The organism is Chloroflexota bacterium (assembly GCA_009840355.1).
Classification (GTDB): Bacteria; Chloroflexota; Dehalococcoidia; order Lucifugimonadales; family JADFKI01; genus Bin90.
This window is the reverse complement of sequence record VXNZ01000050.1, coordinates 1-57,671: the sequence shown is the minus strand read 5'-3', so window position 1 is coordinate 57,671 and position 57,671 is coordinate 1. Positions and strand designations below refer to the sequence as shown.

At 57.8% G+C, this 57,671-nt stretch carries 58 protein-coding genes and 1 riboswitch (1 of these 59 running past the window's edge); of the genes, 18 read left to right on the top strand and 40 right to left on the bottom strand.

Features of this window, described 5'->3' with window-relative positions:
- Together F4X57_13350 and F4X57_13345 are read left to right on the top strand one after the other, a co-directional pair.
- Positions 1–742 carry the 3' portion of a phosphotriesterase-related protein gene (locus tag F4X57_13350; protein MYC08137.1) on the top strand. The gene continues 209 nt to the left of window position 1, outside the view, so only the last 742 of its 951 coding nucleotides appear in the window; its start codon lies beyond the left edge, outside the window; the stop codon is at positions 740–742.
- Between the two features lie 354 nt (positions 743–1,096).
- The gene (locus tag F4X57_13345; GenBank protein MYC08136.1) at positions 1,097–1,564 is read left to right on the top strand and encodes a hypothetical protein; all 468 of its coding nucleotides are present in this window, start codon (positions 1,097–1,099) and stop codon (positions 1,562–1,564) included.
- 54 nt (positions 1,565–1,618) lie between these two features.
- Here the strand turns inward: F4X57_13345 and F4X57_13340 are convergent, their stop codons facing one another.
- From F4X57_13340 to F4X57_13275, 14 genes are all read right to left on the bottom strand, one after another.
- Positions 1,619–3,016 (bottom strand): aspartyl/glutamyl-tRNA amidotransferase subunit A, encoded by a 1,398-nt coding sequence (locus tag F4X57_13340; GenBank protein MYC08135.1) that lies wholly within the window; start codon positions 3,014–3,016, stop codon positions 1,619–1,621.
- A 2-nt stretch (positions 3,017–3,018) separates the two neighbouring features.
- On the bottom strand, positions 3,019–3,216 hold the full coding sequence (locus F4X57_13335; GenBank protein ID MYC08134.1) for a hypothetical protein: 198 nt from the start codon (positions 3,214–3,216) through the stop codon (positions 3,019–3,021).
- 56 nt (positions 3,217–3,272) lie between these two features.
- Positions 3,273–4,412 carry a DUF91 domain-containing protein gene (locus tag F4X57_13330; GenBank protein MYC08133.1) on the bottom strand — a complete coding sequence of 380 codons (1,140 nt, stop codon included), beginning with the start codon at positions 4,410–4,412 and terminating at the stop codon, positions 3,273–3,275.
- A gap of 43 nt (positions 4,413–4,455) precedes the next feature.
- On the bottom strand, positions 4,456–4,755 hold the full coding sequence (locus tag F4X57_13325; GenBank protein MYC08132.1) for a HigA family addiction module antidote protein: 300 nt from the start codon (positions 4,753–4,755) through the stop codon (positions 4,456–4,458).
- A gap of 12 nt (positions 4,756–4,767) precedes the next feature.
- On the bottom strand, positions 4,768–5,046 hold the full coding sequence (locus F4X57_13320; GenBank protein ID MYC08131.1) for a Killer protein: 279 nt from the start codon (positions 5,044–5,046) through the stop codon (positions 4,768–4,770).
- Positions 5,047–5,201: 155 nt separating this feature from the next.
- Positions 5,202–6,353 carry a galactonate dehydratase gene (gene dgoD / locus F4X57_13315; protein ID MYC08130.1) on the bottom strand — a complete coding sequence of 384 codons (1,152 nt, stop codon included), beginning with the start codon at positions 6,351–6,353 and terminating at the stop codon, positions 5,202–5,204.
- A 65-nt stretch (positions 6,354–6,418) separates the two neighbouring features.
- The gene (locus F4X57_13310) at positions 6,419–7,549 is read right to left on the bottom strand and encodes an NADH-quinone oxidoreductase subunit D (protein MYC08129.1); all 1,131 of its coding nucleotides are present in this window, start codon (positions 7,547–7,549) and stop codon (positions 6,419–6,421) included.
- Positions 7,550–7,551: 2 nt separating this feature from the next.
- Positions 7,552–7,800, bottom strand: coding sequence for a type II toxin-antitoxin system HicA family toxin (locus F4X57_13305; GenBank protein ID MYC08128.1), 249 nt, complete (start codon positions 7,798–7,800; stop codon positions 7,552–7,554).
- On the bottom strand, positions 7,797–8,063 hold the full coding sequence (locus F4X57_13300; GenBank protein ID MYC08127.1) for a type II toxin-antitoxin system HicB family antitoxin: 267 nt from the start codon (positions 8,061–8,063) through the stop codon (positions 7,797–7,799). Before F4X57_13300 ends, F4X57_13305 begins: the two co-directional genes overlap by 4 nt.
- Positions 8,060–8,266 (bottom strand): hypothetical protein, encoded by a 207-nt coding sequence (locus F4X57_13295; GenBank protein MYC08126.1) that lies wholly within the window; start codon positions 8,264–8,266, stop codon positions 8,060–8,062. The genes F4X57_13300 and F4X57_13295 overlap by 4 nt, the downstream gene beginning before the upstream one ends.
- 228 nt (positions 8,267–8,494) lie before the next feature.
- Positions 8,495–8,755, bottom strand: a complete 261-nt coding sequence (locus F4X57_13290) for a hypothetical protein (GenBank protein MYC08125.1) — start codon at positions 8,753–8,755, stop codon at positions 8,495–8,497.
- A gap of 64 nt (positions 8,756–8,819) precedes the next feature.
- Positions 8,820–9,362, bottom strand: coding sequence for an NADH-quinone oxidoreductase subunit C (locus F4X57_13285; protein MYC08124.1), 543 nt, complete (start codon positions 9,360–9,362; stop codon positions 8,820–8,822).
- Between the two features lie 59 nt (positions 9,363–9,421).
- A complete protein-coding gene (locus F4X57_13280; protein ID MYC08123.1) occupies positions 9,422–9,949 on the bottom strand; it encodes an NADH-quinone oxidoreductase subunit B in 528 nt (175 codons plus the stop codon).
- Positions 9,950–10,050: 101 nt separating this feature from the next.
- The gene (locus F4X57_13275) at positions 10,051–10,344 is read right to left on the bottom strand and encodes an NADH-quinone oxidoreductase subunit A (protein MYC08122.1); all 294 of its coding nucleotides are present in this window, start codon (positions 10,342–10,344) and stop codon (positions 10,051–10,053) included.
- A 761-nt stretch (positions 10,345–11,105) separates the two neighbouring features.
- Positions 11,106–11,221, top strand: a riboswitch (SAM riboswitch).
- Positions 11,222–11,333: 112 nt separating this feature from the next.
- On the opposite strand from F4X57_13275, the gene F4X57_13270 reads away from it, so the two are divergent.
- The 6 genes from F4X57_13270 to F4X57_13245 all read left to right on the top strand — a co-directional run bounded on the left by F4X57_13270 (position 11,334) and on the right by F4X57_13245 (position 18,006).
- Positions 11,334–11,687: a rhodanese-like domain-containing protein gene (locus tag F4X57_13270; GenBank protein ID MYC08121.1), complete on the top strand. Its 354-nt coding sequence runs from the start codon at positions 11,334–11,336 to the stop codon at positions 11,685–11,687.
- Between the two features lie 189 nt (positions 11,688–11,876).
- Positions 11,877–12,848 (top strand): sugar kinase, encoded by a 972-nt coding sequence (locus F4X57_13265; GenBank protein ID MYC08120.1) that lies wholly within the window; start codon positions 11,877–11,879, stop codon positions 12,846–12,848.
- A 117-nt stretch (positions 12,849–12,965) separates the two neighbouring features.
- A complete protein-coding gene (locus tag F4X57_13260; GenBank protein ID MYC08119.1) occupies positions 12,966–14,264 on the top strand; it encodes an adenosylhomocysteinase in 1,299 nt (432 codons plus the stop codon).
- On the top strand, positions 14,261–14,764 hold the full coding sequence (locus F4X57_13255) for a PaaI family thioesterase (GenBank protein ID MYC08118.1): 504 nt from the start codon (positions 14,261–14,263) through the stop codon (positions 14,762–14,764). Before F4X57_13260 ends, F4X57_13255 begins: the two co-directional genes overlap by 4 nt.
- Before the next feature lie 397 nt (positions 14,765–15,161).
- Entirely contained in the window at positions 15,162–16,373 is a 1,212-nt protein-coding gene (locus F4X57_13250; GenBank protein ID MYC08117.1) for a methionine adenosyltransferase, read from the top strand.
- Positions 16,374–16,584: 211 nt separating this feature from the next.
- Positions 16,585–18,006, top strand: a complete 1,422-nt coding sequence (locus tag F4X57_13245) for a phosphoglucomutase/phosphomannomutase family protein (GenBank protein ID MYC08116.1) — start codon at positions 16,585–16,587, stop codon at positions 18,004–18,006.
- A gap of 114 nt (positions 18,007–18,120) precedes the next feature.
- Here the strand turns inward: F4X57_13245 and F4X57_13240 are convergent, their stop codons facing one another.
- Both F4X57_13240 and F4X57_13235 read right to left on the bottom strand, forming a co-directional pair.
- Positions 18,121–18,507 carry a hypothetical protein gene (locus F4X57_13240; GenBank protein ID MYC08115.1) on the bottom strand — a complete coding sequence of 129 codons (387 nt, stop codon included), beginning with the start codon at positions 18,505–18,507 and terminating at the stop codon, positions 18,121–18,123.
- 106 nt (positions 18,508–18,613) lie between these two features.
- On the bottom strand, positions 18,614–19,492 hold the full coding sequence (locus F4X57_13235; GenBank protein ID MYC08114.1) for a ParA family protein: 879 nt from the start codon (positions 19,490–19,492) through the stop codon (positions 18,614–18,616).
- Positions 19,493–19,571: 79 nt separating this feature from the next.
- Here F4X57_13235 and F4X57_13230 point away from each other — a divergent pair, with 79 nt between their 5' ends.
- From F4X57_13230 to F4X57_13220, 3 genes are all read left to right on the top strand, one after another.
- On the top strand, positions 19,572–21,476 hold the full coding sequence (locus tag F4X57_13230) for an ABC-F family ATP-binding cassette domain-containing protein (GenBank protein ID MYC08113.1): 1,905 nt from the start codon (positions 19,572–19,574) through the stop codon (positions 21,474–21,476).
- 173 nt (positions 21,477–21,649) lie between these two features.
- Entirely contained in the window at positions 21,650–22,561 is a 912-nt protein-coding gene (locus F4X57_13225; GenBank protein ID MYC08112.1) for a DNA methyltransferase, read from the top strand.
- Positions 22,558–23,718 carry a DUF91 domain-containing protein gene (locus F4X57_13220; GenBank protein ID MYC08111.1) on the top strand — a complete coding sequence of 387 codons (1,161 nt, stop codon included), beginning with the start codon at positions 22,558–22,560 and terminating at the stop codon, positions 23,716–23,718. Before F4X57_13225 ends, F4X57_13220 begins: the two co-directional genes overlap by 4 nt.
- A gap of 16 nt (positions 23,719–23,734) precedes the next feature.
- On the opposite strand, the gene F4X57_13215 is transcribed toward F4X57_13220, so the two are convergent.
- From F4X57_13215 to F4X57_13175, 9 genes are all read right to left on the bottom strand, one after another.
- Positions 23,735–23,935 carry a DUF2283 domain-containing protein gene (locus tag F4X57_13215; GenBank protein ID MYC08110.1) on the bottom strand — a complete coding sequence of 67 codons (201 nt, stop codon included), beginning with the start codon at positions 23,933–23,935 and terminating at the stop codon, positions 23,735–23,737.
- Positions 23,936–23,976: 41 nt separating this feature from the next.
- On the bottom strand, positions 23,977–24,579 hold the full coding sequence (locus F4X57_13210) for a nucleotidyltransferase family protein (GenBank protein MYC08109.1): 603 nt from the start codon (positions 24,577–24,579) through the stop codon (positions 23,977–23,979).
- Between the two features lie 3 nt (positions 24,580–24,582).
- On the bottom strand, positions 24,583–25,719 hold the full coding sequence (locus tag F4X57_13205; GenBank protein MYC08108.1) for a hypothetical protein: 1,137 nt from the start codon (positions 25,717–25,719) through the stop codon (positions 24,583–24,585).
- Positions 25,720–25,815: 96 nt separating this feature from the next.
- Positions 25,816–25,998: a hypothetical protein gene (locus F4X57_13200; protein MYC08107.1), complete on the bottom strand. Its 183-nt coding sequence runs from the start codon at positions 25,996–25,998 to the stop codon at positions 25,816–25,818.
- Positions 25,988–26,515, bottom strand: a complete 528-nt coding sequence (locus tag F4X57_13195; protein MYC08106.1) for an AAA family ATPase — start codon at positions 26,513–26,515, stop codon at positions 25,988–25,990. Before F4X57_13195 ends, F4X57_13200 begins: the two co-directional genes overlap by 11 nt.
- A 41-nt stretch (positions 26,516–26,556) precedes the next feature.
- Positions 26,557–27,570: a lactonase family protein gene (locus tag F4X57_13190; protein MYC08105.1), complete on the bottom strand. Its 1,014-nt coding sequence runs from the start codon at positions 27,568–27,570 to the stop codon at positions 26,557–26,559.
- A 152-nt stretch (positions 27,571–27,722) separates the two neighbouring features.
- Complete coding sequence (locus F4X57_13185; protein MYC08104.1) at positions 27,723–28,364, bottom strand: hypothetical protein; 642 nt, start codon at positions 28,362–28,364, stop codon at positions 27,723–27,725.
- 18 nt (positions 28,365–28,382) lie between these two features.
- Positions 28,383–29,645: an insulinase family protein gene (locus F4X57_13180; protein ID MYC08103.1), complete on the bottom strand. Its 1,263-nt coding sequence runs from the start codon at positions 29,643–29,645 to the stop codon at positions 28,383–28,385.
- Between the two features lie 44 nt (positions 29,646–29,689).
- Positions 29,690–30,589, bottom strand: a complete 900-nt coding sequence (locus F4X57_13175) for an NAD(P)-dependent oxidoreductase (protein MYC08102.1) — start codon at positions 30,587–30,589, stop codon at positions 29,690–29,692.
- A gap of 428 nt (positions 30,590–31,017) precedes the next feature.
- Between F4X57_13175 and F4X57_13170 the strand changes: the two genes are divergently transcribed.
- The 3 genes from F4X57_13170 to F4X57_13160 all read left to right on the top strand — a co-directional run bounded on the left by F4X57_13170 (position 31,018) and on the right by F4X57_13160 (position 33,864).
- A complete protein-coding gene (locus F4X57_13170; protein MYC08101.1) occupies positions 31,018–32,433 on the top strand; it encodes a redoxin domain-containing protein in 1,416 nt (471 codons plus the stop codon).
- Between the two features lie 17 nt (positions 32,434–32,450).
- Entirely contained in the window at positions 32,451–33,389 is a 939-nt protein-coding gene (locus F4X57_13165; protein MYC08100.1) for a hypothetical protein, read from the top strand.
- A gap of 103 nt (positions 33,390–33,492) precedes the next feature.
- Entirely contained in the window at positions 33,493–33,864 is a 372-nt protein-coding gene (locus F4X57_13160) for a hypothetical protein (GenBank protein MYC08099.1), read from the top strand.
- A 246-nt stretch (positions 33,865–34,110) separates the two neighbouring features.
- Here F4X57_13160 and F4X57_13155 read toward each other — a convergent pair whose 3' ends face one another.
- From F4X57_13155 to F4X57_13095, 13 genes are all read right to left on the bottom strand, one after another.
- Positions 34,111–37,008 carry an anaerobic glycerol-3-phosphate dehydrogenase subunit C gene (locus F4X57_13155; GenBank protein ID MYC08098.1) on the bottom strand — a complete coding sequence of 966 codons (2,898 nt, stop codon included), beginning with the start codon at positions 37,006–37,008 and terminating at the stop codon, positions 34,111–34,113.
- 308 nt (positions 37,009–37,316) lie between these two features.
- Positions 37,317–38,666, bottom strand: coding sequence for a sodium:proton exchanger (locus F4X57_13150; protein ID MYC08097.1), 1,350 nt, complete (start codon positions 38,664–38,666; stop codon positions 37,317–37,319).
- 433 nt (positions 38,667–39,099) lie between these two features.
- Entirely contained in the window at positions 39,100–39,951 is an 852-nt protein-coding gene (locus F4X57_13145) for a transcription elongation factor GreA (protein ID MYC08096.1), read from the bottom strand.
- A gap of 412 nt (positions 39,952–40,363) precedes the next feature.
- The gene (locus tag F4X57_13140; GenBank protein MYC08095.1) at positions 40,364–41,650 is read right to left on the bottom strand and encodes an iron-containing alcohol dehydrogenase; all 1,287 of its coding nucleotides are present in this window, start codon (positions 41,648–41,650) and stop codon (positions 40,364–40,366) included.
- Positions 41,651–41,849: 199 nt separating this feature from the next.
- Positions 41,850–42,620, bottom strand: a complete 771-nt coding sequence (locus F4X57_13135; GenBank protein MYC08094.1) for a c-type cytochrome — start codon at positions 42,618–42,620, stop codon at positions 41,850–41,852.
- A gap of 3 nt (positions 42,621–42,623) precedes the next feature.
- Positions 42,624–43,148: a DUF3341 domain-containing protein gene (locus tag F4X57_13130; protein ID MYC08093.1), complete on the bottom strand. Its 525-nt coding sequence runs from the start codon at positions 43,146–43,148 to the stop codon at positions 42,624–42,626.
- 111 nt (positions 43,149–43,259) lie between these two features.
- A complete protein-coding gene (locus F4X57_13125; protein ID MYC08092.1) occupies positions 43,260–44,645 on the bottom strand; it encodes a molybdopterin oxidoreductase in 1,386 nt (461 codons plus the stop codon).
- Positions 44,646–44,726: 81 nt separating this feature from the next.
- Positions 44,727–46,244, bottom strand: coding sequence for a hypothetical protein (locus tag F4X57_13120; GenBank protein MYC08091.1), 1,518 nt, complete (start codon positions 46,242–46,244; stop codon positions 44,727–44,729).
- Between the two features lies 1 nt (position 46,245).
- Positions 46,246–46,995, bottom strand: a complete 750-nt coding sequence (locus F4X57_13115) for a 4Fe-4S dicluster domain-containing protein (protein MYC08090.1) — start codon at positions 46,993–46,995, stop codon at positions 46,246–46,248.
- 115 nt (positions 46,996–47,110) lie between these two features.
- A complete protein-coding gene (locus F4X57_13110) occupies positions 47,111–49,375 on the bottom strand; it encodes a molybdopterin-dependent oxidoreductase (GenBank protein MYC08089.1) in 2,265 nt (754 codons plus the stop codon).
- A 19-nt stretch (positions 49,376–49,394) separates the two neighbouring features.
- Positions 49,395–49,955 carry a molecular chaperone gene (locus F4X57_13105; protein MYC08088.1) on the bottom strand — a complete coding sequence of 187 codons (561 nt, stop codon included), beginning with the start codon at positions 49,953–49,955 and terminating at the stop codon, positions 49,395–49,397.
- Between the two features lie 124 nt (positions 49,956–50,079).
- A complete protein-coding gene (locus tag F4X57_13100) occupies positions 50,080–50,370 on the bottom strand; it encodes a hypothetical protein (GenBank protein MYC08087.1) in 291 nt (96 codons plus the stop codon).
- 296 nt (positions 50,371–50,666) lie between these two features.
- Entirely contained in the window at positions 50,667–51,284 is a 618-nt protein-coding gene (locus tag F4X57_13095; protein ID MYC08086.1) for a hypothetical protein, read from the bottom strand.
- Between the two features lie 242 nt (positions 51,285–51,526).
- Between F4X57_13095 and F4X57_13090 the strand changes: the two genes are divergently transcribed.
- Positions 51,527–52,435 (top strand): cytochrome c biogenesis protein CcdA, encoded by a 909-nt coding sequence (locus F4X57_13090; GenBank protein MYC08085.1) that lies wholly within the window; start codon positions 51,527–51,529, stop codon positions 52,433–52,435.
- 76 nt (positions 52,436–52,511) lie between these two features.
- On the opposite strand, the gene F4X57_13085 is transcribed toward F4X57_13090, so the two are convergent.
- Together F4X57_13085 and F4X57_13080 are read right to left on the bottom strand one after the other, a co-directional pair.
- Positions 52,512–53,273, bottom strand: a complete 762-nt coding sequence (locus tag F4X57_13085) for a sulfite exporter TauE/SafE family protein (protein MYC08084.1) — start codon at positions 53,271–53,273, stop codon at positions 52,512–52,514.
- Between the two features lie 701 nt (positions 53,274–53,974).
- A complete protein-coding gene (locus tag F4X57_13080) occupies positions 53,975–54,769 on the bottom strand; it encodes a fumarylacetoacetate hydrolase family protein (protein MYC08083.1) in 795 nt (264 codons plus the stop codon).
- A 155-nt stretch (positions 54,770–54,924) separates the two neighbouring features.
- Between F4X57_13080 and F4X57_13075 the strand changes: the two genes are divergently transcribed.
- Genes F4X57_13075 through F4X57_13065 form a run of 3 tightly spaced genes read left to right on the top strand, consistent with a single transcriptional unit; the run spans position 54,925 to position 57,551 of the window.
- Positions 54,925–56,067: a mandelate racemase/muconate lactonizing enzyme family protein gene (locus tag F4X57_13075; GenBank protein MYC08082.1), complete on the top strand. Its 1,143-nt coding sequence runs from the start codon at positions 54,925–54,927 to the stop codon at positions 56,065–56,067.
- Between the two features lie 33 nt (positions 56,068–56,100).
- Entirely contained in the window at positions 56,101–56,886 is a 786-nt protein-coding gene (locus F4X57_13070; protein MYC08081.1) for an ABC transporter ATP-binding protein, read from the top strand.
- Positions 56,887–56,894: 8 nt separating this feature from the next.
- Positions 56,895–57,551 (top strand): ABC transporter permease subunit, encoded by a 657-nt coding sequence (locus tag F4X57_13065; protein ID MYC08080.1) that lies wholly within the window; start codon positions 56,895–56,897, stop codon positions 57,549–57,551.
- Positions 57,552–57,671: the final 120 nt, after the last annotated feature.

The window sequence follows — 57,671 nt, the reverse complement described above, 5'->3', positions numbered from 1 at the left end:
CGACTTGGGACGCGACGTCCGCCTCATCGCAGAGGTGTCGCGTGGGTCGGGCGTGAACATCGTCTGCGCGACCGGCACTTGGCGCGACATCCCGCGCGTGTTCTGGACGGCGACGCCGGAAGACATCGCGCCGCTATACATCCGCGAGATTGAAGAAGGCATCGAAGACACCGGCATAAAGGCGGGGATTATCAAGGTCGCCAACGACATGGGAGGCGTTACGCCGGAGGGCGAGGTTATCCTGCGCGCGGCGGCTCGGGCGCAGCGGGTAACAGGCGTGCCAATCTCCACGCACACCTGGGCGCCGGAACGCGTCGGCGACCAGCAAGTCGCCATTTTCGAGGACGAAGGCATCGACCTGAACAAGGTGTATATCGGGCATAGCAACGACACGGACGATATGGAATACCTGACCGGCTTGCTGGAAAAGGGCGTTTGGGTCGGGCTGGACCGCTACCCCGGCAGACCGGAAGCGCTCGACTGGGAGGCGCGAACGCAGACGGCGTACAACCTCATCGAGGCGGGCTACGCGCGGCGCATAATGCTGGGGCACGACTGGGCGGTGACGCTGCTCATCGCCAATCAGGAAGCGCGGCAGATGCGCGAAGTTCTGAATCCGCACGGCTACCTGTTCATCACGCGGCAGGTGCTGCCACGCCTGCGTGAATTGGGCGCGACCGAAGAGGACATCCACAACATCATGGTGGACAACCCGCGCCGCTTCTTCGAGGGGCGGCAATAACATCGCCCACCGGCGTTAAACCTCCATCATGTGATACATGTTGAAGAAAAGAGAGGGGCTTCCCCGACTAGCGGGAAAGCCCCTCCCTGGTGTAGAAGATGCTCCTGGGAACACCTACCTGGAGCACCTCCTCATACTACTATCCAATGCAGCAACCTCCTTTCTAGAGACCCTCAGTTAGCTTTCGGCCACCACCCATCTGTCTCTGGTTACCTATTATACACATACTTCGCCAGAATTGAAGGCGAAAGCCGCCGCCGAATTTTTAGCAAAGGTTCGCCATCCCGCCCAGGATGGGGCTTAAAGGATGGCAGAATCGGGACAGGGAAGCACGGACATCAACGACGGGCGCAAATGCTACAATTATCCATGCCCCAACATTCACCTAGTCATATCCCCCTATGGGGCAGGTTAGAATGGTGCAAAGCAGTACGCCTAGCAACAAAGACAATAAGGAAATTAACAATGATTGACGGCATCGTGGGCGTGATAATTTGGACAGAACACATGGAATCGATGACGGCGTTCTACCGCGATACGCTGCGGCTTCCCGTGCATGTCATACGGCCGGACTTCGTCGCATTCAGGTGGGGCGACATGCGCTTCAACATCGGCGAGCACTCCGAAGTGAGCGGCAAGAACGCCGAGCCGCAGCGCATTATGGTGAACTTCGGCACATCGGAAATCCACGCGCTGCACGAACGGCTGACCGCCTCCGGCGTGCGCTTCGTCAGAACGCCGGAGCGCGAGCATTGGGGCGGCTGGGTCGCCACCTTCAAAGACCCGGACGGCAACCTGTTGCAGTTGCTGCAAGCGCCGTAGGTTTGACTTAACTTGATTTACAGGGTGGGGAGGATTGGGCTCTAGCGCTCTCCGTTACACTGCCGGGCGGCGCTCGAATAAGCGGGCTTGCCGTTCGTAGGCGTGGGCGGCGCGGAAGACCGTCGGTTCATCGAAGGGCTTGCCCGCGATTTGCAGCCCGACGGGCAGGCCGGCCGGCGTGAAGCCGCACGGCACGGATATGGCGGGCATGCCGGTCAGGTTGTACGGTCCGGTGAAGCTTGGCACGCGCGAGGTGGTCATGGCGTCCATCGCGTCGAAGCGCGGCGCCGGGTTGGACATCGTTGGCGACACGATGACATCGACATTGCGCAGCACTTCGGCGAACTCGCGCTTGAGCACGTTGCGTACGCGCTGCGCCTGCACATAGTCGCCGCCTGAGAACAGCCCGCCCGTGCGGAATCGCGCGCGCACCATCTCGCCGAAAAGCTCGGGCGTGTCGCGCAGGTTGTTCTGGTGATAGGCGAACGCTTCGCTGAGCATTATGACCGGCTGCGCTGCGCCTGCGTGCTCCAGCATGGGGATATTGACCTCTTCGACATGCGCGCCCAATTCTTCCATGACTTGCAGGGCGTCGTCCACCGCTGAGAGAACATCCTTGTCGATCGTGGGGTCGTCCGCGAAGAAGAAATGGCGCGGCACGCCGATACGCATGCCTTCAATGTCATCTATCAGCGACTCGGAGTAGTCCGGCACCGGCGCGCGGCTGGTCGTCGGGTCTTTCGGGTCATAGCCGGCAATCGCCTGCAACATAATGGCGGAATCTTCGACAGTCCAAGTCATGGGCCCGCAGTGGTCGAGCGTCCAGCTCAGTGGCACGACGCCGTAGCGGCTCACGCGCCCGTATGTTGCCTTGATGCCGGCGATGCTGCAGAACGCGGCCGGTCCGCGAATGCTGCCGCCGGTGCAAGAGCCGAGCGTGCCCATGCACAGCCCGGCGGCGATGCCCGCGCCGGAGCCACTGCTCGATCCGCCGGGGATGTGGTCGAGGTTCCACGGGTTGCGCGCGAGTGGAAAGCCGTTCGTTGGGTCGGGGCCGCCGAGCGCGAATTCGTGCATGGCGAGCTTGCCTAGCAGCACAGCGCCCGCCTCTCTCAGGCGCGCCGTCGTGGTGGCGTCCTCAGTGGGAACGCGGTCTGCCATTACCTTGGAGCTTGCGGTGGTGAGGACGCCTTCAGTATCGTAGAGGTCCTTGAGGGCGATGGGTATGCCGTGCATGGCACCGCGATAGTCGCCGCGCAGGATTTCGGCTTCCGCCTGCCGCGCCTCAGCCATAGCGCCGTCGTGCAGCACCGTGATGTAGCATTCAAGCGTGTCGTCGAGCGCGTCGATGCGCTCGAGGAATGCGCGGGTAAGCTCGACGGGCGATAGCTCGCCGCTTTGCAGCAGCCCGCTTGCTTCGCCGATGGTGAGATAATGCAATTCTGTGGTCATGGCTACACCTCCGGGTCCCAGCCCGGCGAATAGACGACCGCCAAGTCTTCGGCGTCAAGGTTCAGCGCATTCATGCGGGCGATGGGTTCAAGATAGTGGTCGTACATCGGCTTGAGGTGCTCAAGCTCGTCGTCGGTGAGGTTGAGACCGGCGCGCTGCGTGAGGGCGCGGAAGTCGTCGGGGGTGGTTTGTTGGGGCATGGGGGTGGCTCCTTCTTGGGGTTTGACATTGATGGACGGGATGGAGGGGATGTTATCTATTGGTTTGACAATGCCTCCTCTCTGGCGGCGTCATACGCCTTGCAGACCTTCTGCGTTAGCGCCGTCAGCGTTTCTCTGTGTTCTTCCCAATCGGCGAGCGACCGTAGCGGGTATTTGATTTCATGCTTAATCTGTTCAAAGTGTCGCATGGCCTCATACCCACTATCCGCTAATTCGACTCTTTCAAAATTGACGCCTTCGTCCCTGAGTTTGTTAATCTCGTCGTCAGACGCAAAGTGGACAGCTGCCGGATGAAAACCAAGATTTACATAGTCGCCGTTGGAAATTTCAACAAACAGCGTTACGGCTTTGTTTTTCCATTCCATTCCCGGAAAGTCATACCATGAGTAGTCCAAGCTGAAATTCATCCGTGTGGTTGAATAGCCTTTGCTGAACCTGCTGTGTTGCCTTCTGAACATGATCTCTATTTCGGTCAGCACATTTTGGACATCCGTCGGCAGAGTTTGAGCTTTCCTCTCAAATTGCGCTCGACGATTTCTGTGGCGACTGCGCGGGCCTTGGTTTACTGGTATTCTGTCGCTGCCCACCTCTACATTTCTGGCAAGTAGTATTTTGCCGTCGGTGTTGGCGAAGCCGTAGAATGTTAGCAACGAAATGTCCATTCCACCACTCGCCATATAGCCCACCATGCGTTCAGTAGTGTCATCAACGCCTAGCCCTACAAGGACCATCCTGGGAGGCTTAAGGGCTTCAAGGTCATCCTCTGGCAACTCGTTGCTTTCGCGCAATTTGCTATACCAGTCCTTGAAGTCATCAATTTTCTCGATTCCATACTTGCCCGATTGTCGCTCTATATGACTGCTCAGGTCGTCCTGTTCCTTTGTGTCCAGGTCTGAAGCATAGTCTATCACCTGCGCTACTGCGTCACGGTTCAGCCGTCCGCGCTTCAGTTCGTACACAACAAGCCTGCCGTCGGTGTCCACGCCGAGCAGGTCGAGCCATCCACCTGCGGTTGATGTTTGCCGTCCAACTAGCTGTAAACCATCTTCGAGCATGTCCGGGTTCCGAGTCAGGATGTCCTCAAGACGTCCTTCGGTTTCCATCCGGTTCGTGGTGTCCAGTTGCGTTGTAGAAGTTCCATCGCCATCAACGGACCATATCTTGGTTTCTTCCATGTCGTCCAGCTTTCACCTTGTCCTGTACATCAACGTCAGCCGCTTAATCGGCCGTATTCGCTGCGGCGAATCGCTCGACCTTGATTTGTTCGGCTTGCTCTCGCGCTTGCCACAGGTCGTGAGCCATCTGCAATCTCAGCCATGTCTCCGGGGTTGAGCCGAACGCCTGCGAGAGCCGCAGCGCCATGTCAACCGACATGTCCGACTTTTCATTCACGAGATTGGACAGCGCCTGCCGGGTTATGCCTAAGCCTTCAGCGGCGCGCGTTACGGTCAAGCCCAGTGGTTCGAGACATTCATACTTAACGATTTCTCCGGGATGGGGCGGGTTGTGCATAGGCATAGCAGCGTCTCCTTAGTGGTAATCGGTGTAATCGACATCGGCGGCGTTACCGTCTTCATCGAACCTGAAAGTTACTCGCCAGTTCGCCGATACCCAGACAGCGTAGTGTCCTCTGAGGTCGCCCGTCAGGGAGTGCAGACGAAAGCCCGGTATGTCCATATCCCTTGGCGTGCTGCTTATATCTAGGAGGCCGAGAATGCGCTTCAACTTCCGCAAGTGTTGGGGCGCTACCCTGCGCTCGTTGCCGTTGTAGAGAGCTTCGAGCCGACGATTTCTGAACGACACTATCATGCCAACAGACTACGGGGTTGCGTTGTCAAGTGTCAAGTGTCAGTTGACAACAATAGGACTGAGCATAATTCATTCACTACACCCCCATCCTAACCTTCCCCCATCGAGGGGGAAGGCACAAAATTCATCTTGCTTATCCTGTACATCGATGTGAGTTATGGTCCCTCGTCCCAGATTTGGGCGGGCGAGCGCGGCGGGAAGGGCTTGTATGGATAGGCGGCGAGGCGCTCTTCGTCTAGGTCTATGCCTAGTCCGGGGGTATCGGGCAGTTGGATGTAGCCGTCTTTGACCTCGAAGGGGTTCTTGGCGATGTCGTTGCCGAGGTCTTCGAGGTTGACGAAGTATTCGGTTATGAGGAAGTTGGGTATGGCTGCTGAGACTTGTATGGTTGCTGCCAAGCCGACGGTGGTGCTGTTGAAGTTGTGCGGCGAGATGACGACGAAGTATGGCTCTGCCATTGCCGCGATTTCCTTGAGTTCTAGGATGCCACCGACGTTGCAGACATCGGGGTTGAGGATGTCTGCCGCCTGCTTCTCGAAGACCTCGCGGAACTCGAACTTGGTGTAAAGCTCCTCGCCGGTCACGACGGGGATGTTTATCTTCTGGCGCACGGAGGCGAGCGCGGGGATGTTCTCGGCGAGCACGGGTTCTTCGTACCAGAACGGGCGGTACTGCTCGATCTCGTGGGCGATGCGGACGGCGTGCATGGGCGCGAGTCGGCGGTGCATCTCAACGAGTATGTCCACATCGGGACCTACGGCTTCGCGGACGGCGCGCACATTCGCCACGGCTGCGTCTTCCACTTCCTTGCCGACAAATGTGCGCCAGCGTCCGGGTATGGGGTCGAACTTGAGCGCGGTGAAGCCTGCTTCTATGACCTCGGATGCGCGCTCGGCGAGCGATTCGGGCGTGGGGTTGCCGCCGGACCAGCCGTTGGCATAGACGCGAATCTTATCTCGACACGCGCCGCCGATGAGCTTATGCACGGGCGCGCCATAAGCCTTGCCCGCGATGTCCCACATGGCGTGCTCGAGGCCGCTGATGGCGCAGTAGTAGTCCATCGCGCCGCGCCTGCCGGCAAAGTCGTCGAATGCCATCTGCATGAAGTGCTTGATGTTAGTGGGGTCGCGCCCGATGAGGTAGCGCTTGAGCTGCTCCACATGCGCGACAATCTGTGTGTCGCGGTCGGACTGCGTGTAGCACTCTCCCCAGCCATGTATGCCCTCGTCCGTGTCAATCTTCACGAAACACAGGTTTTTCGCCTTGCCCGGATGCACAAGGTGCGCCGTAATGTCAGTGATTTGCATGTAATCCTCCGAGATTCTGTTCTTGTCGTTAACGCTATCCTACCTCATCCTGTTAAACGCCCGCGTTACCTGTCCACTTCGCCCAGGATGATGTCTATCGAGCCGAGAATCACCACGGCGTCGGCGACATAGGCGTCGCGTAGCATGTGCTGGAACGCTTGCAGGTTGGCGAATGACGGCGCGCGCACTTTGACGCGATAAGGCTTGTCCGTGCCGTCGCTGACCAGGAAGACGGCGAAGTCGCCGCGCGGCGATTCCGTGCGGACATACACCTCGCCCTTTGGCGGACGCGGGCGCGCTATGCGCCTATCGCTTGCCATTACGGGACCCGACTCCATCGACGCCATCGCCTGCTCGATGATGCGAACGGATTGGCGCATCTCTTCCACGCGCACATAGTACCTGTCCCAGCAGTCGCCGTATGTTCCGACGGGTATGCCGAAATCGAAGCGGTCGTAGATGGAATACGGCTCGGATATGCGCACATCTTCCGGCACGCCGCTCGCTCGCAGCGCCGGTCCGGTGATGCCGTAGTCTAGGGCGTCTTCAGCGCTTATTGCGCCGATGCCCTTCGTGCGCGCGAGGAACATTTCGTTCTGCGATAGAAGCGCGTCACACTCGGCGATGCCTTGCCGCAGTTGCTCCATAAGGCGGTGCATGCGCGCCGGGAAGTCGGCCGGTAGGTCTTCCTTGACGCCGCCGATGCGGAAGTAGTTGTGCATCAGGCGCGCGCCGGTAACGCTCTCGAACAGTTCTTGAATGCGCTCGCGCTCGCGAAATCCGTAGAGCATCGGCGTCATCGCGCCCATGTCCAGCCCATAGACGCCGTAGAAGAGCAGATGGCTTGCGATGCGGTTCAGCTCGGCGAGTATGACGCGGATGTGCTCGGCGCGTTCCGGCACTTCGATTCCCATCAGCTTCTCGGTGGCAAGCACGAAGGCGAGTTCGCAGTTCAGGTTGCCCACATAGTCGAGGCGGTCGAACAGCGTGATGACTTGGCTATATAGCTCGCCCTCGCAAAGCTTCTCCGAGCCGCGATGCAAATAGCCTATATGCGGCTCCGCCCGGACGATGCGCTCGCCGTCCACCCAAATGACGACGCGAAACACGCCATGCGTGCTAGGATGCTGCGGTCCCATATTGACCATCAGGTCAAGAGCGTCTGCTTGATCGGTTTGCTGTTGGTGGAGTTGCATTGTTATCTGACCCGTTCCAGCAATTGAAAATATCGCTCCCTGCTCATGCCCGCCGTCCGCATATTAGTGCGAATATGAGTCACGGCAACCATGCGCGGGCTGCTCTTAATGACAACAGGACGGTTTACACCCGGCTTGGTCATTATTATGTGGTCGCCCCTTTGTCGCACAATTCGGAAGCCTTCCAGTTCAAATAACCTCACCAAGGTCAGATATGGTATGGGCGTAAGTCGCCTTGCTGATGAACTCAACCTACAACCGCAATTTTGTCTTCAGTTATGCGTTCTCTCAATTTCCATGTGTCGCCGAACTTTGCGAATCCCGATTCCGTCAGCACATTGTCCAGCGTCCCTAGATATTCGCACCCCTCCAAGAACGCCTCGATTGCTTCTTGCAGCGACACCTTGGCATCTTCGGGCGTATCTCCGAAACTTGATACATCCAGTTCGCGGCAATATCCGACAAAGCAGTCGTCCTCTTGGAATATCTCTGCCTTGTACATTACCTTTGTCATTGGCAACTCTCTCCAATCAAGTGTTCCACAATTTCATCGCGTATCTGCGCTATTGTCGGCTGCGGGCAGTCGATGACGCGCTCGCTCGCGCCGATGTGCTTGTGATGCGGGAAGTGTTCCAATCCTTGGTGATGGCGCGCATTGTCGTAGAATATGGTACTGTCGTCTGCCGCCATGTAGTGGAATGAATATCTGATCAGCAAAGGCATGTTCCTGACTAAACCTACTCTCATTTGCGCGCTCAGGTGGCTGCCTCCATAGAATTTCAAAGTGACGCTCATTATTGCAAGCGACTCTCTCAAATATCTTATGGCGCGATCTTCTATCGAGTAACTTCCCGCAGATGTGAGGACATCGATACAGTGCTCCAAATAATCGTACAGCAGTGGGTCCACGCGCCTGCCTCAGTCAATTATCAGTTCTTGAACATTCTAATGCTCGATTGCCAATTCCTTGGCGCCATGCCTTTCTGCCATGAAGTCGCAGTATGCTTCCCACTTGAAGTAATCCCGAACGGCGCAATCCAACTCGCCTGCGTTCCACTTCGCCGCGAACTCTGCCGAACTCATGGCATACTTCGCCTCGAAGCGCGCAAGCTCGCGCTCGACATCTTCTCTGCTCATGTGAACGACCGTTATCTCATATCCACTAGGCGTCGTTGCCGTGTAACTCTTCTCTTTCTGCTCAACCATCGCGCCTACGCTCCCTCGCTGCTATCCTGAAATACCCTGTTCATCGATGTCGGCTCTATCAATTCTACCACTCATCATAATCATGAAACGGGAAGCTTTTACGCCCCGGAAAGCCCTCGAACCCGTCGTACAGCAGCAGTGGCGACATATCGGGATGGCCGTCGAAGACTACGCCGAACAGGTCGTGAGCCTCGCGTTCGAACCAGTTTGCGCCGCGCCAAATGGACACTATGGTTGGCACGACGGGCTCGTCCGACGGCAAGTTTGTCTTCACCACGAACTTGTGCCGCTTGTCCAGAGAGAACAGATGATAGTTCACCTCCAAACGCTCCACATAGTCCACTACGGACAGGCAGCGCAGGTAGCCGCAGTCTATATCGGGATGCTGTCGCGCGATGCGGCATACGGCTGGCACATCGTCCGGGCGCACCGTGAGCGTAACTTCGTCCACAGCGGCGCCGACTTGCGCATCAAAGTCTGCGAACACATCCTGCAGCACGGCGGACAGCGACTCTCCGCGCGCGTCTAGGGCTACGGGCGCGGTCGGGCTCACTGGTTCGCGGCGCGGTCGGCGTGGGCGTGCAGGGCGATTTGAAGGCGTTGTCATCTCGGCTCACCGTAGGCAATTGACAGGATGGACAGGATGGAGATGATGGTGGATGACGCCTATTCGCGCTGCTTGGCGTCTTGCCGGATTTTCTCCTGCAGCTGCATCAAGCCGAACATCAGCGCCTCCGGTCGCGGTGGGCAGCCGGGCACATACACATCGACGGGTATCAGGTGGTCAACGCCCATCACGACCGAGTACGAGCGGTAGTATGGTCCGCCGTTCGTGGCGCAGCTGCCCATCGCGATGACCCATTTCGGGTCGGGCATCTGCTCGTACAGCAGCTTTATCGGGTCTGCCATCTTCTTGACGACCGTGCCGGCGACAATCATCACATCCGCCTGACGCGGCGATGGCCAGGTAACGATGCCGAAGCGGTCTATGTCGTGGTGCGACATGTGCGCGCTTATCATCTCGATGGCGCAGCAGGCGAGACCGAACGAAAGCGTCCATAGCGAGGACTTGCGTGCGAGCGCGAAGAGTTCGTCCGACTTGGCTACGAGCGCGTTGGGGAGCGCGCGGTGCAGTACGCTGTCGGCGGGCGAATTGCCCCTGCCGGGCTCGTACCCTACGCCCAGCGGCTTCATGTCCGCCATAGGCAATGGGGTCATACCGCCGTGCTGCGCCAGGGGGCCCAGTGATAATTCGTCCTGTTGTGAAATGCCGTCCTGCGGATTCGTCTCCGGCGTTATCGCCAATGCAGCACCCCCTTGCGCCAGCCATAGACCACGCCGAAGAACAGGATGGCGATGAAGATGAGCATCGCGTAGAAGACGGCGGGGATGGTGTCTAGGAAGACGACCGCCCAGGGGAAGAGGAATACCGCTTCCACGTCGAATATCAGGAACAGGATGGCGAACACATAGTAGCGAATCTGAATCTGCGACCAGCGAAAGGGCGCAGGTTCGATGCCGCATTCGTATGGGATGTCCTTGACGGCTGACGGACGCTTGGGCGCGACGATGTAGGATGCGAGGAACATGCCGACGACAGCAGCCGCGCCAACGCCCGCCACGATGAGCGCCGCAGTCCAATTTGCCGCGTATTCTTCAGCCAAAGCGCCCCTCCGAATACCAAGCCCAACAACAAGCCAATGGTAGCACCGCCTTCAGACAAGTGTCAATTTGGCGGCGGGTTGATCCTTGAAATTTCTTGCTTTTGTGTTAGGCTTAGGTTGTCTGCGCCTTTAGTCGAGGAGGCGCTCTATGCTCCATTTTGGTTGGTCGTATGGATATGAAGATGAGGACCTGAATCATGGCGGATTTGTACCCAATAAGCATCAGAAGAAGAGGCATTGGAGAAAAGACAATGAAAACATTAGATATATTAGGAACTGCGTTAAGGCAAAACTTGGAAGGTGTTCTTGTGAGTGGTGCTCATGCATTAGAAAAACGGGCAAGTATCAGACACAAACAGAAGCGGCGCAAGCCGCTATTGATATAAATCACTTCCGTTGTATAAAGTATGCGGAAGTGTATCCATACAAATGCCGATATTGCAGTTATTGGCACATCGGGCACAGCAATAGAGGATTGGACATCGTTGCTTAGCTCATAACTCCGAACTTAGAATCATCCCCCGTTTTCGGCGCAGGCACACGGGGGATTTTCTTTATCCCCAGCCAATACTCCAATTTGCCTTATCCTATCCATCCTGTAAATTGATGTCAGCTCCCGCACATTTCCTTGACACCCACTATACCGCCCTGTACTATTGATTGCGTTAACAATCGAATACAAATATCTCTTATCAAGAGTGGCTGAGGGACCGGCCCTGTGAAGCCCGGCAACCTTTTCGCGTCTTGCGGCGCGTGAATCGGTGCTAATTCCGGAGAGCCTATGACGGCTCGGAGATGAGAGCGGCGCATTACACGAACTTCTCTCATCGGGAGAAGTATTTTTTTGTCTAAAATAACGCCGACATACCACACATAGTCCAAGAAATCACGCAAGAAATCACGGAGGAATATCAATGCCTACCAAGAACCCGGGCGAGCCATATTACCGCATCAGCATCGACGAGGCAGAGGAAATGCAGGCATCCGGCGATTCCGTCGTCGTGGATGTGCGCGCGCTCGACGAATACGCCGATGGCCATGTCAAAGGCGCGCTCTTCATCCATGTGGACACCCTGCTAGGGCGCATAGACGAGCTGCCAGAAGACAAGAACCTGCTGTTCATCTGCGCTATCGGCGTGCGCAGCGGACTCGCCGCCGAGATGGCAGCCGCGATGGGCTTCGACTCCGAGCGCCTGTACAACATCGAAGAGGGCACGCCTGCATGGATCGAAGCCGGCAAGCCTACTAGCTACGGGGCGGACGAATAGGCTGCTGCCTAGTGTAGCTAGAATGTGGCGCTAGACGGGTCGGGCTTACGGTAATCGCTATATCAAGTAATTCAGTTTGCCCCAATCCCAGCCTTTCCCGAAGGGGGAGGGACTATTGTCAAACGCCGACTTCATCTGCTGCTAAATTATTGTCGCTAATCATCACCTATCATCACCAAAGGACGAACAATGACCGTACTCGTCGTCGGCTCGGTCGCCTACGACTCCGTGAAAACGCCGGTTGCCAGCCGTGAGACTTCGCTCGGCGGGTCTGCTATGTACTTCTCCATCGGCATCAGCCGGTTCGCGCCCGTCAGCGTGGTCGCTGTTGTTGGCGATGACTTTCAGGACAAGGATGTCGAAGCGATGCGCTCTCGCGGCGTCGATGTCAGCGGCTTGCGGAGAGTGGCGGGCAGCACATTCCGCTGGGCAGGCGAATACTACGGCGCAGACCTCAACGCGCGCGATACGCTGGACACGCAGCTGAACGTGTTCGCAGATTTCTCGCCCAATCTCAGCGCCGAACAGCGCCAATGCCCGTACCTGTTCCTCGCCAATATCGACCCTGAACTGCAACTCGACGTTCTGCAACAGATGGAACGGCGTCCCCAACTCGTCGCCCTTGATTCCATGAACTTCTGGATAGATTCCAAGCGCGATTCGCTCGACAAGATAGTCAGCAGCGCCGATGTGCTGTTCATGGACGAAGGCGAGGCGCGCGACTACGCGCAGGAAGGCAACCTTGTGCTCGCGGCGCGGCGCATTATGGCGATGGGTCCCGGCGTGGTCGTGGTGAAGCGCGGCGCGCACGGCGTGCTGGTGTTCAATCGCACTGACTTGGGCCGCACTGACATGGGCGATGACGTTTTCTCCGCGCCGGCGTATCCGCTCGACCATGTTGTCGATCCCACCGGCGCGGGCGACACATTCGCTTCCGGCTTCGTAGGTTATATCGCAGCCACCGGCGACACGACGCCCGCAGGTTACCGCCGTGCCACCGTGCTCGGCTCGGTCATGGGCTCGTTCTGCGTGCAAGACTTCAGCTCGGACAGGGTGCGCACGCTCACGATGCAAGACATCGAAGGCCGCTTCCGCGCATTCACGAAACTCACATCGTTCGCGCCACTCGATGACGGCGAACGCATCGTGCCTTCTCGATAGACACGGCACGCTATACCAAAAACGGATAGGGCAGGGCGATAAGCCAGTCAAAATATCGCAATCCATCCCGGCAATACATGCATACGGACAGCTTGTGTATCGATACGAATGTCACGAATGTCGATACAAATCAGGAGGAATGACTTGACCACAGAAACGAACAGCGGGCACATCGCAGACGCTTCGCTTGCATCAGAGGGCATTCGCCGCATTCATTGGGCAGCGCGCGAGATGCCCGTGCTGCGCCAAATACGCGAGCGATTCGCCAACGAGAAGCCACTCGAAGGCTTGCGCATCGCCGCCTGCCTGCATGTTACGACCGAGACCGCCAACCTGCTGCTCGCGCTGAAAGACGGCGGCGCCGAAGCCGCTATCTGCGCCAGCAATCCGCTCAGCACGCAGGACGATGTGGCAGCCGCGCTCGTTCACGAATACGGCATCCCCACATTCGCCATCAAGGGCGAGGACAGCGAGACCTACTACTCGCACATCAACTCCGCGCTCGACACCAAGCCGCACATCACGATGGACGACGGAGCCGACCTCGTGGCGACGCTGCACTCCGAGCGCACCTCGGAACTTGACGGGCTTGTTGGCGGCACGGAAGAGACGACCACCGGCGTCATCCGCCTCCGAAGCCTTGCTGAAGAAGGCAGGCTGCGCTACCCGATAGTCGCGGTCAACGACGCGGACACCAAGCATTTCTTCGACAACCGCTACGGCACTGGGCAAAGCACGCTCGACGGCATCACGCGCGCGACAAACATCCTGTGGGCGGGTAAGACGGTCGTGGTCGCGGGCTATGGCTGGTGCGGACGCGGCGTTGCGCTCCGAGCGCGTGGCATGGGCGCGCAGACAATCGTTACTGAGATTAACCCCATCCACGCACTCGAAGCCGCGATGGACGGTCATCAGGTTATGAGTATGGACGAAGCGGCGAAGGTCGGCGATATATTCATCACGCTCACGGGCGGCATGAAGGCGGTCGGGCGGCGGCACATAGAGGTGATGAAGGACGGCGCGCTGCTCGCCAACAGCGGCCACTTCAATGTGGAAATAGACATCCCGGCGCTCGAAGAAATGGCGGACGCCAAGCGCGAAGCGCGCCCGTTCGTGGAAGAGTACATGATGGGCGATGGCAGGAATCTGTATCTGCTCGGCGAGGGCAGGCTCATCAACCTTGCTGCCGCAGAGGGGCATCCGTCCGCCGTCATGGACATGAGTTTCGCGGATCAGGCGCTGTCCGCCGAGTATCTGGCAAAGTTCGCGCACTCGCTGCAGCCGCAGGTTTACGATGTGCCGCGCGACATCGACGAAGAGGTCGGCAGGCTGAAGCTGCTGTCTATGGGAATCACCATAGACACGCTGACCACCGAACAGGAAGAATATCTCGCTAGCTGGGAGGTAGGGACTTGAGCGCCTCAACAATCGAGCAAAATCCTCATGTTGGCGAGCGAGACACGGAAGACGACGAGCAGCAGGTCCGCGAAGTTTCGCAGGGATACTCGAACTGCTTTGGCTGCGGTGAGGACAACCCCATCGGTCTGCGCCTGAAGTACCGCTTCGAGGGCGATGCGCTCGTAACCGATTTCAGGCCCGGCATCGAACACGAAGGCTGGCCCGGCATCGTCAATGGCGGTATTATCGCCACCCTGCTGTACGAAATCATGGAAAACTACGCATACCACAGCGGCAGCACCACAATGATGCGCGACATGGAGGTGAAGTTCATCCGCCCGGCGCGAATCCGCCGTCGCATCACGGCAATCGCGCGCCTAGATATCCAAGTTCACCGTGAAATGACCGTAACGGCAACCCTAATGCAAGGCAAAACGGTAGCCGAAGGCACCGCGCACCTAACCGAACTCTCCGAAGCGCAAATCGAACGAATAGGCATCAAGCAGCCGGACAAATAGGCCGATTTCGCAAATGCAATTTTTCTTGTCATTTGCGATTTATACCTGTCATTTCGAGCGAAAGCGAGAAATCTAAAGTCGGAAACAGGTTTGCATGCGACGATCCCTGCCTTCGCAGGGACATGCTTCAGATTCCTCACTGCGTTCGGAATGACAAGAAAAGGCGCGGAATTATAAAGACAGCGCGGAATGACAAAAATAGCGCGGAATGACAACATTAAGGATTTGTGAAATCGTCTCAGATAAAGAGCAAGGCTTGAGATGAATCGATGGGGCTAGGCTAGGACTAGGATGGCGGCGAAGAGCGCCGATTATGCCATAATTGCGCCATCCCTAACGGAGCAGCCAGTCCCGCAGCACCCTTACTTTTCAACAACTGTCCCAGGAGAAGAATAAATTGAGCCATACCTTTACCGACTCCCCTTCGTACCTGTTCACTTCCGAATCGGTTACGGAGGGGCACCCTGATAAACTCTGCGACCAAATTTCGGACGCGGTGCTAGACGCGATTATCGCGGACGACCCGAAGGCGCGCGTTGCCTGCGAGGTCTGCACCACCACCGGCTTGGTCGTCGTCATGGGGGAAATCACCACCGAGACCTATGTGGACATTGCCACCATCGTCCGCGACACCATCCGAGACGCCGGATATATCGATTCCACTTACGGCTTCGACTACCAGTCCTGCGGCGTCGCCATATCGGTGCACGAGCAGTCGCCGGACATCCAGCACGGCGTTGACACCGCTATCGAACTGCGCGGCGAGGCGGGCGACTACGACGACCTAGAGGCTGTCGGCGCGGGCGACCAGGGCATGATGGTCGGCTTCGCCTGCAACGAGACGCCCGAATTGATGCCGCTGCCCATTTCCCTGTCACATAAGCTCTGCCAGCGAATGGCGCAGCTGCGCAAGGATGGCACACTGCCGTATCTGCGTCCCGATGGCAAGTCGCAGGTTACGGTCGAGTACGCTTATGGCGTTCCAAAGCGCATCCATACGGTCGTGATGAGCACGCAGCACAGCGAAGATGTGAGCCAGGAGACAATATCGCGCGACCTCATAGAGCATGCTGCCAAGGCAATCATCCCCGCCGAGCTGCTCGACGACGACACACAGTATTGGATTAACCCATCCGGGCGGTTCGTAACCGGCGGTCCCGTCGGCGACACGGGCTTGACAGGACGCAAGATTCTGGTGGACACATACGGCGGTTTCGCGCGGCATGGCGGCGGCGCGTTCTCCGGCAAAGACCCGACGAAGGTTGACCGCTCCGCAGCGTATGCGGCGCGCTATGTCGCCAAGAATGTGGTCGCAGCCGGTCTCGCGGACAGGATGGAAGTCATCGTGTCATACGCCATCGGCAAGCGCGAGCCAACATCCATTTCCATCGAAACATTCGGCAGCGGCAAGATAGCGGATGACAAGATAGAAGCGCTAGTAGCGGCGAACTTCGACCTGACGCCCGGCGGCATCATCCGCGACCTGCAGTTGCGCCGCCCGCTGTATAAGCAGACCTCGACCTATGGGCACTTCGGCCGCGACGACTTGGAGCTGCCCTGGGAGCGCACGGACAAGGCAGACAAACTCCGCAAAGCGGCAGGGCTGTAAATCTTTACATGGATAAGACGATCTCACAAATGCAATTTACCCCTGTCATTTCGAGCGAAGCGAGAAATCTAGCGTTGGAAACAGGTTCGCATACAACGATTTTGGATTCCTCACTGCGTTCGGAATGACAACATTAGGGATTCGTGAAATCATCTTACGGATATACAGGATGGACACGATAGATAGGATAGACTGACAAAGAGCCTTTAGCATGCCTATCAAATTTGGAACGGACGGCTGGCGAGCCATCATCGCTGAGGACTTCACCTTCGACAATGTGCGCTTGTGCGCGCAGGGCGCCGCCGACCTGATGAAGTACCACAGCCTAGCGTATCGCGGCTTCGTCGTGGGTTACGACACGCGCTTTGCGTCCGCCGAATTCGCCGCCGCGGTCGCAGAAGTGACTGCCGGTAATGGCATCCCCACACTGCTATGCGACAGGGCGGCGCCGACTCCTGTCGTCGCGTACAACCTCGTGGCGAAGGACGCCGGCGCCGGCGCGGTCATTACGGCGAGCCACAATCCCGCCGCCTACAACGGTTTCAAGTACAAGCCCGACTACGGCGGCAGCGCATCTCCGGAAATCGTCGCTGAGCTGGAATCGCGCATCGCGGCGGCGGAATCTTCCGGCGGCTCGCAGCGAATGCCCATTCAGCAGGCGCAAGCCAACGGGCTGCTCGAACTGTTCGACCCGCAGCCCGATTATCTCAATCATGTCGCATCGTTCGTTGACCTAGCGGCGATACGCAACGCGGGCTTGGACATCATCGTGGACTCCATGCACGGCGCGGGCGCGGGATACCTCGCTGATTTGCTGTCCGGCGGCTCGACCCGCGTCATTGAGATTCGCGGCGAGCCGAACCCGGCATTCCCCGGAATGGCGCAGCCGGAGCCGCTCGCGCACAACCTCGCGCCACTCATCGACGAGGTGGAAGACAGAACCGCCGACATCGGTCTAGCCACGGACGGCGACGCGGACCGTCTAGGCGTCGTGGACGACGACGGCAACTTCCTCACCACCCTGCAAACTTTCGCGCTGCTGTGCATGCACCAGCTCGACACGCTCGGCAGGCGCGGGCCGCTAGTCCGCTCCATCACCATGACCGGCATGATAGACAAGCTCGGCGCAATCTACGATGTCCCCGTCCACGAAACCCCCGTCGGCTTCAAGTACCTGGGCCCCGTCATGATGGCTCATGACGCCCTCATAGCAGGCGAAGAAAGCGGCGGTTACGCGTTCCAAGGCAATGTGCCGGAGCGCGACGGCATCCTGAGCGGCTTAATGTTGTTGGACCTCATGGTCAAGACCGACATGGGCATCGCCGATCTACTCGGCGAGCTGGAAGACAAAGTAGGCCCCCACCACTACGACCGCCTCGACCTGCACTTCGACGAGAGCCTGCGCGCCACCATAATGGCACGACTGCAAGCCGCCGCGCCATCGACAATAGCGGGCTTGCCGGTAGAGCAAGTGGACACACAAGACGGCTTCCGTTACCTGTTGGAGGGCGGCTACTGGGCGCTAATCCGCTTCTCCGGCACCGAACCATTGCTGCGGATATACGCGGAGGCAGAATCGCCGGATGATGTGGCAATGCTGCTGGAAGAGGCGCGGGGGATGGCGGGGGTGTAGAATAAAGTAATGAAAGAGCGAAAAAACAATCAGAAGGTAAGCAAGACAAACGTGCGTCCTGACACCATGGCACACTTCAAGGCAAGCCTTGAGAAAAACCGACGCCTCGGCGAGTTACTTGGCAAGTCTTGATGCGCGACTCGCCCTGCCATTGCGCCGTATCGCATCCGCGATAGGACCGAGCCGCGACGGTCCTGAGAACAGATCGTAGTCCAGTATGCGCTGAACTTCGTCCGCTTCCATCTCATTCGCCAAGAACTTGAACACCCTCGGTATGGCGCTTGCGCGTGTCTTGGACGCTGGCACATCGATGCCGTAAATGTCACAGAAGTTCCGAATATCGCCGAATGTGGGTAGGAAGTCCTTGCGCTCGAACCGCTCCGCAAGCGCCGTTATCGCATCCTGCTTATCCGGCCGCAACTCCATCTTGTCGGCGTATTCGGCGGCGTTGGGCTTTGACTTCTTTATTCTTGGGCTCCTTGCCGAATAACCGTTTGTCAACTTCCCATTATGGTCATCAGTAACTGCAATCTTCCCTAAAGACTGAAGGACGTTCCCGAGACCATACTCACGGACTATTGGCCGCAATGCACTTTCAAGTTTTGGGTTAGTCATTTTTGTTAATCTCCGCCGGAATCCAACCTGATTCCACCAGTCTTAATAAGAACTCACCTGCGAAAGGCTGAAATGACTTGAGCGCATTTCCAGTATATCTGAAATCTCCCCGCATTATTTTAGGAAATCCACGGGAATGTACAAGTTGATTCCTAAAAATATGCCAAGAGTTTTCAGACGCTTCTTCAGAAATTTCTTTCATAGACCTTTCTTTTTCCGGTCCTACATCGTTTCCACCGTCATAAAAGGAGTTGTTGATTACGATACCGATAACAGCAATCTGATGTCCTGGGTTTGAACTTTTGAAAGCGTTAAGGGAATCATTGAGTAGAGGAAAACCAATGGTAGCAAAGAACTCCGGTTTGACGGGCACAAGTATGTAACCTGATGCATGGTAAGCCGTCTGCGTAAGGATCGATTCGGTAGGAGCACAATCTATAAGAATTAAGTCCTTGCTCTGGAAACTATTAGCGATAAGTCGTGCGAGAACTCTTGGATCAGTTCCGATTGAGCTTATCAAGTTGTCCGAAAAATCGAATCTTGAAGGGATCACATGAAGATTAGATGTAACTTCATGAACAACATTGTCAATGTCCAATGGACTTGAAGAGGGATTAAGCGGTGTGGGAGGTTGGTAACCCTTGAATATCTCAACAATTGAGGGCGATTTATTTTCCAAAAAGCGTTTATAGCCGTATTCTCCCATAAGCGATTGGGACAGGTTAGCTTGTGGGTCTAAATCAATTGCTAGGACGTCCTGCTTAAAGACTAATGCAGAAACCCGTGCCAGCATCGCCGCAACGGTCGTCTTCCCAACACTACCCTTCATGTTTATCACTGAAACGACAATAGGCCCCTGTTCGTCAGCCATATATCCACATACTCCTGCGCTATCGCAATCATTTGCCGTATAATAAGCACATCACACCATCAGCCAAACTCTCCCTACCATGCCCTTCCTCACCGCTACAAACCTAGCCCTGCTCTACGGCGAAATCGAGATTTTCGCCAACCTCGACCTTCAGATCGAAGAACGCGATCGCATCGGCATCGTCGGTCCGAACGGCGCGGGCAAAACTTCGCTCATCCGCATTCTTGCGGGCGAGATTGAGGCGAACGGCGGCAATTACACTTGGCAGCGCGGCGCGCGCATCGGCTATGTGCCGCAGACGCCGGCGCAAGCCGCATCCGGCACCGTCCGCGACGAAGTAATGCAAGCCTTCGCGCGACTGCGCCGCGTCGAAGACGAACTCGCATCGAGCGCGCTGGATATTCAGGTCGCGGACGGCAGCGCACGACGAGACGCGGAGCGCCGCTACGATGCCCTGCTGCGGGAGTTCGAGGCGCTGGGCGGCTACGACTACGAACATCGCATGGAGCGCGTGCTAGACGGCGTGGGGCTGCCCGAAGAGACGCTGGCAACTCTCGCGGCGGATGCAAGCGGCGGCGAGCGCACACGCGCGGCACTCGCAAGAGCGCTGCTGTCCGAGCCGGATTTCCTCATATTAGACGAGCCGACAAATTACCTAGACTTTCGCGGCTTGGACTGGCTCGAAGATTTTCTCGCGAGTTTCACCGGCGGCTTCATGGTCGTCTCGCACGACCGCTACTTTCTCGACAAGGTGGCGGACCGCATCCTGGAACTCGACAATGGCAAGCTGCGATCATATCCCGGCAACTTCTCGAAGTACCGCGAGCTCAAGGAAGAGCAGCGGCGGCGCCAGCTCATAGAATACGAGCGGCAGCAGGAGTACATCGCGCGCGAAGAAGCCTTCATCCGCAGGTACAAGGCAGGCCAGCGAGCGCGTGAGGCGCGTGGGCGCCAAACCCGCCTCGACCGCTTGGAGCGCATCGAAAAGCCGCACACGAACGAAGAGGTGCATCTCGGCAGCCTTAGCGCATTCCGCACCGGGCAAATCGCCATCCGCACCAGCAAGCTGTCGGTCGGATACCAGCAAGACGGGCAGGGTGTGCCGTTGCTGACCGTAGCCGACACGCAGCTGGAACGCGGCTCGCGCACCGCCATCGTGGGCAGCAACGGCATCGGAAAGACCACGCTGCTGCGCACGATACTCGGCGGGACGCCGCCCATCGCGGGCAGCGCGAGCCTCGGATACAATGTGGAGCCGGGCTACTATTCGCAGGGCAGCACCGACCTTCCGCAGCATTCCACCGTCCTGAACGCGCTGATAGACGCCCGCAACCTTCGCATCCCGGAGGCGCGAAACTATCTTGCGCGCTTCCTGTTCCGGGGCGACGACGTGTTCAAGTCCACGTCAGCCCTGAGCGGTGGCGAGCGCAGCCGTCTCGCGCTCGCTCGCCTGCTCATCACCGAGCCGAACCTACTCGTCCTCGACGAGCCGACAACGCACCTCGACATCCCAAGCCGTGAGGCGCTCGAAAGCCTGCTCGACAACTACGGCGGCACGCTGCTGTTCGTGTCGCACGACCGCCGCCTGATTTCGCAGCTCGCGTCCCAGCTCTGGATAGTCGAAGACGGCGAAGCCACGCTGTTCAGGGGCAACTTTGAGGAATGGATACGCCAACGCCAAGACGCCCAGCAGCCAATCCGCAACACTGTGTCACGGCAAGCGCCAATGCCCAAACCGCGCAGCAGAAATGCGGACAGACAGCGGCGCACATCGGCAGCGCAGAAGCGCGCGAAACAGGCAGTCATCAGAGACTACGAGGAGCAGATAAGCAATCTGGAGGCGCAGCTAGTCGATATTAACGCCGCCCTCGAATCAGCCACTGAGCGCCAGAACATCGCCGAAATCACGCGGCTCGGCAAGCAGTACAATGCAACGCAAGCGCGGTTAGAGCAGGCGTGGGAAGACTGGAGCGAGTTGTCGTAGATTCAGGCGGCGCACCCGATTTGTTTTTCACCACTATTGCATTTCCATCCTTGCGCGTACAGATAATAATCAAGAACATAACAATTCTTGAAGTGCAACCTCATTGAACTCATAGGATAGGATGTGTATTCTTGTGCGAAGTAGAAGCAATAGTAAACGATGGAGTTTCCTTCGTGAACGACGAAATTAACAACATGACCCACCCGATGCTTGAGCAGGCATCAAGCATTAGGCGCAATGATGAACCTAAGAAAAGTTCTTCGGGAAGAACGGCGTCAAGTGGAATAAGTGATTTGCCTTTGTCGGAGTGGAGAGAATTTGAGGAGATTCTCACGGATAGTTTGTGGCTGATTGGAGACAGAGACAGGTCAGGCGTTCACAATGCCGGGTATCACGGTAACTTTGTTCCGCAGATTCCGTATCAATTGATGCGACGCTACACTCGCCCAGGTGATATTGTCATTGATCCGTTCTTAGGCAGCGGCACAACAATGCTTGAGGCACAGAGATTGGGGAGGAATTGCATTGGTGTGGAGTTGCTGCCCGAAATGGCAGAACATTCCGAACGATATGTACAACTTCAAGGCATAAACGAAGAAGTGCATACAGAAATAATCGTTGGCGACAGCAGTTGCGTAGATGTACAAAATAGCGTACTTGTATCTCTAGAAAGCATGGGCAGAACGCAAGCGCAATTGGTAATCATGCATCCACCCTACCACGACATAATACCCTTCAGCGATGACCAAAGGGACCTGTCCAATGCCCCAACGGTGAATGACTTTGTCACCAAATTTGGCGATATCGTCGAAGGGTTTAGCGAAATGCTTGAACCCAAGCATTATCTAGCAATCGTTATTGGGGATAAGTATGTCAACAGCGAACTCATTCCCTTGGGATTTCACTTAATGAGTGAAACGCTCATGCGCGGGAACAACCTGTCATTGAAGAGCATCATCGTGAAGAACATGGTAAACAACCGCGCGAAACGCAACTTGGAAAACCTATGGCGCTACCGCGCTTTGGCGGGCGGATTCTACGTCTTCCGACATGAATACATTCTGCTCTTCAAGAAGGTGAAATAATGACGGCGCATGTTTTCGTCGTTGACACCAAGACTTTCCCTGTACACTTGAGATACAAATTCGCAGGCACGGGAGCGCGGGAGCATCAAATTGATTTCAACAACTCAGTAAATTCGTCCTTGCATCACACGCCAGAAAACATGCTGGCGGGCATGATGGCAGATATTGGTCGGATTCGCCGAGGCGATAGCATTATATTCTATTTGCAACAGAGAGCGCCAAGAATACCAGAAGGCAAGTTTTACGGGATTTTCCGCGCCGCTGAAGACTACTCTTTTATTGACAACAATGATGGCAGTCAGTTCTTAAAGAATTCTCTTGGTAAGTCCCTTACCTTCCGCACTATATTTGAGCCTGACAGAGTTTATCCGGAAGGCGTGACCGAATGGGAAGCTCTTGATGAAATCAAAGGAATATCCAAGCCAAACCAAATGATATGGAGTCTGATCTACCGGAAACTCAAGGGTAATCGTGGCTGCACAATGATCACTGAGTATGAGCAAGATAGGCTGTATGACCTACTGGACAGGAAGAACGAAGGATTTGTCTTGGACTGTGATGATCAATCTCTTGACTTCGATATAAACACTCAACGGATATTCTGTAGCGATCTCATTCCTACAGAATATTCCGGGCGAAAAGAATCGATCAATCTGTTCCCGAGACTAGCGTTAAAGTATCTTGACGGAAGGTCGTTTGAAGCCCACCTACAAGCGGAAATCGTAGGTGGGCTTGGGAGAGATTCTGATGCTCTCAGCAAGATGCTGATTGGCGAATCTACAATTGAATGGCTGGGGAATGAGGTGTCTTGTGGAGTCGGAATGCAGAAGATTGATGTGATGTTTGCGTTCATCAGAGACGGGATTAGGTATGTATCGCCCGTCGAGCTAAAGAGCGTGCGGATTCAGCCAGCACATGTTAGGCAAGTTCAGAGGTACGTTGATTGGGTTCAACAATATTACATTCCTAATCTTCCAAGTATCATATCCCCAACGCTCATTACCCTGAATTCGCAGAGTCCACTTTCATACGCTGTACGACAAGAAATTCAAAGATTCAACGACCACAATTCAGGCAGCACTTGCGAAAGGCTGCGGCTCGTTGAATTTGAAGTGAACAGTTCTGCTGGACTCACTTTTTCTATTAACAACTATTAGCACAGAGCGCACGCGCTCACACCGTCTCGAATTCCAAAGCGGACAGGTTCAGTTCGGAGGAACGCCGCGAAAGATACAGCATCTCCACGCCCACTACTTCGTCGAATTCGTTGTAGTCGAGCACAATGCCCGGCGCGACTTCTTCGGATTCGACTATCTTGGAATCGTCAAGGCGTAGATGCAAGGCGTCGGCTTCCTTATCAACATGGAGTTTCATAGTTCTCCCTTCCCTTATCCTCCCCATCTTGTACATCCCTGTTAGACTCCGCCCCCGTACCGCCGCAACGCAGCCTCATACGCTTCCGGCGTGTTCAGGTCCAGGCGAATCATTGGGTCGTCGAGGGCGTATTCTTGCACGCTGTTGCGGTGTGCTTGGAATACTTCGCGGATGCCTTGTCGCTCTTCGGTGATGCGCGAGAGTTCGCCTCGCAATGACGCCGCGAATATCAGGGGATGGCCGCCGTGGCCTTCGTAGCGCGGCGAGGTTATCAACGCGTCGCCGGCTATGTGCGCCCGCACTACGGCAGACACGATGGACGCAGTGCGCGGCTGGTCAACGGCGAGCAGCATTATGGCGTCGGCGTCCGCGCTGATGGCGCTCAAGCCCGACTTGATGGATGTCGTCTTGCCTTGAAGATAATCCGGGTTCGGCACGCAGCGCGCGCCGGTGTGTGCAACCTGCGCTGCAACGGCGTCCGCCTCATGCCCCACTACGACCACAACTTCTGCTGCGCCGCCATCGAACAGCGCGCTAATCTGGTGCTCTACGAGAGTCGTGCCGCGCCAAGCCAGCAGCGGCTTGGGACGCCCCATCCGCCGTGATTCGCCGGCTGCTGTCAGGATGGCAGAAACGCCGGGCATTGCCTAGTCTGCCACCGCCACTGCCGCGCCGTGCTTCTCCTCGATGCGGGTCATCAGGCGCTCTTCAAGCTTCATAACGCTGCCAGTGCCGCCCAAGCGGAACATCAGCACTTCGGACATTATGCTGACGGCAATCTCTTCGGGCGTGCGCGCGCCAATGTCCAGTCCGATGGGCGCGCGAAGCTCGCGGATGCGTTCCTGCGATATGCCCATCTGCATCAGGTCTTCGTAGATGAGGATTATCTTGCGCTTGCTGCCGAGCAGACCGACATACTTCGCCGGAGTCCGCGCGGCTGCGGCGAGCGCCACATTGTCGTAGCGGTGTCCGCGCGTGGCGACTATGATGAAGGTGTTCGGGTTGATGGGTAGTTCGCTCAGCGCGTCTTCAGGATTTTTGGCGATGATGATGTCAGCTTCCGGGAATCGATCGGCGTTGGCGAACTCTTCGCGGTCGTCTGTCACGAACACACGGAAGCCCAGCGTCTTGGCAAGAGGCGCGATGGACTTGGAAACATGCCCGCCGCCGCACAGCACTAGCTGCGGTGGCGTGGTATATGCCTCGATGAAGTATTCGGCGCCGCTTCCGGTTACGACATACTTGTTCTTGCCGTGCGTCATCAGCTCGAATGCCTCGTCTTTAGCGCCTTCGTCTAAATCAGGGCTGCCCAGTGAGCCGACCGTGCTGCCGTCCTGCCGGATGAACATCTTCGCGCCGATGCTTGCCGCAGAGCCGCTGCCGCCGCGAACCAGGCTCGCCAGCGCGACCGCGTCGCCGCCCTTGTACGCGTCGTCGATCTCCTTGGCGAAGTCCAGATATTCGCCCGGCTCGTACACCGGGTCGATGAGGAAGAACATCGTGCCGCCGCAGATAAGGCCGTCTTCCGCGGCGAGGTCTTCATTGAGTTCGTATTCGCGGTACTCCGCGCCGCCGCCGCTATTTAGCAGCTCGCTAGCCGCGAACCAGATGTCGCCTTCGACGCACCCGCCGCCCAGCGTGCCCACGCCGCTGCCGTCGTTCCGCACCAGAAGCTTAGACCCGGGCTTCTGCGGAGTCGAACCCTTAGTGCCGATGACCGTAGCCACGACCACGGGTGTATCGGACTCAAGCTGCTTGACCGCTTCATTGAAAACTACCTGCATTGTCCACCCGCCTTTATGGGCTTCTCGCGTTCAATCGAGTTGCATGCATCCCCTGCACACTTACAGATTATCAAAACGGCGGCGATTCTGTCTATTCTACACCTCGGTGTCATAGACTATCTTGCCGTCCCGCCATGTCGGCACGGAGCCGGTCGTCTCGATCGCGCGCTTGCGGGCTTTGATGGCTGCACGGCGCATCGCGGCATCCATACCCTTGATGTACGCGACTCTTTCCTCTTCAGTAGGCTTCCATCTCCCGTTACTCTGCTTATCCATCATTTATCCCTTCTGCGACTAACTTTGGAAACTCTTCGGTCGCGTCATAAAGCATCCAGTCATTCACAATATCTTGATATATCTGCTGAAAGTTGCGCCATCCGGCATTGAAGCGGCGTCGCACCACTTCTTCATCCACGTTATGCCCGCCTTCACGCACTCGATTCCGAACACGCGTCACCGCCATATCCGCCGAGGGCAGACGGAGGAAGCATAGCCGCACCCAATATCCTTGCGCTTGCCAGCTTGGAATCATCCTAGCATAACTGCGCCCGCTCAGCGTCGTCTCGAAGGCGAAACTTTCGCCCTTGCGAACATAGTCGTCTATCAAGCGAAGCATCAGCCTGCCCGCCGCGACCGCTGAACGCTCAGGCTCGAAGGGATTCAGCCCCGCAGCAATCATATCGGCATTGACGAAAGTTCGGCAACCCGCTTCGTTCAGCAAGAATTCCGTCGCAAAGGTTGTCTTGCCCGCGCCGTTTGGTCCGGCAATTATCAGAATGAGCTTCTGTGAAGTCAGGCTTGTCAATTCAGACATCCCCTCCAATTCTGTCCGTCTTGTCAGTCCCCAATAAGCAGCACCCACATTGGACCCTCGCCCACATCGTAAGTGGCAATGCGCGCCAATGTGCCATCATCTTCGATGCGGTAGGCGGCTAGTTTGCCTGTGTCCAGACCTGCTGCGTAGAGGTATTGCCCGGTTGGGTCGATGCTGAAGGCGCGCGGCACTGCTTCGCTTGCCGCATGGCCGATTGGTGTTAGTGCGCCGCTGTGCGCGTCCACGCTGAAGCAGGCGATGCTGTTGTGCCCGCGATTCGGCGCGTATAGGAACTCGCCCGATGGCGCAATCTGAATCTGCGAGCAGCTGTTTTGCCCGTCGTATCCGTCCGGAAGCGTGGATGTAGTCTGGAACGCGCTCAGCGTGCCGGCGTCCGCATCGAAGTTGTACGCCGTAACGCTGCATCCCTGCTCGTCCGAGAAGTACAGGATGTCCTTGTGTGGGTGAAAGCAGAAGTGGCGCGGACCTAGTTCAGCGTCCGGCGCAACTCTAGCGGGCGTGTTGGGCGTGATATGCCCCGTCTCCGCGTCGAACCTGAACTGAAATATCGCGTTCGGACCGTTGCCTCCGGAGATGTGCGGCACGAAGGCGAAGCGGTTCGCCGGGTCGGTCTGCATGGAGTGCGCGCCCTTGTCCGTAGCGAGCCATTCGGCGGGCGGTGAAACAGCCGCGCCATCGTCGCCGATTGCATGCACCGCGCATCGACCGCCTTCGTAGTACGCGGACAGCAGAAATCGCCCGGCGCGGTCGGTCGAAAGGTAGCATGGGTCGTTGTCCACCGCGGCATCGCCGATGTGCGCCAGCGCGCCGCCGTCGCCAATGGCGAATGTCGAAATCGCGATCGCGTCGCGGCAGCCGACATACAGCCTATCGCCCGTCGGATTCACCGCGAGCGGTGCAGGCCGCGCCGCCGTCGCCGTATCCCCGATGTGCGTCAGCGCGCCCGTCGCTGTGTCCACTTCGTAACGGGCTATTCTGTCTTCCTCAGCCAGCGTGATGTACATCTGCATGGTCATTACTCACATCCTGTCCAGCATTTGAATTCGTCATTCCATACACTAGTTTCGTCATTCAGGCGTAGGCAGGAATCCAGCGCAAGCATTCACCCTGACAATCTCTGTGCACAAATGTCGCCATTAAGGATTTCCTTTAGGAAGATTGGCTCAGGTTACGCCGGTCGCGCCGGCAACGCTGCGACTAGTTCTACATTGTCAGGAAGTGTCAGTCCTGCCTTCTTTAATTCAATCTCAAGTTCCTCTATCTTTGCTTCTGTAAGGTAAAGTTGCACCATGTTATTGGGAATGTCCAGCCCTGAACCAAAGTTAAAGCCGAGTCCCTTCACCATTTCCTCGGCTTCCTCCCTTGCCTTCTTGAGTTCCACAAGCGACTTATCTACTTGACATACCTTAACGGTTGCAGCCACCGACGTGCGTTCAAGATACGGACGAATCGTCTTCTCTCCATCTTTTGTGAATGCCACTACAACCCTGTAATCCGGCTCGTTTTGTATCCAGAGACCGCCGAATGTAGCGCTCTCGCCTGATTCCAATTCAGAACCGAGGTTGCCGATTTCGTTCTGTCCGGATAGCCTTCTTATCGCTTCGTTCAGACTGACGCCGTAGTCTTCTGCGTAACTGCGTGCATCCTCCACGAGCGCAGGACTGACATCCGGAAGTGATTCCGGGGGCTGCTGTGGAGCAATTTCAGTGCATGTTGCCTGAACTTCCTGACACGCCGCCATGGACATTGCCAACAGTAAGACCAATGCAAGTGGCAAGGATTGAATGATTATCCTATCTATCGCGCGCATCGATGTCAGTTCCCTCTGTCACAACCGCAGCATCCGCTCTATCCGCCGATGCCCGCGGCATGGTCCCACTACAGCGATGTTCAGGCGCTCGGTGAGCAGCACTTCGTTGGCGAGTTGCAGGATTTCATCGGTCGTGACTGCGTTCACTTGCTCAATGACATCGTCCACATCGGCGATTTTGCCGAGCAGCATCTCGGACTGTCCCATCCAGATTGCCACCGCGCGCGTGTCTTCCATCCGCAGCATCAGCCTGCCCGCGCTCAGGCGCTTCACCTTTTCCAGTTCGTCTTCCGGGACGCCTTCTCGCAGTATGCTTACCTGCTCAAGTATAGTCTGCACCGCGTCGTACACGCGCTTAGGGTCAACGCCCGCGGATACGATGAGCGCGCCCGTGTCCGAGAAATGGCTGACATCGCTGTGCACATCGTAGGCGAGCCCGCGCTTCTCGCGCACTTCTACGAACAGACGGCTGCTCATGCCTTCGCCAAGCGCTACGCTCATCAGATCAAGCGCGTACCGCTGCGGATGCGTCAGGGACACGCCCGGCAGCGCGACGGACAGGTGCGCCTGCTCCGTCCTGCGATACTCCACATGCGACTGCGGTTCGTACTGCACACCGTTGAACGAAGTCCATTCGTCGCGCGTACCCGGCTGCCATCCTGCGCTCAGCCTGTCCACCTGCGCCACCACATCGTCGTGCGACACATTCCCCGCGACGCTGACCACGATGTTGTCCGGCGAGTAGTACGCGGACACATAATCGAGCATCATCTCGCGTGTTATGCCGCCAACGCTTTCACGCGTGCCTCCGATGTCGCGTCCGAGCGGATGCCCGGGATACAGCATCTCGTCTATAAGCGCCTCGACCTTGTAACTGGGATAATCGTTGATCATCGCCAATTCTTCGAAGATGACCTGCCGTTCCTTCTCGATAGAGTCCGGCTCATACAGCGAGTTGCGGAGCATGTCGAACAGCAGCGCGAGGCTGTCCTCGAAGTACGGCTGCGCCACTTTGCACCAATATACTGTCACTTCGTGCTCGGTCGCCGCGTTAATGATGCCGCCCACACTCTCAATAGCCTCGCTGATTTGCTGCGGCTCGGGACGCATCTGCGTGCCCTTGAACAGCATATGCTCGAGGAAGTGCGAAAGCCCCGCCTGTTCGTCCGCTTCATAGCGTGAGCCTACGCCCACGAACACACACATACTCACCGAGCGTGTGTGCGGCATCTCGCCCGTAACCACGCGCATCCCATTGTCCAACTTACTCTTCTGGAACATGCCTATCCTTACTATCCCGTTAATCCCGTACAGCCCTGTAAGAATTAACCTTCACTGCCAGCCGTGCGAATCTCCACGCCGGCACGCTCTTCTTGCACCTTTGCCACAGCCCCGGATGACTCCCTGCCCCAGCCCTTGTTCTGCCCCGCAATGTACCGCTGTTGCACTACGTTTGCTAGCTCCATCGGCACGCGAAGACTCCGCCCCATTTCCGTCGCCAGCCCGACGTCCTTCGCCGCAAGGTCAAGCTGGAATCCGGGTTCGAAGTTTCCTACGAACAGATCGTACGGCAGCCTCTGCATACTCTGCGTATTCCCGGAACTGCCCTTCACCGCGTCGAACAGCGTCTGCGGGTCCACTCCCGCTTTAACGCCCAGGCTGAAGGCCTCCGACAGCAGCACGTGCACGCTCAGGCCAATAAGATTGTTCACGATCTTGCATATCGCGCCAGAGCCGAGATCGCCGCAGCGCATCACCTTGTCGCCAATCCTGTCCAGCACAGGCTTGCAGCGCATGTATGCGTCCTCGGCACCGCCGACCATTACGCAAAGCGTGCCATTTTCCGCGCCGCCCACGCCGCCGCTGACTGGCGCGTCCAGCACTGTAACGCCGTTGCTCTCGCCCGCCGCGCTGATGCGATAGATGGTGTCCGGATCGGTCGTGCTCAGGTCGAAGAACACCGTCCCCGCGCCTGCGCCGCTCAGGATACCGCCTTCGCCCAGGGCGACCTCTTCCACATCCTGCGGACGAGGCAGGGAAGTAAACACGACATCGCTCGCGGCTGCGACTGCCGCCGGGCTGTCCGCCCAGGTCGCGCCCATCGAAAGCAGCTCTTCCGCCGCCTCCCTGCGAATGTCGAACACCGTCATTTCGTAGCCGCCCAGCGCGATATTCCGCGCCATGTGCCGTCCCATATACCCAACGCCGATAAATCCAACTTTCATGTCAGTACCCTCATATACAATAATGGTAACAGTAGAGTTGTGAAGAATGATAACACGCCCGCCGCCTGCGGTCGCAAGCGAGTATATCCCTTCCTCTCATCGGGAATTCATCGTTGATAAATGTCGGTAGAGTGTCTTCTCCTCTGTGGGAAGGCTAGGATGAGGGCAAAGCACAATGTACTTCAAAGGCTCCTTCACGGCAATCAACCATCATCGCAGCACATCATTATCCATAAGACAGACTTCCATAAGATAGTAGAAAATCGTCTCAAATTCGCGAATGCCCTGCACAAAAACCCTTCCAAGCGCGAAAGCATCTAAACATACGAGTACTCAAACAACATTACCTATAACTATCAATACCTATAACTATCAATTGCTGCTATCGTTTAGACGCAGCCTGAACATACTGCCTGACAGGAGCGACAATGATGAAGAGTATCCGCAAGAGCGCCGGAAATAGCGCCCGCATCGGATTGACGAAAATTGGCATGACGGTAAGCGCTCTGCTGCTCATAGCGGCGCTTGTGCTCGCAGCATGCTCTGCGCCGGAACCGCAGACAGCGACCGAAGCGCCCGACGCGACTACTGTGCAGGCGCAGCAAAGCACGACATCGCAGCAGACGACCGCGCCGGCCGCAGCCGCGCCAACCGCCACACTGCCTCCCGCGAACACGCCAAGACCCGCAGCAACGGCGACGCCCGTTCCATCCAAGCCCGTCGCCACCGCCGAGCCGCAAGTATCCGCGCACGCCAGCATCGTCACGCCTGCTACCGGCAACGAAAAGACAGTGCCGGAGATTCGCGGGATCGAAAGCTGGATTAACTCCGATCCGTTCACATTCGAGGAGCAGCGCGGCAAGGTTGTGCTGGTGGACTTCTGGACATACACCTGCGTCAACTGCATCCGCACGCTGCCGTTCCTCAAGGCGTGGCACGAGAAATACGCGGACAAGGGTCTGGTCATCGTCGGCATCCACACACCGGAGTTCGAGTTCGAGAAAGACCGCGAGAATGTGGTTGAGGCTACCGAGGGATTCGGGCTGGAATGGCCTATCGCGCAGGATAACGACTTCAAGACATGGCGCGCGTTCAACAACCGCTACTGGCCCGCGAAGTATCTGGTGGACAAGGACGGATTGATTCGCTACACGCACTTCGGGGAAGGCGCATACGACGAGACCGAACTCTGGATTCGCGGCTTGCTAGAAGAGGCGGGCGCCGACCTCAGCGATGTGTCCGCTGGTACGCTGCCAGAGCCGCGACACGCCGTCAGCCTGCGCTCGATGACCCGCGAGACCGGTCTGACGCGCGAGATTTACGCCGGCTTCGAGCGCAACTACAACGCGCTCCTCGGCTCGACGCCGTATGTGCTGCACCAAGAGTATTATCAAGACGAAGACGTCGAGATTTTCTACACCGACCCCGGCGATTACCGCAACCACTTCCTGTATCTGCAAGGGCTTTGGCGCAACGAGTCGGAGAGATTGGTCCATGCGCGGGAGACTGAGAATTACGAAGACTACCTCGCGCTGAAGTTCAACGCGACCAGCGTCAACGCGGTGATGTCGCCCATCAGCGGCGGCGAATATCAGGTGCGGGTAACGCTGGACGACCAGCCCATCAGCCCTGAAGCGGCGGGCACCGATGTGATGTTCGACGCCGCCGGCAACGGCTACATCGTTGTAGATTCGGCGCGGATGTATCACATCGTCAACCTGCCCGAATACGCGAGCCACGAACTCAAGCTAAGCTCCAACTCGCCCGAATTCTCCCTGTTCGCCTACACTTTCGGTGCGTATGACGGCGGCGAACCCGCGCCAACCGGATACGACGCGAACTGACAGGATGGATAGATAAGATGATACTCAATAGATTTTGCGCCAGTGTGACGATAGCCGCCCTGCTGATGCTCCTAGCCCTAGCCTGCCAGCAGATAACGGAATCCTCTGCAACCGACAGCGGCGAAGACGCGCATTTTGAAGAGGTCGAGCTGATTAAGGGTCCAGTATCGGCAGACGGCTTGCAGGCGATATTCGCCACGCCCGACTTGGGAACAGGCGAGCAGCGCGTGGCGGTCGTGCTCACTTCCGAAGAAGGGCTTGTGCGCTCGCCAATCGCAACGCTGACATCGTACTATTACGCAGACGGCGCGACAGAAGGCGAGATGCGAGACAGCGCGGTGGCTTTGTTCCGACCGTTCCCGTTGGGCACACGCGGACTGTATGCAGCGCCGATGCAGTTCGATGTCGCGGGTGACTGGGGCTTGGACATCGCCGTGCTCGACGAGAACGCGAACACGCTTCGCGCCGAGCTGCGATTCGAGGTCGCCGAGCAGACCCATGCGCCGGCAAACGGCACGCTCGCAAAGGCAAGCGACAGCAAGACTCTAGCCACACACGACATCGCCGATCTGACTACCGGCACACTGCAAGACACAGACCTCTATCAGATAAGCATCGCCGATGCCGTAGAATCCGGCATGCCCACCGTCATTGTGATGGCGAGTCCTGCGTTCTGCACTAACGCCGTCTGTGGCCCGCAAGTCGATGTGCTGAGCGAGCTGAAGGACAAGTACGCTGACAAGGCGCACTTCATCCATGTGGATTTCTTCGACAACCCTACCGAAATCCAGGGCGATCTAACGCGCGCCCGCGTATCCCCAACGGTGCTCGAATGGAACCTGCCCAGCACGGAATGGTCGTTCGTGATCAACAGCGAAGGCATAGTCCACCAGCGCTTCGAAGGCTTCGCCCCTATCGAAGAGCTAGAAGACGCCTTGCTAGAAGTGTTGGGGTAGCGAATTAATGTAGCCCGCTGTTTGCTATACTATTGGGGTCGTGACAAACCCAAGCAATCAACAGGACTCTCAGAGAATATCCATTCCGTCCATATCTCCCAGGATGGTTGGAGTATATCTCGTTATATTCTGGGTTCAGTGCCTAGTGGGCGTAGGCATCAACACCTACAATCAGATATTGCAGCGCGCCGACCTCAGCATTGCAGACATAGTGTTGCAAATCATCGTTGGTTCAGAAGAAATCGGCATCGGAGCGGCGACAAACTCACTAATAGTCGTAATCACGGCGGAGGGAATCATGGTACTCGCAGCATGGGTCAAGAAAAGGCAGTTTGCGGAAGGCGTAGAGGTAGGCAAAAAGCAGGGCAAGGCTGAAGAGCGTAAGCGTGTCAACGCAAAATGGAGGGACTTGGCGGAAGAGTTTGGTATCCCAGAGGACAGGATGCCGAAAGATGACGAATCGGAAGACTACTGAGCTCTGTGGACATTTCGGCGATGGTTCTAATATCCTTGTCATTTCGAGCGAAAGCGAGAAATCTAAAGTCGAAAATGGGCTTACATGCAACGACTTCAGATTCCTCACTGCGTTCGGAATGACATTATAAGCATATCTGGGCAAATGTCCAAAGAACCTAGCCAGCCTATCGACGTCGCACTATCAGGCTTTCCGCACACCCTGGCAATCACCGGAACGCACGGGAATATGCATCCTTAACCGCCCCTAAATCGCGTCTGCCAGCAGCTCCACCAGATGCTTTGCCTTCTTGCCTGTTCCGCTTTCTACCTGCTGACGGCAGGATACGCCTTCCATCACCAGTTCGAATTCGCCTTCCTGCGCGCGAACCGCCGGGAACAACGCCATCTCTCCGATGCTCATGGAGATGTCGTAATGCTCCTTCTCCATACCGAACGACCCCGCCATTCCGCAACAGCCGCTCTGTATCTCTCGCGCCTCGCAGCCCTGAATCGAGTTTAGCACCTGCATCGCTGGGCGCGTGCCGACCAATGCCTTCTGATGGCAATGCCCGTGGAACAGCACCGTTCCCGGCGGCTGCGTGAACTCTATCTCCGCGCCGTGCCGTTCCTGCGCGTATAGCAGGAACTCTTCGATGAGCATCGTGTTCTCCGCTATCGCCTTCGCCTTCGGTTCGCCGCCGAGCAAGTCTTCGTACTCGTCTCTGAAGCTCAGGATGCAACTCGGCTCCAATCCCACCAGCTTAGCGCCTTGCTCGATTAGCGGATACACGCTGTCCACATTCGCCCGCGCGCTCGCCTTCGCCTTGTCCATAAAGCCCTTCGACAGCATCGGGCGACCGCAGCATCCCACCTCCGGCAGCGCTACGCGGAATCCCAAGTGTCGCAGGACCTTCACGGCTGCGATGCCGAGTTCAGGATGATTGTAGTTCGTGAATGTGTCGGGGAACAGCACGACCGTGCCATGCACCGCATCAGACGCCGGCGATCCGCCGGACGCCCTGAACCATTGCAGGAATGTCTGGTTTGCCAGCATTGGCAAATCACGCCGCTTATCGATGCCCGCGTATCGATCTAGCAGTTCCTTGCCGATTGCGGACTTCAGCGGCAGGTTCGCCAATGGCGCGAACGGCGACGCCATCTTGTTGAAGAACGCCACGTTGCCCATCATCCTATCGCGCAGCGAGTAGCCGTTAGCTTTCTTGTATTTGTCCAAGAATTCGTACTTGAGCTTCGCCATGTCCACATTGGACGGGCATTCCGCCTTGCAGCCCTTGCACTCCAAGCACAGGTCCATTACCTGCATCATGCGCTTGCTCGTCAGCGCTTCGTGCGGCAGCGCGCCGGACATAGCACTGCGCAGCGCATTGGCACGCCCGCGCGTCGAATGCTCTTCGTCGCGCGTTACCATGTACGATGGGCACATCGTCCCGCCTAGCACCTTGCGGCACTGACCCTGCCCGTTGCACATTTCGATTGCGTGCGCAAAACTGCCCTCTTCCTTGTACGCGAAGCCGGTGTCTATCTGCAACGGCTGATACTGCGGGCCAATTCGCAGGCTGTCCGTCATCGGCGGCGCGTCCACAATCTTGCCCGGGTTCATAATGCCCTTCGGATCGAAAGTGCGCTTGACATTGCGGAATGCGTCGTATATCTCGCTGCCGAACATTTTCTCGGTGTACGGGCTGCGAACCAGACCGTCGCCATGCTCGCCGCTCAGCGATCCGCCGAACTCCAACACTAGATCGCTTATCTCGTCCGAAATGGACACCATCTTTTTGACTTCGGCGTCATCTTTCAGGTTGATGAGCGGGCGGATATGCAGGCAGCCCACGCTCGCGTGCCCGTAGTAGCCCGCCTCCGTGCCGTGACATTGAACGATCTCGTCGAACCGCTTGACGAATTGAGGCAGCTTCTCGGGCGACACTGCGGTGTCTTCCACAAACGGCAGCGGCTTGGCGTCGCCGGGCACGTTCATCATCAGACCCAGTCCGGCTTTTCGCACATCCCAGACCTTCGCCTGGTCGGACGGCTTGATGAGGCGCGGCATAGCGTAGGCAAGCCCTTCGCGCCGCATTCGCGCTTCGAGCTGTTCCAACTTCGAAATAAGTTCAGTGTCGGATTCCGCAGTGAATTCCACGACCAGCAGCGCCTCAGGCTCGCCTTCGATAAAGTCGGTGATGCGCGAGTACGCGAGGCTGCTCTGCGCCTGCCTGATAATCATGGTGCCGATCATTTCCACAGCGGCCGGTTCCAAATCCAGCGTGGCGACGGTGGCTTCCATGGATTGGACTAGGTCGTCGAAGTGTAAGACGGACAGCCCGGTTATCTTGGGGCGCTCCCAGAGTTTCAGTTTCGCCTCGGTAATGGTTACCAGCGTGCCTTCCGAACCAACGACAAAGCGCGCCATGTTGAAGTCGCTGCCGCCCACGAACTCGTCGAGGTTGTAGCCGGACACGCGCCGCAGGATTTTCGGGTATCGCTCGAGAACTTCGTTACGGTGCGCTTCGCCGAGTGCGAACAGATTGCGATATATGTCGCCTTCCAGGTTCTCACCGCGCATCCGAGCTTCCAGCTGTGCGCCGTCCAGCGGTCCGAAGTGCGCCGGGTCGCCGTTGGCAAGCACGACATCCATCGATTCCACATTGTCAACCGTCTTGCCATACATAATGGAGTGTGCGCCGCAGGAGTTGTTGCCGAGCGCGCCGCCAACATTGCCGCGGCTGCTGGTGCTCGGGTCCGGCGTGAAGAACAGGCCGCTGGACGCAATCTTGTGATTCAGCTCGTCGAGGATAATGCCCGGCTGAGCTCGCACCCAGCCTTCTTCGGCGTTCAATTCCACCACATCGCGCATGTGCCGCGAGAAGTCCATCACGATGGCGTTCGCAACCGTCTGTCCGGCGAGGCTCGTGCCTGCGCCGCGCGGAAGCACCGGCACATTGTGGCGATTTGCGGTCTCCAGCACAGCGATAACATCGTCTGTATTCCAAGGCAGCACGACGCCAACAGGCTCTATTTGGTAGATGCTCGCGTCCGTGCTATACAGCATGCGAGTCATCTCATCAAAGCGCACTTCGCCCGTTACATTGCGCTGCAGCTCCTCCACCAATTCCCTTGTGTCCGCTTCGATTGCCCGCGTTGCCATTCTGATAACACCCCAAGAGCCAGTCATAATATCTCAGGCAATAAATGCCTACCCACAGCATAACGCTTTTGCCAGCCATATTCAAAGAAAACGTGCCTGTCATCAAAGTAGAGTATAAATCGGTATGCACCAATTCACCCCCCATCCTAACCTTCCCCCATCCCTAACCTTCCCCCATCAAGGGGTAAGGGAGCAGAGTAGCGGAGATGGAGCCCAACCCTACCTGTCACTCCGAGCGAAGCGAGGAATCTTGTGTGCCGAGGAAGTGGCACGGTAGAGGAGTAAGGGGCGCGGCAGGCAGTAGGAATCTAATTTCCAAGCGACGGCATTTTAGCATTCGCCGCTATGCCGGTCGTCGCTGGGTGCGGGACGCCCTTGAAGATATACACCACGCGCCGCCAGTTCAGCGCCACGAGCAGCGCGGCAAGCGTGAAGACTATGACCGATGACCACATTCGCAGCGGCACGTTCTCCGTGTCTATGCCGCCGAAGAAATTCAGCGCCCATAGCGCCACCAGATACGCGACGAATATCGCGAACAGCGTAAGCCCATGCCACAGTTTGACGATGCGCGTGGACGCTAGCAGCATCGCGAACGCCGCCATCGCCGCCGTGAGCAGGAACTCGCTTGCCTGTAATCCGAACGGACTGGCAAGCCGCACGAAGAAGTTGCTAGGCTCGAAGTAGTCGAGCGGGAAGGTGAGCGGCACCCCCGCCGATATGCTGAACACCACCACGATGCTGCCGACAAGCAGCGTCAGCTGGTTCACCTGCGACGATATGATCGTCGTCAGACCGCCGTCCGGGTTGGCGCGCAGGGCGAACAGCACCGCCACGATTATCTCCGGCGATTCCGATGCCAACGGGGCAATCCATTGTATCAGCAGGAACTCGCTAACGCCCAGTTGCTCGCCGGTCGCCTGCAAGCCGACCACGAACGGCTCTGCCGCGATCACGATGACCGCCGCGCTGTATATGAACAACGCCAAGACCCACATCCGCCTGTATAGCGGGCGGAAGCCGGCTATCATCGCGCCTGCGCCAATCAGCTCTGGTTCTTTGGCTTCCTGCGTGGAACTGCGCCATAGGTAGAATATGTACGCGCCAATGCACACGACGGCAAGCCATATCGGTATGGACTTGGTGAACGCGACGATTAAGGTGAGAAGCGTGGCGACCAGCAGCATCGGCATTTCCAGCGTGAGCAAGCCGCGCATGTCGAATCCCTTGCGCCGCCGCAGCCAGAAGAGGATTATCACCGCAGACCAGCCGAGACCGACGAGCAGGCGGTTCGACCCGGTTACATTCGCCGCGACGAGAGACATTTCTTTGGTCACCCCGCTGCTGCCGGCGACACCTAGTTGGCTGTACGATTCGCCCGCGTTCCATGCGAGCGTCGCTTCGATCATGTACTCCGGCAGCACGGCGATGAACGCGAGCACCGCGATTGCCAGTGATGCGGATATGTCCATCTGCGCGACTTCTGCCGCCCAAGACAGCAGGAACGCGCCGCCTACTATGCCGACGCCGAAAATCAGAACTTCCAGAGCGGGGTCGATGGTAATCCCCGCCAGCCTGATTGTCACGCCGGGAATGCCCGCGCCAACGAGCAGTACGACGGAAGCCCAAAGTTTGCCGTTAGACGCAGTAGTAGTCAAGGAAGGCTACTCCAAATGGGGCAAATATCTTTCCGGAAAGCCCTTCCGCATCGTGTGGATGGGAAACATCGAAGGGTACGATGATGTGGAGGCTAAACGGGGAGCTAATGATGCGCAAAGCGCCGGGCAAATTCATTCTGAGGCAGTATTTGCCATACGCTGGCAAGAATAGACGAATAAAACGCGATCGTCTTAACTAGACCGTTTCGAAACAGGGCGGGTAATTAGCAGTCAGGCACTATCGAAAACTAGCGCTTTCGCCCTTGACGGCAACGACATTACAAGACGAGCCATTACCCCGCATTGGAAATACTGGATTATCTATCCGAAGGACAGCCTTATAGTCAGCATTGTGAATGGCACAGATTCGCTAGTCAAGGCTGAAGACAGCGATTGGTTATTGGGAGTAGTACCAAAGCAAGGCTGTATGAGGCTAGGCAATACTGACGACTTCGTAATTCTGTGTGCCGCGAGGCGTTTCGACCTTCAACTTCTGCCCGACGCGCTTGCCCATCAGCGCCTTGCCCATCGGCGAATCGTCGGAGATGCGCTTGTCCAAGGGGTTCGCCTCGGTCTTGTTCACGAGCGTGTATGTGTTCGGCTCTCTGCCGCTGTTCAGGTCTTTCACTTCCACGCGAGCGCCGATTTTCACGACCTTGCTGTCGCGCGCCTGCCCTTCGTCAATGATGACGGACTTTTCCAGCGTGGCGGTAATCTCTTGGATTCGCGCCTCGACTCTGCCCTGCTCTTCGCGTGCTGCGTCAAGTGGCGAGTTCTCGGTAACATCGCCATCCGCTCGCGCTCTTCGTATCTCCTCGACGAGAGTCGCGCTCTCCGCCATAAGCCTCGTGCGCTGCTGGACTAGTTGCTCATGCCCTTCAGATGTCAGTTCGATAGGCTGCGATTCGCTCGAAACCACCGTAGCGCCTTGTCTGGCTCGCGACTTGCGAATTCGGACATAGCGCGACAGGTTTTCTTCCGTGATGTCCTCGCTCTTCTTAGCATATTCGAGGAACTTCTTGACCGACTGCAGTTGGCTGGTTGCGCCGGGGTCGTGTCCCTCGCCATTGACATGCTCTGCGTATGAGCCAATGTCCGACGGAGAAAGTTTCTGCAGAGGGGTTTCGGGCGAGAAGTACTGCACGAACTGGTAGAGGGCTTTGTGGTCGATTGGCTCGTCACTCTTGCTGGACTTGCCCTTGGACTTGCCGCCAGATTTGAGGCTCCGGACATACATGTCCAAGGCTTCTTGTATAGTGGTAGATTCCGCCGCTCCCGAAGTCACACTTATCCCTCCTTACGCAAGACGCATACATTCTACCCTTTATCTTATTCACATTGAAATCCGATGTCAATTTACTCACAGCTCCAGAAGACGATTTCACAAATCCCTGATGTTGTCATTCCGAACGCAGTGAGGAGTCTGAAGCATGTCCCTGCGAAAGCAGGGATCGTTGCATGCAAACCTGTTGCCGACTTTAGATTTCGAGCGAAGCGAGAAATGATAGGTATGAATTTCAAATGACCGGTATAAGTTGCACTTGTGAAATCGTCTTCAGGTCGGAGACTGGACGCAATTGTTATGCGTCCAGTCCCTTTTCCCCTAGCTGGTTGGGATATGTTAATGTTGCGGACGAATGGGCGGGGTGCAACGATGGTAGGGGCGACCGACGCTCCGACCTACTAACGAGCCAAATCTACCAGAGATTCATAGAGTCTCTAAACAACGACCGCAGTTCTTCCGCGCCGGCGGGACGCGGCGATAGCTTCACAACTCGGTGCTGCGGCAGCGTGCCTTCCACCAGCTTGTCGAGGTCGTCTTCCGAGTAGCCTATCGCAGACAACCCGTTCGGCACATTCACGCGCCGCATCAGTCCTACGATGGCGTCCACGAGAAGTTCGCCGGCGTCTTCCGGGTTTGCTCCGTGCACTTCCTGTCCCATCAGCCGCGCCGCGTGCAGGTGGCGCGCCGGGTTCGTCGGCGCGGTGAAGCGGAATACGGCGGGCGCGTTAAGTATCACGGACATGCCGTGCGGCACGAGCGGCGCCTCCTGCGGATACCCATCCGGGCAGAACTCGCGCACCATGCCCGACACCGGATACGACATGCCGTGCGGCAGGTGGCAGCCGGCATTGCCGAACCCGACACCCGCGAATGTCGCCGCGAGCATCATCTGGCTGCGCGCCTCGATGTCATCCGCGTCGTCGTATGCGCGCACCATGCTGCCAGCCACCATCTCGACAGCGCGAGTCGCCCACACATCGCTAATCGGGTTCGAGCCTTGGTACGACGGACGAAGGCCAGGATTCTCCGGCGCGTCCCGCTCGCTGAAAGGCAGGGCAGTGTACGACTCCAAGGCATGGCAGAGCACGTCGAACCCGCTGTACGCGACTACCTCGCTCGGCAGCGTCTGCGCGTGCAGCGGATCAACGATGCCCATCACCGGGCGCAACGCTCTGTGTGCGATGCCTGTCTTCGCTTCCATCTTCAGAAAGTCGAAAATCGCTACGCCTGTCGTCTCGCTGCCAGTGCCGGACGTCGTGGGGATGGCAATCAGCGGCTTCAGCGGTCCGGGCACGGGTCTGCCCTCGCCGATTGGCGCGTTCACATATGCGAGAAAGTCCGCAGGCCAGGTGGCGTACAAATTCGCAGCCTTCGCCGTATCGATGCTCGACCCGCCGCCGACCGCCACATATCCGTCGAAGTTGCCTTCCGTGGCGAATGTGATTGCCTCCTTGAATGACACATCCGTAGGCTCGACGCTAACCCTGTCGAATAGCACGGCGTCGATGCCCTCGTTCCGCAGTGATCTCAGCGTAATCTCTACCGCCTCGCTGCTTGCCATTCTCGGGTCGGTGACGACCATCACGCGGCGCGTGCCTAGCCGGTGCATCTCATATCCGACCTCGCGCGTAACGCCCACGCCAAACTTAATGCTAGAAGTGTCAATCGTGTATGCCGTCTCAAGCGCCTGGCTAGTCATCGCATATTCCTCCGCCATTATTGCTATTGTCTGCTACTGTCGTTTATTGTGGTTCGTCATCGTTCAAATCAACCAATGTCACCGTGCTTAATTGTAGCACGACGCGCGCCAAAGTCCCTTATCGCGTGGCAAAACAAAATCCCCTTCCTGCATTTAGCCAAGAAGGGGATTCATAATTCACGAATTGTCGCGTACAGATTTACTTCGCCTGCTCGGATCTTATCAGCGCAACCAGCTCCCAACGTTCTTCTTCGCTTAGGAGGTTTATGAACTGAGGCATCCAGGATGTTGTTGGGCGGTCGCGTAGAGCGGACGCGAAGCCGGCTTGTCCGCCATAGGTTATCCATGCGTATATCTCGCCGTCGGTGGTGGCGTCGCTTGCTGCGCCTATGATTTGCTCGCCGTCGTCGCTGAGCTTTACATCGACCAGGTTACGCGGGCGTGCGCCGCTTGCGTTCGCCAGATACGGCAGTATCGTAGCGTCGCCGTCTTCGCCGCGCAGGTTGGAGCCGTGGCACACTAGGCAGTTGACATCGTAAGTCTCGCGCGCTCTTGTCAGCGTGTTCGGGTCTTGGGCAATCGCGTCCGGGATTCGCAGCGCCTGATACGCCGCTGCCGTGTCGTACTCGATTTCCCTGCCGGTTACGGGCACGGAGTCTGGTGGCGGCAGAATGCGCGGACCTTCCTGCACGCGATAAGACGGCTGATAGTGCATCTCGGTGAACATCTGCACCGCGTGGCTGCCCGTCTGCGTGAACGCGGGCAACTTGAAGTTGATCGATCCGCCGACATCCACCCTGCCTGTGCGCGTGTTGTAGCAGCCAAGCGCGGCGACCGTCAGCAGAGCGACGAGCGTTATCAGCGCCGCTCGTCCGGCGAACCGGCGAGCATTGCCATGACGACCGTTTGCCATCATTGTCGTTCCGTGATTCCCACCGTGGCGGGTCTTCATTCGGGAAGAGTTGCTCATCTGCTAGTTGCTCTCCCAACCGCGCTTAATGTCCTCTGCGCCCGAGTCGCGCAGCACCTTCTCCGCATCCTCCATACGGCTCTCGTCTGCCGTCACGGTTACGCCGATGTATCCCTCGGTGATGCGGGTGTCGTATGCGCCCATGAACAGACGCGGTAGCCGCGACTCGACGATGATGCCTATGACCGCGAAGATAATCGCGCCCAGCATCGTGCCTTCGTACATGATGATTGCCATCGGCGGTATGGACAGCACAGGCTTACCGCCCGTAACCAGCGGATACGCAAGCTGCGAACCGGCCGTAACCAGCAAGCCCACGATGAAGCCGCATGCCGCGCCCATCAATGGCCAGCGGAACAGCTTGTGTACAGGTTCTGCCTCGCCGAATGTGCCCTCAGGATACGGTGTCCCGGTCAGAACTTCGTACTCGCTGTCCGTGTAGCCCGCCGCTGCCAACGCATCCATCGCGTCCGCAGCCGTGTCAACCTGCTCTTCCGGGAACAGCCCCAACACGCTTCTATTTGCCATAACTCGCCTCTTCAAATCTATCCTGTTGCCTGTTAGCCCTCGTCATTCCCACGAAAGCGGGAATCCACACGGGCTAACTGAAAACTGACCACTGAAAACTGATAACTCTCTCTACGGCGTTTCCCTGATGCTCGCCGGCACGGTTCTTCGCCCGATCTTTATTTCGTCGCGGAATATCATGCCTTCTTTCACATCGAACAACGGTATCAGCGGAAATACCTTGGCGAATAGCACCATGCCCAGCGCCACGAATGCGAATGTCTCCGCGACAATGAGAATCTCGATGATGCTTGGGTGGTATGTGCCCCAGTCAAATGTCAGATGCGTGCGCCGCGACAGGCCGGGGATGATAATCAGGAAGCGCTCCAGCCACATGCCGATGTTCACCAGCACGGTGGTGAAGAACATCCACTTCGCGCTGCGCCGCACGCCCTTGAATAACCACATCGGCACGGGTATGAAGAACGCCGTCAGCAGGAATGTCAGGAACAGCCACGAATACGGGTTATCGAACCCGAACACTTGCAACTCGCGCAGGGCGATGTCAGGCGCTTCCAGCGTATAGAGCGCGAACACCCACTCTACGAAGAAGAAGAAGAACCATGTTACCGCTACCACGATGAGCAGCCTGCCGATGGCGTCGAAGTGGTCAGGTCGAATATAGTCTTCGACCTTCCACATCCAGACGATGAGCGCCATTATCATGGCGACCGCGGATACTCCGGAGTGAATTGCGCCAATGATGAAGTATGGCGCGAATATCGTGGAGTGCCAGCCTTCCACGGCGATGGCTACCGCGAAGTCCCACGAGACGATGCTGTGCACCGATACGAACACGGGCAATACAAGCGCGGACAGCAGAATGCCTGCTATCGCCTGCATGCGCCACTGACGCGGCGTGCCACGCCAACCCAGGCACAGCATTGCATATATCTTCGGCGCGTATTTGCCGGTCGCCCTGTCTCGCACGACCGCGAGGTCGGGTATCAGCGCAACGAAGACGAACAGCGAACTGCCGATGAGGTATGTCATAACCGCGCTCGGATCCCAGACGAACGGCGAGCGCACATTCATGAATATGCCGCGTGAGAAGTCATAGGGATACACCCAGAACAAGCGCCACGGACGCCCCACATGGAACATAATGTTGGACAGCGCGGCGATGAGTGAGAACAGCGTCATAACCTCAGCCGCGCGCGTAACGGGGCGTCGCCATTCCGCCTGAGTGAGGCGCAGGATGGCGGAAATCATAATGCCTGCGTGGCTAATGCCGATCCAGAACACGAAGTTGGTGATATAAAAGCCCCAAAGCACAGGGCGACTCAGTCCGGCGACGCCCATGCCTTTGTTGACTTCGTAGGCATACGCCGTCAGCCCGATAATAATGACCAGCAGCAGGAAGCCGACCACGCCCCACCACCACTTTGGCATTCCGAGAACGCCTTCGAGCAGGTCGCGGTTCACTTCCCTTTGATTCTTGTAAATTAACTCTTGCATCTGCCGCCCATTACTTGTCTTGTTGAATCTCGCTCGCCTGCCGGTGCCATATTCGCCTTGCGCTATGCACCGGCGTCTTGCCTAGCGGGGCTTGCCCAGTATGAGCACCTGCGTGCGATGGTAGCCTTTGTGCATCTTGTACAGCATAAGTTCCTTCTGTTCCCAGATGTTCACCGGCGGGATAATTCGTGCGAACAGCAGGTACACAAGCACGCATCCGCCGATTACGCCCAGCACGATGAGAATGTCCGGTATGCCGGGCCAGTGCGCGTAGCGAATCGCCAACGGCAGTCTGCCCGAGTCGTCCAAGTGAATCAGATGCTTGTCCACATTCGGGTCGCCGATACCGGGAATGGAGTATGTCGCCACATACAGCCGTAGCCTGTCCAATAATGTGCCAAGCAGCACACCCACGGACATTATCGCCGGCCCCCATATACTCTTGCGCACGACATTCCACATCATCACAAACAGCGGCGCTGCGAAACACAGTATGAACACCGCGATGAACACTGGCAGATACGGTCCGACTGTCAGCAGCTCGAGCACGCTCTCTTCGTTCGGCTTCTTGCCATACCATAGCACGTTGAAGCTGGAGAACCAGAACCAGAACCACAGCAGTGACAGGGCAAACAGCAGCTTGCTCACGCCCCAGAACTGCTCAAGCGTTATGTAGTCTTTGTAGCCGCCCCATTGCCGCAGCACGACCATCGTCAGTATGACCGTCGCCACGCCCGCTTGCAGCGCGTTCGCCGCATGCGTTATCGGGTACAGCGCGTCTATCCAGCCGGGCACCAGCGCGATGAGGAAGTCCACGGAAATCAGGAAATGCACGAATATGAGCATAATAAAGTAGAACGCGCCAAGTATGCCCATTCGATGGTGCAGCATGTTCCACTGCCCTGATGTGCCGACCCAGTTGCGCGAAAGTCTCGTCGCTATTCGCTTTCGCAAGCCGTCCGGCGCGTGGTCGCGTACCAGCGCCAAGTCCGGCATGGCGGACAGCCACAGCAGCATCACGCCCGTTATCACGAGCGCGACTATCGCCAGCGTCGCCCAGATGTGCGGTGAATGCACCGGCACACGGCTGAAGAACGGGTCCTCCGGATTCCAGAACCAGAGGCTGCGCCTGCCGTCGGATAGCGGCGGCAGAATCCATAGCATCGGGATGAACAGAATGAGGTTGAACAACCCCACAGCCGTCCAAAGTTCGGCGGCGCGGGAGATGGGACGCCGCCAGTGGCTGTTTGCGATGCGCGGCGCGATGGCGACCATCGGCGCTGCCTGCGCGGTGGTCAGAACGAACGCGAACATCATCGCGAAATAGCCCCAGACGATGCGATCGCTCACGCCGTCCGTCAGGCGCAGCGCAAAGCCGATAATCCCCAAGACGAGGAGTATCGCGCCGGCCGCGACGCCGCTCCACCACTTGTCGCTAGGCTTGTCGTGCTTGCCTACCAGATCCTTCACCACATCGCCTTGCGTGGTGAAAGGCACATACAGCCCTTCGCGCGGCCCATGATGATGTCCACCGGCAGCAACATGCCCGTTGCCATTGTGCCCCGCGCCGTTCGGGACGGCGTCGTTATGAGTAGCCATACTAATGCGCTTCCCCGGCGTCCTTGTCATACTTCTTCAGATATACGACATTCGGGTGCGTCCCGAATTCGTCCATCAACTCGTAGCCGCGACCGCCCTTGCGCGCGGGTGTCGTCTCGCGCAGTTCCTTCGCCGCTTTCTTCGCAACCTTCGACTCAGGGTTGTTCAGGTCGCCGAACATCAGCGCCTCGGTTGGGCAGGCATTCACACACGCCGGATTGAGCGCTCTGTCGCCGTCCTGCAACTCCACGCCTTCCTTGTCCGCCTCGCGCGAGCTGCGCCGGATGCGCTGTACGCAGAATGTGCACTTCTCCATGATGCCCCGGCTGCGAACCGTGACATCCGGGTTGAGCTGGTTTTTCAACGTTTCGGGCCATTCAGGCTCCCAGAAGTTGAAGAACCGCACCTGATACGGGCAGTTGTTCGCGCAGAACCGCGTTCCGATGCAGCGGTTATACACCTGCACATTCAGCCCTTCGCTGTTGTGGTATGTCGCGTACACCGGGCATACCGGCTCGCACGGCGCATCGCCGCACTGCTGGCAGAACAGCGGAATGAACCGCGCCTTAACATCCGGGAACTCGCCCTCCCAGTACCGCTCCACGCGAATCCACTCGATGGCGCGGCGCTGGTTGAAGTGCGCTTCTTCGTTTATCGGCACATTATTCTCGGACTGGCAGGCGACAACGCAGGCTTGACAGCCCGTGCACTTGTCTATGTCAACCACCATGCCCCACTGTGCATCCGCCATACTCTGCGCTCCTCTTGTTTCGTGCCCCTTGCCTGGGGAAAGGCGGCGATAGGGCGGTATCCCCGTCGCGCGCTTTGACTATATCGATTTATTGTCTCTGATTTGTGTGAACTGCCTAGTGCGTATCACCGTGAGAGCCGTCTATCGGCGTCAACTGGATGATGTGATGGTGTTCGTCTCGCGGGAAGTCCGGCACCGTGTTCTCGAACTTCGGCAGGCGAATCCACTCGCCCGTCTTCGCGATGTTCACCTTCGTGGACGCCCATGCGAGCGCGCCGGTCTCGCCGTCTATGTTCGGCGCGAGTATCGAATACACATTCGAGCCGCGCCGTTCTGAGTAGCGGCCACCCGAGGCATGCCCGCCGCCTGCCGGTACGCAGACCGTATCCGGCGGCACAGCCGGGCTCGGATACGCCAGCGCCTCGATGCGTCCGTAATCCGACGACAGGCTGATGACATCTCCCTCGCTGATGTCGCGCTCTTCGGCGACTTTGTGGTTTATCTCAACCCAAGTGCGCCAGACCGCGGTCGAAATCGGGTCGGGCGTTGCCTGCATCCAGGGCAGCGCCGCGCCGCGCCCGTCTCCAAGCCCCGTCGTCTCGAACGGGATGAGGTGGAACTCGCCCGCCGTGAACGATGGCTCGGTTGGCGCTGCCAAAGGCGCAGGTGTGGGCGCGCTGTCGTTCGAGGTTGCCGATGTGTCCCACCAGCCGCCGCGCTGAAGCACGCCGTTCCAGAATGCGTAGAAGCTCGCCGCTCTCACCGATCCGCTGCCGGATTGCCAGAGCTTCATCGCGCCGTCTTGCAGTATGTCGCGGTATGTCTCGCCCGGTAGCCCAAGATCGAGTTCGAGTCCCTGCGCGGTCGCAATCAGTACATCCGCAAAGTTACGTGTGCCGAGCTGTTCGCCGCGGGCCTCGAAGAACGGCCTGACGACAGGCTGCTGAAATCCGACGACTTGGTAGCCGGGAGCCGGATCCGGGACATCGCTGCCCCAGTCTTCGAGATAGTTGTGCTGCGGCAGCACCAGGTCGGCGATGGCTGTCGTGTCGTCCATCATATCTGAGAAGCTCACGATGAACGGAACATCGTACAAGGCGTTCTCGAATCCGACAGCGTCCGGCAGCCCATAAACCGGGTCTGCGCCACGCACCATCAGCATCTGTATCTCGCCGCGTGACATCTCGTCCGCGAGGCGATGCCACTCGGAGAACGGCGTGCCGCTCTTCGCCGCAGGAACACCGTCTATCGCCGCGCCGGGATTGAATACGATGCCGCCTTCGTGGTTCACGCTGCCCACTAGGTAGTTCAGCGAGTATATCGCCGCCATGTTGAAGAAGCCGTTTGTGTGCGCCGCCGCCGAGCCGCCGCCAAACGCTATTGCCGGGCGGTGCTCTGCGAAGTCGTGCGCAACCTGCTGTATCTTCTCGGCGCTGACGCCCGTGCTTGCCGCCACAGCGTCCGGCGAGTACGCGTTTATGTCGATAGCCGATGTCAGCGCGGCTGCGGCGTCTTCGTCCGCAAGCCCTTGCGCGATGATGGACTGCGCGATGCTCAACGCGAGCACACCTTCCATGCCGGGTTTGACATACACCCATGTGTCCGCGTTCGCCGCGCTCATAGAAAAGCGCGAATCGACCTGAATGAATGTGCCGCGTTCGTGCTCGTCGTCGCGGAACTCGCCGTAGCCGCGACCGTAGCGCACCGGCGATCCCCAAGTGTTAAGGAAGTCCGCGCCGAACGACAGAATTGCGCCGGCATGCGCCAGGTCAAGATCAGGCATAGTGTCCTGCCCGAAGACTTGCTTCATTGCCGTGCCGACAGTCGTGCGCTCTAGCGGTTCGTATGTCATACGCCGCGCGCCGTACGCCGATGCGAATGTATCCACGACCAACGCCAGGTGCGAGTTTATCGGATCGGTAGCGAGCACGACGGAGGACTGCTGCCCTGCGTCGCTGATGTTCTGCAATTGCAGCGTCAGGCGGCTGACGGCGTCTTCCCAGCTGATTTCGCGGAACTGCTTTGCGCCGCGATCGCCGGAGCGCACCATAGGACCGCGGATTCTGTCCGGATGATACAGCGCCTGTAAGCCGGCTTCGCTGCGCGCGCTGTGTGCTCCGCGGTTTACCGGATAATCGACATTCCCTTCGATCTTCTTCGCGCGCCCCTCCATCACGCGCACGACGATGCCTTCGCTCGCCCCGGATTGGCGACATATCGTTGCATACCAATTGTCGCGCCCGGTAACGAGGTCTTCCGGCATTTCCACCGGCGCCTGCACCAGTAGTTCGTCTTCCGGCACACCGCACGCCTGAAACAGGATAGCGCCCGCCGCCGAACCACCGGCTAGAGTCAGGAATTGTCTTCGCGTTAGAGCCATTTTGTCTCGTCTTCTAGCTTTAATAGTGACAGGTCGTGCAGTCTGTGGGCGCGCCGTTGTCGCGGTGGCAATTTACGCAGTCGCCCATCTTCAGGTCGCGCACCTGCTCAACCTTTTCCATAGAACCAACATCTCCGTGGCATGTCGCGCACACCGCGGTTTCCTCTATATTGTCACGCTCGGAGAAGAAGCGAATATGCGCTTCGTGTACGAAATGCACATGGTCCGGGACGCGGTGGACACGCACCCAGTCGATCGGGCGTCCGTCCTCGGACACCATCTCGCGCAGCTTCTCGACTTCGGGCAAGTCGTCGCCCACGACTTCGTGGCATGTCAGGCATAGCCCGGCGGAAGGAATCGTGGCGGCGGCGCCCTCGGTCACATTGCGGTGACAGAAAGTACAGTCCATGCCAAGGTCTTCGACATGCGTGGTGTGCGGGAACGCGATGGGCTGATCAGGTCCCTCGGAGTATCCGAACACTACCGGCCTGCCCAGCCACGCCGATATGACAAATGTCAAAGCCAACGCGAGAACGGCAAGAACGCCCAATGTGATGACGCCCAGGATGCCATGCTTGATCATCTGCCTGCGCGACGGCCTTGAGAATTGAAAATCGCCTGGTATCAAATCGAACTAACCTATCTTTAGTCTTCTGCCCTCGTACAGGGCACCCCATTGGTTTGATAGGGGCGGGAATGTCAGATTATATCCAATAGTCCGGCCAGATTGTCTCCAGCACACCAGCCTGCTGAACCATGCTGACGAAGAAGAACGCGGCGATGGCGAAGCAGACGATAGCGGCGGCGTAGAAGAATAGCCTAGCCTTCTGAAGGGATTCGGGCACATGCCGAGAAGCGATGAATGACGGAAGCAGATTATGCCCCACTATCATATTCGCCGCAAACAGCACCACGAATATGACGACCATCCACATCGCGAAGAGCGTACTGCCCAGTTCGCTCCAATGAACCGCGGTAAGAGGGGCTGGTTCCATAAAGTCGTTGCCTCAAGATTAGCCCTCTCCCTGATACGGAAGAAGAGCATTTGATAGCTTGTGCGCAGTACCCCGCCGAGAACCCTCCCTAACGGCTCTTGGGGGCGCAACGCCTACCATTGAAAACACTGGTGAAAACTATCACAACAATTCTGAAAGTGTCAAGCCTTTTGAACGCAATTCAATAGCCATGATTTTCATGGGACGGGGCTAACGGGATGCACAGGCAAGATAGGAATAAAAGTCCGTTCCCTATCTGGATGCCCATACGGAGGAAGGTTGGGGAAGGATGAATATCACGCCAACGCCACACTCACAATACGCTGCTCCAGCGCGACTGCGAGCTCAGTCGCCTCGGCAAGCCGCGTGTGGTCGCCTAGCGTGCCCACGAACGCCACGCCGAGCACACGCCCGACCCGAAAGTCCACGATAGTTACGGAAATCAGCCGGTCGTTGTCCTCGTGCAACGCCTTGAGCGCCACCGCCTCGTCGAAGAAGCCGTCCGGTTCAAGCCGTTCCGACCCGATTAGCCGCTGGTTTTGCCCCAGTGCGACGCCGACATTCGTCTCGAAGTCTTTCAGGAAGACATCGTGCATCCAGTCGTGTACAGACTGAGGCGTGTCAAACAGGTGCGCCACCGTGGCAAGCATAAAATCCACGCCGTCCGTGCCAAATGATGGCACCACCGACACGAACTCGCGCATAAACCCGCCGATGCGTCCGACGCTGCGAAATCGCTCCGCGTCGCTGCCCGGGAAGCCGTGTTCCGCCATCATCTCGTTGTCCAGCGCCGACTCGCGCGACGGCTGAAAGTTCTCGAACCGCTCCGGAAGCTCAGATCGCATCAGCGGCATAGCCTCCACATCGTCCATGTGAATAAACTCAGTAGCGCGGTTCATAGACTTGGTAGTCATGGTCATTTACCTGCGGTAATATCGTCGGTATGTCAGTTTGTCAGTTGCTCGATACTTGGCAAACAGGATATGGCATGCGGCAAGCCACTGCAAACATTGGAACGGGGCGGTCAACAGGATGGAAGAATACGGAAATCCGCCATTATCAGCCAATACCGAATTCATGCAGCCATCCCTGCAACCTATCCGCCATTCTTGCATCATAAGAAATATACATACTTAGCACACCGCGAGGCATTCAAATGTACGAGACGACAGCATCCTCCGACACACAGCAAGCGGGCAGTTTTGCGCGCAGGGTCTTGCTGCCGATTGCGGCAGCGGCGATTGCGCTTGGAATCGCGATCATCGGCGCGCTCATCGTGCGCGGCGACAGCGACATCGACGCCATCAACTTCTTCGTGGAATCGCTGTCCGGCGGCGCGGCGCGGCAAGTTGGCGGCTTGGGGTCGCTGGCAGGCTTCGGTTTCGCGTTCGGCGCGGGCTTGGCGGCAGCCTTCAACCCGTGCGGATTCGCAATGCTGCCCGCCTACATGGGCTTGTACCTAGGCGTTGGCAACGAAGAGGAAACATCGTTCGTGGGGCAGATATTCAAGGCACTGCTCATCGGCATAACCGTAACGGTCGGGTTCATACTGCTGTTTGCGGCGGCTGGCGCGGTCATCGGGCTTGGCGCGCGCTCGGTGGTCGGCAGCGTACTGCCTTGGATAGGGCTGACAGTCGGCGTGCTGCTGACGATAGCGGGCGCGTGGCTGCTAGGCGGCGGCAAGCTCTACACCGCCCTGGCGCAGCAGACGGCGGAGAAGTTCGGCAATCCCGGACAGGCGAACATACGCGGCTACTTCATTTTCGGCTTGGCGTACGGACTGGCTTCGCTGAGCTGCACGCTGCCGATATTCCTCGCCGTCATCGGCTCGTCGTTCGCGACATCGAGCATCTGGGGAGCATTCGCGCAGTTCATACTTTACGCCGTCGGCATGGGATCGGTGATACTCACACTCACGCTGGGGATGTCACTATTCAAGGGCGCGATGGTCGGCGGAATGCGTAAAGTAATGCGCTATGTCGAGCCGGTTGGCACATGGCTGATGCTAATCGCCGGCACCTACATCGTCTTCTACTGGTTGACGATAGGCAATGTGTTGAAGTAGGAGTTTTCGGTCAATCGGATTGTTCGGCAAGTTAGAAACGCCCGCCAAAGTAAAAGGCGGGCATTTCTGCGACGCATCATGTGAACACCAATACTGACGCGCTCGTTAGGCACACCATCACAAACAGCGCCCACTTGATAACCCGCTGTTCCACATTCAGCGCGAACCTTACGCTCGCTGACGCCCCTATCGTCATCCCCACCGCCAAGATGATGCCCGAAATCCACTCCACTCTGCCCGTAAGTATGAACACCGCCAGCGCCGCAACACTGAACATCGCCGTGCACACAACTTTCAGCGCGTTCGTCCGCACCAGGTCGTACCGCATCCCCGCCGCCAGCGCCGCGATGAGAATGAAGCCCACCCCCGCCTGCACGAACCCGCCGTATAACCCCGCGCCGAATAGCATCGCAAATCCAAGCGGACGCTCCCGCAGGCTGTATGTCCTAGTTCCCTCCGGCGGCGCGATAACATCCGGAAGCGCCAGCATCACCAGCGCAATCAATATCATCGCCCCCAGAAGAGCCGGCTTCAGAATATCCGGCGGCAGCCAGGTCGTGGACAGCGCGCCCAGAACCGCGCCCGACACTGTGGGCAGCAGCATTGGCAGAATCGAGCCACGCTCAAGCTTCCCCGCCTCGTTGAAGCCTCGCACTCCCGTCAGCGACTGTTGAAGAATACCCACTCTGTTAGTGGCGTTCGCATGGTCTGCCGGCATGCCCAGCAACATCAGCGCCGGTACCGTTATCATCGACCCGCCGCCCGCAATCGTATTTATGAACCCGCCCAGAACTCCGGCACCCATCAGCAGCGCCACACTCCACCAAGTAAACGATATGAAAGAATCCATAGATTCCTCTTCACAAAGCGAAAAAAAGCAACGCCCGCCAAAACGAAATGGCGGGCGCCCTTATGAGTTCCAGACTCGTCCGGATACAATGGATATACAACAACAGATAGGGAATTGCATAGAGTTGTAACCACAACCCTTACAGTTCTACATGCACAGACGGCAATCCGTTCCGTTATGCATGCGGCGCGATACCGTTCTTGACGGATTCATTCCCACGCGCCACTTCTATATCGATTGCCCTTCTTACTCTACTACCAGCAGAGCATCGCACAGCTAGTCGTGCTTCTTGCCGCATCAGAAAGATGCGACCAGAGCCAGTTCATAGGCAATCGCTAGTTGGTTGTCTGTCATGCTTTCACCTCCTGAGGGGTAATCGGATCCGGGCAGAGGCAAAACCTCTAGCGAACCAATATGCCTGAATGAGTCATCCAAGCCTGCCAGACTAGCAAGACTCAGCGCGGATTGTCAAGGCTTAGCAAGGTCCGAGACGATTTCATAAATCCCCATTGTTGTCATTCCGAACGCAGTGAGGAATCTGAGATCGTTGCATGCAAACCTGTTTCCGACTTTAGATTTCTCGCTTCGCTCGAAATGACAGGTTACAGGTTATAAATTGCATTTGCGAAATCGTCTTAAGGTTAGTAGCGGTGGGCATAATTCATTTCATACCCACCCCGCTAGTTTCCCTATTCCTCTGCCACTACGGGGTTGCTTAGCACGCCTACGCCTTCTAGTTCGACCTCGACCACATCGCCGCGCTTGATTTCGCCCGGCTCACCCGGCGTTCCCGTCATTATCACATCGCCCGGCTCAAGCGTTAGCACGCTGCTGACGAACTCGATGATGCGGCGGCAGTCGTGCGCCAATTCATCGGTGTTCGACTGCTGTATCACTTCGCCGTTGACGCGCCCCGTCAGCAGCAGGTTGTCCGGATCCAGACCGGTTACGACATACGGGCCTATCGGGCTGAATGTGTCGGACGACTTCGCACGCCACCACGACAGGTCGCCGCGCTGCCAGTTGCGCGCGCTCACATCGTTGCCGCAAGTTACGCCCAGAACAAAGTCCAGCGCGTTCTCCCGCGTGGCGCGGCGGCACCGCTTGCCGATAACCAGAGTCAGCTCCGCCTCCTCCTCTACCAGCACGCCCTCTTCGCTCACCTCGCGCGGCAGCACGATGGGGTCGTTCGGACCGACCACCGACGACGGCGTCTTGAAGAACGGCTCCGGCACTTTCGGCAGGTCGATGTCGCCGCCCACTAGCGACGCCGAGTGCGCCAGATGGCTGACATAGTTCCGTCCGATTGCGATTATCTTGCCCGGCATCACCGGCGCGAGCAGCCGCACATCCGACAGCGCCGCCGAGTTGCCGGTCCGCTCGTAATCTTCATACGGCGCAGCGGAAATCTCGTGCACATCGTCGCCTTCGACTATCCCATACGAGACGCCGCCGCCATGTTCGTATCGCGCATACTTCGTCATATTGCGTTATTCCTCCATTCGGTCTGCCGCTTGGCAGTCTGCTGCCTTATGCCTCAAGTGCGTCATAGTGTATCGCAATCCAAACGGCAACTGCTACAATTATCGAAATCCTGTCCATCCTGTATTACCCTGTAAAACGCCGCTAGGAGACCCGCATGCGCATCACAAGTATCGAAGGCTTTAATCTGTCGTCGCCGTTGGAGCGACCGTTCGGCTGGTCGAATGGCTGGATTCCGGCGCGCGTGGTCGATCTGGTCAAAATCGAGACAGACGAGGGCATAACAGGTTGGGGCGAGGGATATGTCGGTGCGGGTGGGGGATTCGTCAAGCAGCACTTTGGCGATGTGCTTATCGGCGCGGACCCGCGAAATCGCAATTTGCTCTGGCAGCATATGTTCGCGCGCGTGTACAACGGTAACAACGCCGGCGGCTTCGGCGGCAGCGCGATAAGCGCGGTGGACATCGCGCTTTGGGACATAGCAGGCAAGGCGGCGGGATTGTCCGTGTCCGACCTGCTCGGCGGGCGCATCCGCGACAGGGTAGCCGTCTATGCTACCGGACTGTACTACACCGAAGGCGAGTTCCCGACGCGCTTGCTCGACGAAGCCGCGATGTATGTGGAACTCGGATTCAAAGGCATGAAGACAAAGGTCGGCGGATTGCCCATCGCGGAGGATGTGCGGCGTGTCGCAGCCATCCGCGATGTCATCGGCGACGATATTCGCCTGATGGTTGACGCCAACCAAGCATATCCGGCAGCGGCGGCGATACGCATCGGCAGGCAGCTCGAAGGCTTAGACATCACCTGGTTCGAGGAGCCGGTCAACGCCAAGGATGTTGACGCCTATTTGCAGGTCAAGTCAGCCATATCCATGCCGGTGGCAGGCGGCGAAAACCTGCGTACGCGCTACGAGTTCAAGGACTTCTTCGCTCGGCGCGCATACGACATAGCGCAGCCCGATGTGGTGAACGCAGGCGGCATCACCGAGATGCGCAACATCGCCATGAGCGCCAACGCGAACGGCATCCTCGTCAACCCGCATGTATGGGGATCGCCGGTGATGATTGCCGCAAGCCTGCACCTAGCCGCCACGATACCGCCATGCCCGCCCGCCTACGACCCGCGCCCATACGAACAAGAGCCGGTGATGGAGTTCGACCGCACACCAAGCGGCATCCGCGAAGGCATCACCGCCGAACCATTCGACCAGCAAGACGGCTACCTCGCCGTGCCGACCGGAGCTGGGCTGGGCATTGAGATAGACGAAGACGCGGTGCGTAGGTTGGCTTCGGGGTAATGGCGAGTGAGTCTAATTTGATGAACGACAATCATGGCAACCGCCAATAACCACGACTCGCAACCTGACAGCGCACAACTAGCCATCGATGTGCGCGGGCTTGGCAAGTCCTATGGACGCACGCCTGTGCTGCGCGACCTTAACTTGCAAGTCCCGTGGGGGCAGACGCTGACCGTGCTGGGCCCCAACGGCTCCGGCAAGACTACGCTCATCAAGACGCTTGCGATGCTTGCCAAGCCGGACGCCGGTGAAGTTTGCATCGCGGGCTTGTCCACGCGCAGGGATGGTGTTCGCGTGCGCCGCGTAATTGGCGTCGTTACGCACGAACCGCTGCTGTACGACGGCTTGACCGGCGCGGAAAACCTGCGCTTTTTCGCCAGAATGTTCGCGCTCGACCGCATCGATCAGCGTATCCACACGGTCGCGGCGCAAATGGGTGTCGTGGAGCGGCTGGATGCGCGAATCGGCACGCTGTCGCACGGTATGCGCCGCCGATTTAGCATAGCCCGAGCGCTGCTGCACTCGCCGCGCTTGCTGATTATGGACGAACCCGAAAGCGGACTCGACCAGCAGGCGCTAGGCTTGTTAGAAGCGCTCGTAACCGACAGGTCGAACCCAACGCGCACGATTTTGATGACCACGCACAACCTTGAACGCGGCATCGCGCTCGCCGACCGCGTGGCGATCCTGTCGCACGGCAGAATCGCATACGACGGCGCGCCGGACGCCGACGCTACCAAAGCCGCATATCGCAAGCAAGCGCAATCCTACGCCCAAGAGCATAGCGCTGAAACGCGCGAAAAGGCGCGAGACCGATGAAGGCGGCGATGCTGGCGATATTCGCTATCCTGTGGAAGGATGTGGTGCTGGAACTACGCACGAAGGACATCGTGGTGAGCGCGCTGGTGTTCGCGCTGCTGGTCATCGTCGTGTTCAACTTCGCCATCACGCCCACGCCGCAGACGGTCGCCTTCGTGGCGCCGGGCATACTATGGACCGCGTTCACATTTGGCGGCGTGCTGGGACTAAACCGCTCCATTGCGCTGGAACGCGAGAGCGGCGGCATGCACGCGCTGATGCTCGCACCCGTCAGTCGCGACTTGATTTTCTTCGGCAAGATGCTGGGCAGCCTGCTGTTCATGCTGCTGGTGGAAGTTATCGTCTTCCCCGTATTCGCGGTTCTGTACAACTTCTCGCTGCTGCTGCCGGGTCTGATACCGGTCGCCGCGCTCGCCACCGTAGCGATAGCGACCATCGGCACTCTGTTCTCGGCGATAGCGGCGAACACGCGCTCCCGCGAAGTGATGCTGCCGCTGCTGTTCTTCCCGGTCGTCGTGCCGGCAGTCATCGCGGCGGTCGAAGCATCGACGGCGGTCATACAAGGCGGCAGCCCGTTCGACAGGTGGCTGCCTTTCCTGCTCGCCTTCGACGCGCTGTTCCTCGTCGCATGCCCGTTTGCGTTTCACCTCATCGTTGAAGAGTAGGGCGACATTAACATATACAGGATGTGCAGGATATGTGGGATTGGAATGCGCCTTGTGTGGACCTTGAAACTGTATCAGTTTCAAATCAGGACAAGGATTAGTCTCAATTTGTTTGTAGTG

Coding starts and splice junctions, on each gene's coding strand:
- F4X57_13190 (MYC08105.1), bottom strand. CDS start 27,570: ATGACCATGCAGATGTACATCACGCTGGCTGAGGAAGACAGAATAGCC.
- F4X57_13135 (MYC08094.1), bottom strand. CDS start 42,620: ATGAGCAACTCTTCCCGAATGAAGACCCGCCACGGTGGGAATCACGGA.
- F4X57_13175 (MYC08102.1), bottom strand. CDS start 30,589: ATGAAAGTTGGATTTATCGGCGTTGGGTATATGGGACGGCACATGGCG.
- F4X57_13235 (MYC08114.1), bottom strand. CDS start 19,492: ATGGCTGACGAACAGGGGCCTATTGTCGTTTCAGTGATAAACATGAAG.
- F4X57_13265 (MYC08120.1), top strand. CDS start 11,877: ATGACCGTACTCGTCGTCGGCTCGGTCGCCTACGACTCCGTGAAAACG.
- F4X57_13180 (MYC08103.1), bottom strand. CDS start 29,645: ATGTTCCAGAAGAGTAAGTTGGACAATGGGATGCGCGTGGTTACGGGC.
- F4X57_13170 (MYC08101.1), top strand. CDS start 31,018: ATGATGAAGAGTATCCGCAAGAGCGCCGGAAATAGCGCCCGCATCGGA.
- F4X57_13200 (MYC08107.1), bottom strand. CDS start 25,998: ATGATGGATAAGCAGAGTAACGGGAGATGGAAGCCTACTGAAGAGGAA.
- F4X57_13300 (MYC08127.1), bottom strand. CDS start 8,063: ATGACAAAGGTAATGTACAAGGCAGAGATATTCCAAGAGGACGACTGC.
- F4X57_13330 (MYC08133.1), bottom strand. CDS start 4,412: ATGGAAGAAACCAAGATATGGTCCGTTGATGGCGATGGAACTTCTACA.
- F4X57_13335 (MYC08134.1), bottom strand. CDS start 3,216: ATGCCCCAACAAACCACCCCCGACGACTTCCGCGCCCTCACGCAGCGC.
- F4X57_13275 (MYC08122.1), bottom strand. CDS start 10,344: ATGTTCCTCGCATCCTACATCGTCGCGCCCAAGCGTCCGTCAGCCGTC.
- F4X57_13215 (MYC08110.1), bottom strand. CDS start 23,935: ATGAAACTCCATGTTGATAAGGAAGCCGACGCCTTGCATCTACGCCTT.
- F4X57_13100 (MYC08087.1), bottom strand. CDS start 50,370: ATGGAACCAGCCCCTCTTACCGCGGTTCATTGGAGCGAACTGGGCAGT.
- F4X57_13290 (MYC08125.1), bottom strand. CDS start 8,755: ATGGTTGAGCAGAAAGAGAAGAGTTACACGGCAACGACGCCTAGTGGA.
- F4X57_13285 (MYC08124.1), bottom strand. CDS start 9,362: ATGACAACGCCTTCAAATCGCCCTGCACGCCCACGCCGACCGCGCCGC.
- F4X57_13230 (MYC08113.1), top strand. CDS start 19,572: ATGCCCTTCCTCACCGCTACAAACCTAGCCCTGCTCTACGGCGAAATC.
- F4X57_13165 (MYC08100.1), top strand. CDS start 32,451: ATGATACTCAATAGATTTTGCGCCAGTGTGACGATAGCCGCCCTGCTG.
- F4X57_13205 (MYC08108.1), bottom strand. CDS start 25,719: ATGCAGGTAGTTTTCAATGAAGCGGTCAAGCAGCTTGAGTCCGATACA.
- F4X57_13310 (MYC08129.1), bottom strand. CDS start 7,549: ATGCAACTCCACCAACAGCAAACCGATCAAGCAGACGCTCTTGACCTG.
- F4X57_13090 (MYC08085.1), top strand. CDS start 51,527: ATGTACGAGACGACAGCATCCTCCGACACACAGCAAGCGGGCAGTTTT.
- F4X57_13245 (MYC08116.1), top strand. CDS start 16,585: ATGCCTATCAAATTTGGAACGGACGGCTGGCGAGCCATCATCGCTGAG.
- F4X57_13125 (MYC08092.1), bottom strand. CDS start 44,645: ATGCAAGAGTTAATTTACAAGAATCAAAGGGAAGTGAACCGCGACCTG.
- F4X57_13065 (MYC08080.1), top strand. CDS start 56,895: ATGCTGGCGATATTCGCTATCCTGTGGAAGGATGTGGTGCTGGAACTA.
- F4X57_13280 (MYC08123.1), bottom strand. CDS start 9,949: ATGAAGCCGCTGGGCGTAGGGTACGAGCCCGGCAGGGGCAATTCGCCC.
- F4X57_13075 (MYC08082.1), top strand. CDS start 54,925: ATGCGCATCACAAGTATCGAAGGCTTTAATCTGTCGTCGCCGTTGGAG.
- F4X57_13070 (MYC08081.1), top strand. CDS start 56,101: ATGGCAACCGCCAATAACCACGACTCGCAACCTGACAGCGCACAACTA.
- F4X57_13110 (MYC08089.1), bottom strand. CDS start 49,375: ATGGCTCTAACGCGAAGACAATTCCTGACTCTAGCCGGTGGTTCGGCG.
- F4X57_13325 (MYC08132.1), bottom strand. CDS start 4,755: ATGCCTATGCACAACCCGCCCCATCCCGGAGAAATCGTTAAGTATGAA.
- F4X57_13080 (MYC08083.1), bottom strand. CDS start 54,769: ATGACGAAGTATGCGCGATACGAACATGGCGGCGGCGTCTCGTATGGG.
- F4X57_13210 (MYC08109.1), bottom strand. CDS start 24,579: ATGCCCGGCGTTTCTGCCATCCTGACAGCAGCCGGCGAATCACGGCGG.
- dgoD (MYC08130.1), bottom strand. CDS start 6,353: ATGCAAATCACTGACATTACGGCGCACCTTGTGCATCCGGGCAAGGCG.
- F4X57_13270 (MYC08121.1), top strand. CDS start 11,334: ATGCCTACCAAGAACCCGGGCGAGCCATATTACCGCATCAGCATCGAC.
- F4X57_13345 (MYC08136.1), top strand. CDS start 1,097: ATGCTACAATTATCCATGCCCCAACATTCACCTAGTCATATCCCCCTA.
- F4X57_13160 (MYC08099.1), top strand. CDS start 33,493: ATGGTTGGAGTATATCTCGTTATATTCTGGGTTCAGTGCCTAGTGGGC.
- F4X57_13120 (MYC08091.1), bottom strand. CDS start 46,244: ATGGCTACTCATAACGACGCCGTCCCGAACGGCGCGGGGCACAATGGC.
- F4X57_13130 (MYC08093.1), bottom strand. CDS start 43,148: ATGGCAAATAGAAGCGTGTTGGGGCTGTTCCCGGAAGAGCAGGTTGAC.
- F4X57_13260 (MYC08119.1), top strand. CDS start 12,966: ATGTCGATACAAATCAGGAGGAATGACTTGACCACAGAAACGAACAGC.
- F4X57_13340 (MYC08135.1), bottom strand. CDS start 3,016: ATGACCACAGAATTGCATTATCTCACCATCGGCGAAGCAAGCGGGCTG.
- F4X57_13095 (MYC08086.1), bottom strand. CDS start 51,284: ATGACTACCAAGTCTATGAACCGCGCTACTGAGTTTATTCACATGGAC.
- F4X57_13155 (MYC08098.1), bottom strand. CDS start 37,008: ATGGCAACGCGGGCAATCGAAGCGGACACAAGGGAATTGGTGGAGGAG.
- F4X57_13115 (MYC08090.1), bottom strand. CDS start 46,995: ATGGCGGATGCACAGTGGGGCATGGTGGTTGACATAGACAAGTGCACG.
- F4X57_13185 (MYC08104.1), bottom strand. CDS start 28,364: ATGCGCGCGATAGATAGGATAATCATTCAATCCTTGCCACTTGCATTG.
- F4X57_13140 (MYC08095.1), bottom strand. CDS start 41,650: ATGACTAGCCAGGCGCTTGAGACGGCATACACGATTGACACTTCTAGC.
- F4X57_13320 (MYC08131.1), bottom strand. CDS start 5,046: ATGATAGTGTCGTTCAGAAATCGTCGGCTCGAAGCTCTCTACAACGGC.